A 57,671-nucleotide genomic window follows, 5' to 3' on the forward strand; every position below is an offset into this window, starting at 1 on the left:
GTTGCCCCGATTATGGTGTAAATATCTGGCAGTTCACTGAAAATAAAGAACCCCACTGCTGCGGATCCCACCAGGCCGGTGTATTCAGCGCCGCAGATGTTTCCAGCATCAGCCATTTTGTAGGCTGCAATGGAGCCGCCAAAGAAGAACATAACCAGAATGGCGCTCAAACCTGCCCACATAAGCAGCTCCATATTCCAGGCAACATCCTCAGAAATGTAAAGACCAAATGAGACAGGCAGTGCCAGAGCATTCATCCAGAACAGCGTACCGATAACAGATTCATTCTCGGGTAGTTTTCTAACAATCACTACATTAAATGCTGTAGCCAATGCACAGGCAAAAGCAGAAACAGCTCCCCAGTTAATGCTGGTTGGTCGAATAATTATCAGCACACCGATAAAGCCAATAGCCGTGGCAATGCACTGTGCCCGTGTCGCCTTTGTACCCAGTAATAAAAAGGCCATAGGCAGGGTAAACAGCGGTAATGAGTAATAAATGGCATGGGTTGTCGCGAGAGGAAGAGTGTTTAACGCGAAAAACATGCACAGGCTGGCGGATGTTCCCAGATTGGCACGCAGCACATGAATTCCCATATGGCTCGAAGGTGTCGCATATTTCAGCCAGACGGGGAACAGAATAATGGTCGACATTAACTGTCGATAAAACAGCAGTTGAATCAGTGGGCCTTCAAAGCCAAGGCTCTTGATAAGAGCGTCGGACATAATGCCGAACTGGTTACCAACAACCAGAAAAATTATGGCCAGATATACAGGATTTTTATCTTTCATTGACAATATGTACCTCTTCCTGACGGCATAATACGGCCCAGTTGTTGTATTAAAAAAATGATAAAAATTCACTATTGATGAAATGAATTCATAGGTTGTTGTGCGTACATTACCCCCCATGAAGGCGCTGCTGGCGTTTGATGCAGTGGCTCGAAATGAAAGTGTGACTCTTGCCGGGCAGGAGCTGGGAATCAGCCAGAGTGCGGTCAGTCACAGGCTGCGTTTGCTGGAAGATTTTCTGGGTGAAACTCTGTTGAGCAAGCAGGGAAGAAAGCTGGAGTTGTCAGAGGTAGGCAAACACTATCATTTCGAAGTGGATCGTATTCTGCGTGAACTCTCCATTGCTACTGGTCAGGTCATGGGTGTAGCCAATGCCCGGATCCGATTTCATGTTTACAGTTCCTTCGGTATTAAATGGCTGGTGCCACTGCTGCCAAAATTTCACAGTCTCTACCCGGATATTGATCTTCGTCTGCAAATGGATTCGGAGTTGCCGGTGTTATCCGACAGAACTGGTGATGCATTTGTTACGGAGCAGCCTGATAAGCCCGGCTACTACAAACAGTTGATACGCCGTGAGCTGGTGGTGCCGGTCTGCGCGCCCTGGGTTTACCAGGAAATGTCCGAGGAACCTGTTGAAGAGGCCATCTGGCGTTATCCACTGTTGTCCTGTGATCGGGATACCGGTTCAGAGCCTGGCACTGACTGGGAAATCTGGGCCCGTACTCTTGGGCTGGATATGCCACCGAAGGTCAAGATCCACTCATTCAGTCATCAGGTTATGGGTATTGAAGCGGCGGCCAGTGGCCAGGGAATTACCCTGGCAAGTGATTTTATGGTGGAGAAAGATATTCAGGGGGGGCGTCTGGTACGCCTGCCTCTGGGGGGCTGGGAGACCGGCTTCCATGTTTACTTCTGCTGTAAGCACGGCCGTATGCGCGAGCCTGCGATCAAAGCCCTGGCTGACTGGCTATATCATGAGTCAAGTGAAGGCTCTTAAGTGGCTTTAGTCTTATTTGAACTTAATACGATATCGCAGCTGCAGCTGGTTAAGAAAATCCAGGTTTTCATCAAACAGGGGTTCCCGATCTGAGTTTTTGATCGCGTTTTCCCTGTTGCGCTCAGCCTCAATCTCTTTTCCTGTTTCAGGATGCTTGGTTTTCGGAATTGTCAGTTCAAACCAGGAATTATCGTTGAACCTGAAGATGGGAACACCTTTGCTATCAGACGTACTGGTATCAGACTGAGTATCAGCAGATGAAGGTGAAAAGTTGGCTTCTTCAAGTAAAACGCTGGCGTAGCCTGGCAAGGGTAACAACACTGCTGCAAATACCAGCGATAGAAGTGCGGGATATCTGGGCCTCATAACCAACACCTGCCCGAAAAGGTCACAGGATAGACAGTCTCTTTATAGAACTTTCTTGAACACCTTTGAGTTTCGAGGACGATTGTAGGCCTCCTGCTTTTCGGAGGGTAGTGTTTTCAGAGGGCTGGCAGCAAATCCCCGTTCAATAAACCAATGTGCCGTCCGTGTTGTCAGCACAAACAGGGATTTCAGTTTCTGTTGTCGTGCCTGTTGCTCAATAGCGGACAGTAATACATCTCCTCGCTTGCCCTGGCGGTATTCCGGGTGTATCACCAGGCAAGCCAGCTCTCCACAACCGTCTTTGGGATAGCTGCATAGTGCGGCACAGCCAACAATCATTCCGTCTCTGACAAGTACTGTGAATGTATTGATTTCACGTTCCAGCTGCTTGCGGGAACGGCGTACAAGAACACCCTTCTCTTCAAGGGGCTGAATAAGCTTCAGAATACCACCAACGTCTTCTATTGTGGCTGGACGCAGTTGTTCGTAGGCAGCCATATCCTGGGTGATCAGTGTTCCAAAACCATCCCGTGTAAACAGCTCCTGAAGCAGAGCGCCATCAATGCAATGGCTTACGATATGTGTCCGGACAATACTGCTGTCACAGGCAGTCACAGCGGCTTCCAGTAACCGGTGGAACTCTTGGTGCTGTTTGCTTTGCAGGCGTGAGCGTGCTTCGCGGGGGCGCATGGTTCTGATCAGTTCACCATCCTCATCCTGAAGACCGATACTGTTACCGAACAGAATTAACTTCTCTGCTTTTAATGCGATGGCTGTGCGGGTGGCTACGTCTTCCGCTGAAAGATTAAAAACCTCTCCGGTTGGGGAATATCCCAGGCTGGAAAGTAAGACCAGATGCCCATCGTCCAGTTGCTGAGAGATCGCTTTTCGGTCTACACGGCGGACTTCTCCGGTGTTCTGGAAGTCCACGCCGTCAACAACTCCCAAAGGGCGGGCTGTTACAAAATTGCCGCTGACTACCCGGATTCTTGAGCCATGCATGGGAGAGTTAATCAGTCCCATGGATAGTTGAGCTTCCATACGAACCCGCATGCTGCCATTGGCATCAATTACAGCGGCAAGAGATGATTTATCAGTGATTCGTGAGTCATTGTGGAAGCTGGCTTCAATTTTTTGCAGCTCCAGCCGCCTGCTTATCTGTGGGCGGGCGCCGTGTACCAGAACCAGGCGAACACCAAGGCTGCTAAGAAGAGCAATATCATGAATGATGTTGGGAAAGTTAGTATCTTCCAGCGCTTCACCTGGCAGCATGATGACGAAAGTTCGCCCACGGTGTGCATGCATATAGGGCGATGACTGACGAAAGAACCTGACATAGTTTTCGCTGGAAATATTCATATCTATTTGTTTTCTTTATTCGCTTTGAAGACAGTAACGGTGAATCAGGTTTTTAAGCAAGGTTACTGTTGGTTCAATTGTATCCAGTGCCAGATACTCATCCGGCTGGTGGGCCTGGGCAATATTTCCGGGCCCCATCACCACGGTATCCATTCCCATCTGCCTGAGGAATGGCGCTTCAGTCGCAAAGGCAGCACTTGTAGCACGATAGCCGGTCAGCCCTTCACAGGTTCTCAGCAGAGAGCTGTTTTCTTCGCTGGAGAATGGCGGTATGGGCATGGACACTGGTTCAAGTTCTAGAACAACACCAGCCTGTTCGCTGAGAACATGGGTGCGCTGATAGATGTTTCTTCGAATCTCGTCGGGATCCATTCCCGGCAGCATCCTGACATCGTATTCCAGAGAACAGGTTTCACAGATCCGGTTGGGGTTATCGCCACCATGAATACAGCCAAAGTTCATGGTGGGCATGGGAACGGTAAAGCCCGGATTACTGTACTGATACTTCCACTCCTCCCGGATAACCATCAGCTCAGTCATAATATGATGCATAGCATCCATGGCATTTCGACCCTTGGAAGGATCGCTGGAATGGCCTGATTTACCGGTTATTGTCAGGCGTTCCATCATAATGCCTTTGTGCATATGAAGCGGGATAAGGCCTGTTGGTTCACCAATGATGGCAGTTCTTGCTTTGGGCTGACCAATGCGTACCAGTTCCCTGGCTCCGCTCATGGATGACTCTTCGTCAGCAGTAGCAAGAATAATTAACGGTTGTTTCAGCTGCTCCGGCTTTAGCCCCCGTGCCGCTTCCATGGCCAAAGCCAGAAAGCTTTTCATATCACAGGTTCCCAGACCATAAAGCTTGTTATCCTGTTCAGTCAGAGTGAAAGGATTCTGGCTCCACAGTGAATCATCACAGGGAACAGTATCGGTATGACCGGATAGAACCAGCCCTCCCGGACCTTTCCCTAGCGTGGCAATAAGGTTGGCTTTACCTGGAGCATTGGGGATGGGAAGAATTTCACAGGAGAACTCCATATCCCCAAGCCAGTTGGCCAGCAACTCAATAACTGCAAGGTTGCCCTGATCATAGTCGGGGCGGGTGCTGCTGACTGAAGGGGTGGCGATCAGCTGCCTGATAGCAGGGATCAACTGTTGTGACATATTTATTGCCTGAACTGCGTTCTCTATATCAGGGAATATTAAACAGCATCAGGCAATTTAAGAAGAGATAGATTTAAACAATTATCTCAACTGCCATCTAAAGCTATCCAAATGATGTTTTCAGTAGATAGAAAAACACCAGGGAGAGAACAGCACCAGCAGGAAGAGTCACCAGCCAGGACATAAATATTGTCCCGATTACCTGAAGATTAAGAGCACCAATTCCACGGGCCAATCCTACACCGAGAACAGCTCCAACCAGTGTGTGAGTTGTTGAAATCGGAAACCCGATACCTGATGCAATCACAACCGTTGTAGCTGCAGAAAGTTCGGCAGCAAAGCCACGGCTGGGGGTTAGCTCGGTAATATGCTTGCCTATTGTGGCCATGACCCGATAGCCGTAGGTGGTCAGACCGGTAATAATTCCTGCGCCTCCCAGCAACAGAACCCAGCTTGGCATTACCGAGTTTGCACAAATTTCTCCCCCGCGTTCAACGACATTGACCACGGCTGCTAGGGGGCCAACTGCGTTAGCTACATCATTGGAACCATGGGCAAATGCCATTGCACAGGCAGTGAAAACCATCATGGAACCAAATACTTTTTCCACACTGGAAAAGTGGAAGGTGGCATCAGCGGCCAAATCACGGTGAATTCGCCTCAGGCTCAGACGGCCAATAATTGTTAACAGAAAACCCGTGAAGGTGGCGATAGCGATTGAATCAAACGTAGAGAAATCAAATCCCAGATGGCTTAGCCCTTTGGTCAGGGTCACCATGGACATCATAAAGCCCATCAGGAACATATAGAAAGGAACATACCGCTTGGCATTGCTGAATGGATCTTCAGTATCCAGAATCAAACGCTGGACAGAATGAAAGACACAGAAGGCCATCAGACCTGAGATCATTGGCGAGAAAATCCAGCTGCAGGCAATAAACGAGATACTGCCCCACTGCACAACATCGGCACCGATACCTGCGACAGCGAAACCAATAATTGCACCAATAATGGAATGGGTTGTTGAAACCGGCCAGCCATAATGGGTGGCAACCATCAGCCAGGTTCCTGCCGCGAGAAGAGCTGCCAGCATGCCATAAACCAAGAGTTCAGGGTGCTCAATAAGCTGGGGCATGGTCGGATCAATAATTCCCTTGCGGATGGTGCTAGTGACTGAACCCCCGGCCAGATAAGCACCTGCAAACTCCAGAATAACAGCAATGATTATTGCCTGGCGGATTGTCAGGGCTTTAGAACCTACAGATGTGCCCATGGCATTGGCGACATCATTGGCACCAACCCCCCAGGCCATAAAAAAACCAAAAATACAGGCCAGTCCCAGCAGGACAAAACCATACTCAGCAATGATGGACATAACAGCAGTACACCAGATAGATCAGCTTATTAATGAGCGAGCAACAACTGCAGGTAACTACCAACCCGGGATGCCCGGTCGGCGAGATCACCAACCCATTCGATAATCTTGTACATAAACATCACGTCCACTGGGGGGAGTTCCTTCTCATGCTCAAACAGGGTTCGGCGTATATGCACCTGAAGCCTGTCGGTATCACTCTCTATGGCGTCGAGCTCTTCAATCATATTCTCGACAAGGTCGGCCTCTCGCCCCCGGAAGCCTGTTTCCAGAAGGTCATCCAGCTCGTTGATGGCTCTTAATGCCTGGGCAGAGGTTTCTATTGAGCGCCTGACGTAATGCAGGAAACTCTCTTTTATTGGCTCGGGGAAACACATTTTGCGGCCAAGTACCAGACCGGCAATATCCTTGGCCCGGTTGGAAACTTTGTCCTGAACGGTGACAAGCTCTAAAAGATCCGCACGGGGAACGGGAAGAAACAGGGTTTTTGGCAGTGATAGCCGTACCTGCTTCTTGATTTCATCAGCCTCATGTTCCCATTTTGTGATGCGCTGCTGAATCAGGGCTGCTTCTTCCCAGTCTTCGGCAAGGGCTGCAACGAAGAATGGTTCAAGATCGGCAGCTGCCGCATGAGCCTTGGCGATATGATTCTGTATGGGCCCTATGGGGGATCGTCCAAAAACGCTGGACAACAAATGCCTTGGGGACATAATCACCGCTTATGATTGTTCTGGGAAAACCAGTATAAGTGGTTCTGGAAAAAGTGAAGGGTTTTGTGTAACGAAAGTACAAAGAAGTGAGCTGACCTGTCAGGCTGGATAACAGTCTCCAGCCTGAAGGTAATAACAGGGCAGGGGCTTAGAGCCTATTCACAATCTTATCGCAGGCTGCAAATGCCGAGTAAAAGCACCTGTTTCTCTGCTTTTGCTCGTTACATAGAACCACTATGTGCCTCACAAAACCAAAGAAACAGGTGCTTTTACTCGTCATTTTCGCTATCTGCGAAAGATTATGAACAGGCTCTTAGAGCGCAGAGATCAGAATCTTACCGATATCGGTATGATGCTTGATTCCGCCAAATGCTTTGATCAGGTCATCGTCACCATGAGCAATCACTGCAACAGGGGTACTGGTGTGAGTTCCGGTCCCCCAGACAGTGTTCTGCTTCTCAGCCAGTTCCCGTGCCAGCAGGTTCATCTGGATTTCATCGCCGTAAACGAAGAAGGCGCGGAAATCATTCACCTTGGGCAGAGTCTTGGTCGCCATATATTTATGGCCATCCACCTGATAGGGGTTGGGTGCCTTGGTCAGAATCCGGGCTGCAGCTCTTTCATCAATATCAAAGCTGCTGTTCTCGTTGACCACTTTAGCCAGGGTTGCAGGTGTACGCTCGGCTTTTGGAATCCCGTTATAGGCACTGATCATGCCGTAGAAGCTCTTCTTCTGGTTGTAGAGATTATCCAGAATCTCAGGAGCACCGAAGTTGAAGTTAGGCTTGAAGTCACGCTCAGCGAACACCTTACCTGGCAGTTTGGAGGCTTTGGGCAGATTGCTGGCAGAGTAACTGAAACCGAAGGAGCCGGTTTCATGGTCAGCGGTAACAACCACCAGAGTATCGTCGCGATCGGCAGCCCACTGACGAACAGCATCAACGGCTTCGTCGAATTTCAGCAGTTCATGGAGCATGGTGCCTGCATCATTGTTATGGCCGGCCCAGTCGATCTGTCCGCCCTCAACCATCAGGAAGAATCCGTCTTCATCCTGAGACAGTATATCCAGGGCCTTCACAGTCATCTCTTTCAAAGAAGGCTGGGTGCGTTCACGAGAGTTCTTGCTGTTGGAATAGGCGATGCCATCCAGCATGCCGGAATAGGAGAACAGACCCAGGAGTTTGTCACCATTGGCTTTCTCAAGCGCGTTACGGTTAAAGGCCAGATCATAGCCGGCATCTTTGGCTTCCAGCAGCAGGTTGCGGTTGTCCTTGCGCTTGGATTTGATTTTGACTGTGCCACCGGTCATATCAACCAGTTGCTTGTAAACGGCGCCTTTCTCGTTGGCAACCTGGGGAATCCAGTGACGAATGCCGCCGGAGAGCATAACGTCAACACCGTTCTCCAGCATCTGGGCCGCAATCTCATTTTCCAGGGAGCGATGTGGCTGGTGGGCTGCAAATGCCGCCGGGGTGGCGTGGGTCAGACGGGTATCAGAAATCAGACCGGTCGCCTTCCCCATTCTCTTGGCTTTCTCAAGAATGGTTTCAACACTGTTACCTTGTGGGTCAACACCCAGAGCTTCTGATGGTGCAGGAATGCCAGTAGCGAGCTGAGAGGCTGAGCTGGCAGAGTCAACCACCAGAGCACCTGCAGGATTCGGAAGGGAAAGCCCCATATGGCCGTCGTCAGCCAGTTGCTGCATGGCTGTTTTCTGGCCTTTGTAGATAGAGCTGGGAGCCATACGTGCGTAAGACTCCAGCAGACCCATCTGCTGAGGACCCATGCCATCCCCGATCATCAGAATAATGTTTTTGGCCTTTTCGGCAGCCATTGACGCTGTGGGAAGCATCATGAGGGAAACGGTCAGAGCGGTCAGCCCCTTGCGCATCCTGCTTTTGTTATACATTGTCTTTCTCCTGGCGTTGATATCTGAGGGTTGCGTTTCTATCCCAAAGGTAATTTATTAAAGAATTGTTAAAGCAATATGACGATAAGTTGAGATCTTGTTATGAGCAGTGAAGTGGAGTTGAAGTTATTGCTAACCCCGGAAGATCACCAGAGTGTATTGGTGACGCCCTGTCTTGCGGGTAAAGAAGTGGATATTCAGCACCTCGATAATACCTACTTTGATACCCCCGGCTTTGATTTGATGAAAAACCGTGCCGCTCTCAGAATTCGCAAAAAAGGTGACAGGTATATCCAGACCCTGAAAACACTGGGAACAAGTGTTGATGGATTAAGCCGTCGAGGGGAGTGGGAATGGAATCTTGGTGAGCCGGTTATCAATGAGCAGGAACTGGAGAAAGTCTGGCCAGAAAATCTGCAGGGCATTTATTCAGATTCTTTACGTCCGGTTTTCCAGACGGATTTTGAGCGCAGGGTTATTAATCTTGAATGGCAGGGTGCATCTATTGAGCTGGCACTGGATGATGGCTGGATTATTACAGATTCTGGCAGGCAGCGAATCTCAGAACTTGAGCTGGAATTAAAATCGGGGCCAGAGGCTGCTTTGCATGACCTGGCAAGGGTGCTGGGAGAAGGTGTTGATCTCACTCCCTGTGATATCAGCAAAGCCGAACGAGGATATCAGCTGGTTAGGTTCTGATGACGTAAGTTTGTGCATTCAGCGCCAGCGAGGCTTTTCAGATCTAGACGCAGCCGTGAAGGAATACTGGTTGTCTTTCGAACGGCTGCAACGACGAGCTGGAAAGCCTCGCTGGCGCCCTTCGGGTGGCCCAGAAAGCCGCCACTCCCTACGTCAGGCTTGCTTGATGTAGAACCACTACACCTTCACAAGCCTTCCTTGCGATTGGCGGCTTTCTGAGCCACTGAATTGCACAAACTTACGTCAACAGAACCTAGTATAAACTGAGGTAATAGATTTCCAGAGCACGGATGCATCGTGGAACAGAAGAAAAACGATCAGGCCAGTCAGAATCAGGGGCACAGTCGGAGCATGGGGCTTTCCAACCGGGAGAAATCCGCCGGCTATATGCTGGATCTCTCCCAGCTTGTAAAACATCTGGTACGTGATGGTCTGTTATCGGAGAAACAGTCTGAGGAGGTTCTGTCCCAGCGCCGTGATGCCCAGCAGGCCCGGCAGCATCCTCTGGAATATCTGGCTGGCCTGAAATTAAAGGATGCCAGGCATACTGATAAAACCCTGGATCTGGAAACTCTCACCCACTGGCTGGCGGATGATGCCGGGCAGCCTTACTTCCATATTGACCCCCTGAAAATTGATACCGCTTCTGTTACTCCTGTGATGTCACAGGCTTTTGCCCAAAGACACCAAATTCTCGCTGTTGATGTGAATGACAGGGAGGTTGTCGTAGCCAGCTCTCAGCCCTGGCATACCGGCTGGGAAGAAAATCTTCGCCATGTCTGCCAGAGAGAAGTACGACGTGTTGTCTGTAACCCAACGGATCTGACGCGTTATACGGCTGAGTTTTACAAGCTGGCCAAGTCCATTACCGGAGCTAGCAAAACTGATGGCGTAAAGACAGCGGTAACCAACAATTTTGAACAGATGCTGGAGCTGGGGAATGCTCAGGCTCCTGATGTTAATGACCAGCATATAGTCAATATCGTTGACTGGCTTTTGCAGTATGCATTTGAACAGCGGGCCAGTGATATCCATATTGAACCTCGCAGGGATCAGGGACATATCCGCTTCCGAATTGATGGCGTACTTCATACGGTTTATGACATGCCTTCCCAGGTTGTGGCTGCGGTAACAAGTCGTATAAAAATCATGGGAAGAATGAATGTGGCTGAAAAGCGCAGGCCGCAGGATGGACGTTTGAAAACCCGTTCTGAAGAAGGCAATGAGATCGAACTTCGCCTTTCTACTTTACCTACCGCATTTGGCGAAAAAATGGTTATGCGGATCTTTGATCCGGATGTTCTTTTAAAAAGCTTTGGAGAACTCGGTTTCAGTAAGGAGGATGACTCCCGCTGGCATCAGATGGTTAAGCAGTCAAATGGTATTGTTCTGGTAACCGGTCCAACAGGTTCCGGTAAAACAACAACCCTTTATTCCACACTCAAAGAACTCGCTACAGATGAAGTGAACGTCTGCACCATTGAAGACCCCATAGAAATGGTTGAGTCTTCCTTCAATCAGATGCAGGTACAGCACAATATTGATTTGAACTTTGCCAGCGGCGTTCGTGCGCTTATGCGACAGGACCCTGACATTATTATGATCGGCGAGATACGGGATCTTGAAACAGCTGAAATGGCTATTCAGGCGGCACTGACTGGTCATCTGGTTCTTTCAACACTTCATACCAATGATGCGCCATCTGCCATTACCCGACTGCTGGAATTAGGTGTGCCCCATTATCTGATTAGGGCAACAGTTCTTGGAGTTATGGCACAGCGACTGGTGCGTACTCTTTGCCCGGAGTGCAAGAAGCCAGCTTCTGTTGATGAGAAATCCTGGGGGGAACTGACCAGACCCTGGGTAGCTGAATCACCAAAACAGATTGCCAGGCCGGTGGGCTGTCAGGCTTGTCGTCAGACCGGTTACCTGGGAAGAACTGGAGTGTATGAGCTTATGCTTCTGGAAGGCACAACAAGAGACCTTATCAGTGATCAATGTGATCTGGATAAGCTTAGAGCTTCTGCAATCAAAGAAGGTATGCATACACTGCGTCTTAGTGGCGCTCAGAAAGTTGCGGCAGGATTAACGACAATGGAAGAGGTGTTGAGAGTCACGCCGGTTACCGTGACTCGTTAATTTGTATTGATTGTATTATTCAGACGCCGTAGATCAGGATAAGAAAGGAAAGGGTCATAATCCCTAAAGAGGTAAACAGCAGGGCAATTTCCTGCCATGACAGATAGTCATTGTTATTCATAGTACTGCTCCGTGTACAACAAACTTCCCACGTATCCATAAGTATAGGGAGATGCCTTATAAGCGAAGGTTTCTCAGGTATCTCGGTTCAATTGCCGCCGATACAGTCTTTCTAAGTTCGAAAAAGGAGGCAATTATGCCGGATTCCAGCCTGTTTGCATGATAAATCCGGCAGTTTGACAGGGTATTGAATTAACTTTCAGGCAGTCAGTCAGCATATTGACTTGAGCTAATAAGAACCTGGGTTAGCCACACATGGCGGCATCTAAGAGTGAGCTGACAGGATATGGCAAAAGTCATGCTCCCAAATAAGCCCTGCGAACATCATCATTAACCAGAAGGCTCTGTCCGGAATCAGCCATAACAATTCTTCCATTTTCCAGAACATAGCCGCGGTCAGCCAGTTTCAGCGCCTGGTTGGCATTTTGTTCTACAAGAAAGATAGTCATCCCTTCTCCGCGCAGCTTTTCAATTGTATCGAAGATCTGCTGGATAATGATAGGAGCCAGTCCAAGTGAAGGTTCATCAAGAAGCAGAAGTTGCGGACGGCTCATCAGCGCCCGGCCAATCGCCAGCATCTGCTGTTCACCACCAGACATGGTTCCGCCTCTTTGCTGGAATCGTTCTTTTAATCTCGGAAATAGCTGAAGAACGTGTTCAAGCATGGCATCTTTTTGTTCGTTATCTTCAAAGAAACCTCCCATATCGAGATTTTCTTCAACCGTAAGTCGGGCAAAAATTCGGCGTCCTTCCGGAACAATGGCAATGCCGGAGCGCATAATATCTGGAGTGGCTTTGTTGGTAACATCCTCGCCATTGAAAAGGATACGACCATTGCTGGCTCGGGGATCACCACAGAGAGTCATCAGAAGAGTACTTTTACCCGCACCGTTTGCACCAATCAAAGTCACAATCTCACCTTGATTGACTTCGATGTTAATATTTTCCAGCGCCTGAATTTTTCCGTAGTGAGCAGAAACGTTTTCAATTAACAACATTACGCTTCTCCCAGATAGGCTTTGATCACATCATCATTGGCACTGACGTCTTCCGGCTTTCCTTCCGCCAGTGGCGTTCCCTGGTTGATCACATAGATGTAGTCAGAAATACCCATCACCAGTTTCATATCATGCTCAATCAGCAGTACTGAAACATTGTGATTGCTGCGCAGGTCTGAAATCAGTTCATCAAGCTCTGCTGTTTCTTTTGGGTTCAAACCAGCTGCAGGTTCGTCCAGCATCAGCAGAGTGGGACGGGTAACCATACAGCGGGCGATTTCCAGCCTGCGCTGTTGGCCATAAGCCAGATTGCAGGCATCCCGGTTGGCCATATCTGCCAGGTCAACCCGTTCCAGCCAGTAGGCAGCATGATCAAGCGCTTCCTGTTCAGTTCGACGGTAGGACGATGTTTTCAATAAACCCGATAACAGGTTGGTATTGATATGCCGGTGCTGGGCAACCAACAGATTTTCCAGAACCGTCATATTCTTAAAAAGGCGCACATGCTGAAAAGTTCTGACTATGCCTTTGCGGGAAATTTCGTGATTTTTATTGCCTGCTATATCCTCGCCTTTAAAACGAATACTTCCAGCGGTGGGTTTATAGAAACCGGTCAGGCAGTTGAATACTGTCGTTTTTCCGGCACCGTTCGGGCCAATAATAGATGTGATCTGACCTTCCTGAATACTCAAAGCGACGCTGTCCACCGCCAGCAGGCCGCCGAAACGCATGGTGAGTTCTTCAACTTCCAGCAGCGACGCATTTTGATTATTGTTCTGACTGCTCATAATCTTTTCCTAGGCAGCTTGCGCTTTTCTGGTATTAGTAGCTTCCGGAGCTTCGTGAGCTCTTTCTTCCAGCTCTTTTTTGCGCATTTCAATATGTGGCCGTTTCATTGGCATCAGACCCTGCGGACGCCATGCCATCATCACCACCATCATCACGCCAAACATCAGCATACGATACTGCTCAAAGTCTCTAACCAGCTCCGGCAGACTGGCAATAATAATTGCTGCCAGAATCACCCCAAATTGCGAGCCCATTCCTCCCAAAACCACGATGGCAAGAATCATAGCTGATTCAATAAAGGTAAAAGACTCCGGGCTGATATGGCTCATCCGTGCCGCAAACAGTGTTCCGGCAAGGCCTGCGAACATGGCACCGATAGTGAAAGCAGAAAGTTTAATGGTGGTTTTATTCATTCCCAGGGACTGACAGGCAATATCATCTTCCCGCAGAGCTTCCCAGGCGCGGCCGATGGGCATATTACGCAGGCGGTTAATTACCCAGACCGTTAGAAGGGTAATAACCAGGGCGATAAGGTAGAGGAAAATAACCTTATGACTGCCGCTATAGGAAATGCCGAGAAGTTCATGGAAAGTGGTTCCTCCTTCTGAGGCATTACGTGAAAACTCAATCCCAAACAATGTCGCTGGTGGAATCTGGCCAATACCATTGGGGCCACCGGTCAGCCCAGACCAGTTATTCAGCAGGATGCGAATAATCTCGCCAAAACCCAGAGTGACAATGGCCAGATAATCCCCCCGTAACCTGAGCACTGGGAAACCCAGGATAAAACCGAACAGGGCAGCAAGTGCACCGGAGAACAGCAGGCAGGTCCAGAAATCCAGGCCAAAATACTGGTTCAATAATGCGTAGCCATAAGCTCCTACGGCATAAAAGCCGACAAAGCCAAGATCCAGCAAGCCCGCCAGACCAACAACCACATTCAGTCCCAGACCAAGCAGGACATAGATCAGAATATGAATACCAAGATCAACAGCTCCCCGCGATGAGAATAGAGGCCAGATAAACAGGGAAGCAATTAAGAGAACGGTAAGGATTTTCTTGAACGAATCATGCTTGTGCAGTGATGGTACCCTTTGGGCCGGGGAGCTTATCAGGTTCGATATACTTGAGCCGTTGAAAGGAATTTTCTCACGCACCAGCTGGAACAAAAAGATAAAACCCGTGGAAAAAGCGATACCGACAAGTGTTGAGTTATCCTGCAAGGTCACTGTGGGAATTATCTGCCCCTGGTTCAGCTGCAACCCCATAAGAGGAATGGACAGCAGCAGGAAAAGAACGGCAGGGATCAAGGCATTGAAAGCTTTTGATTGCGTCATACTTTTTCAACCTCCGGCTTGCCAAGAATGCCCGAGGGGCGGAAAAGAAGAATCAATATCAGCAGGCCAAAAGCGACAACATCTTTATATTCCGAGCTGAGATATCCAGAAGTAAATGACTCGGCAATACCAAGCAGAAGACCACCAAGCATTGCTCCGGGAATACTGCCGATTCCGCCTAGAACTGCGGCAGTGAACGCTTTTAATCCGGCAATAAAACCAAGATATGGATTAATAACACCGTAATAAAGGCTGAGTAGGACACCGGCTACAGCAGCTAAGGCTGCGCCAATAACAAAGGTCAGGGCAATGACATTGTTGGTGTTGATTCCAAGAAGCTGGGTCATGCCCATATCTTCCGCACAGGCTCTACAGGCCCTGCCCATTCTGGATTTGGAAATAAACAGGGTCAGCCCCGCCATACTGATAAATGTGACCGCAAAGATCACCATCTGCATCCAGGACAGACTGGCCTGGAAGCCGGAATCAGGGCCAAATGAAACACCGCCGGAAATTAAAGTAGGCATGGCAATATCGCGGCTGCCCTGGGCCAGGCGCACATAGTTTTGCAGGAAAATGGACATGCCGATGGCCGAGATTAGTGGAATCAGGCGATTCCCACCTCGAAGTGGGCGATAGGCGACACGTTCAATACTGAACCCGTAAGTACTGGTAATAACAATGCTGATAATAAAGGCAGCGACCAGCATAAGAGTTACGCTGTCGATACCGAGCATGGCCAGACCGGCCAGAACAATAAAGGAGACATAGCTGCCGATCATGTAAACCTCGCCATGGGCGAAGTTGATCATGCCGATAATGCCATACACCATGGTATAACCAATGGCGATCAGGGCGTAGGCACTGCCCAGAGTAAGGCCATTCAGCAGCTGCTGGATCAGGTAATAGACTGCATCTGACATAGTGAACTGCTTCTGCGCTTGTTTTTCGAGTTATTCGGAGCAATCAGTAAGCTGGTGCATGCTTTCACATACACCAGCGAAGAACAGTTATTTAGCCAGAGACTTGGTGCCGTCCTGGTGCCATTGATAGACGACAAAGTTGAAGTCTTTCAGGTCACCCTTTTCATCAAAGGCCAGCGTTCCGGTTGGGGTCTTGAAGTCGACACTGCGCATGGTTTTCGCCACTTCAGCTGTGTCATCAGTACCGGCCATCTTGATGGCATCCGTCATGACCTTAACTGCAGAGTAGGCCGGGAAGACGAAAGGACCTGTAGCATCTTCACCCTTGCCGGAGATGTACTCAACAAGAGCTTTGTTGGCGGGGTCCTGATCAAAGCTCTTGGGCAGAGTGACCAGCAAGCCTTCAGAGGCTGCTCCGGCAATTGCAGAAATATCCTTGTTACCTACACCTTCTGGTCCCATAAACTGAGCTGTCAAACCTTTCTCTGCACTTTGGCGCAGAATCAGGCCAAGCTCTGGGTGGTAGCCACCGTAGTAAACAAAGTCGACACTTTCTTTCTGCAGTTTGGCAATCAGGGCAGAGAAGTCTTTATCGCCAGCTGTGACACCTTCAAACAGGGCAACGCTTACACCGCCTTTGGTCAGTTCATCACGAACCGATGTAGCCAGACCTTCACCGTATTGCTGTTTGTCATGAATGACTGCAACACGCTTAGGCTTGATGACATCCAGAATATATTTGGCAGCAGTTGGCCCCTGCATACTGTCCAGACCGATGGTACGGAAGATCAGCTTGTGGCCTCGGGTGGTGATTTCAGGGCTGGTGGATGCAGCCGTAATCATCAGTACCCCTTCATCTTCGTAGATATCAGACGCAGGCTGGGTGCTGGAAGAGCAAAGATGCCCAACAACATACTTCACACCATCATTTACGATTTTGTTGGCAACAGACACAGCCTGTTTCGGATCACAGGCATCATCATAAACAACAGCTTCCAGCTTTTTGCCGTCAATACCACCGGCCTTGTTGATCTGCTCAATGGCTGCTTTGGCACCGGTAAACTGCATGTCGCCATACTGGGCTACTGGGCCTGTCACAGGGCCAGCCAGGCCGATTTTTAAAGTGGAGGTGGATGCTTCTTCCTGTGGAGAACATCCGGTAAGAAGTGCTAACGCTACGGCGGTCCCTGCCAAGGCGGCGCGCAGTTTGTTATTCATATAATCTGCTCTCTTGGTCTTTTTGTTATTCTTTATCTGGAAAATACTGCGGTTAGCAGTATTTTTCGCTCATGCCTGTCTGTAGGAAATCAAAAAATATTCCTGACAAGGTGTCGTTATACAGGAAAGTATCTTGATGTAACAGGGGTGTAATAAGTAGTCTTGGTGGAATTACCACCTTTATTTAACTATTAATTCGGTTTTTTACTGATCTCACGGTTCTAACTCCGTATCAAGGGGCTTATTGGACAGGTGTTTAACTGAAAATGCCTCCGGCTGAAATGGCTATTTATCATGCTAATGCCACAATGGTATAGATCTTGAGGCTCCTGTAAGCTGCACCGCCGCCAAATGGCGGTTTTTTGGTTTTTCTTTAACTGATACAGGCGACTTTATGAGCTTTGCTTCCCTGGGCTTATCACTTTCTATTCTCAAAGCGGTTGAAGATAAGGGTTATAAAACCCCTTCACCCATCCAGGCCCAGGCGATTCCTGCTGTGTTGCAGGGTAAAGATGTGATGGCTGCGGCACAGACGGGTACCGGTAAAACCGCCGGGTTTACCCTGCCACTGCTGCAACTATTATCTAAAGGGCCAAAGGTAAAAGGCAATCAGGCCCGGGCACTGGTGCTGACGCCAACCCGTGAACTGGCGGCTCAGGTGGGTGACAGTGTTAAGGCATACAGCGAACATCTACCTCTGACATCCACTGTTGTTTATGGTGGTGTGAAGATCAATCCACAAATGATGCGTTTGCGTCGTGGTGCTGATGTTCTGGTCGCGACCCCTGGTCGTCTCTTGGACTTATATAACCAGCGAGCTGTTAATTTTAAGCAGTTGGAAGTGCTGATTCTGGATGAAGCCGATCGCATGCTCGATATGGGCTTTATTCATGATATCCGGAAGATTATGGCACTTTTGCCAAAGCAGCGTCAGAACCTGATGTTCTCAGCCACCTTCTCCGATGATATTCGCAGCCTGGCAAAAACCATTGTCCGTGATCCTGTGGAAATCTCTGTTACACCCCGCAATGCCACAGCAAAAACTGTAAAACAGTGGATTTGCCCTGTGGATAAAAAGAAGAAGCCAGCACTGCTGTTAAAACTGATCACCAGCAACCGTTGGGAGCAAGTGCTGGTATTCAGTAAAACCAAGCATGGTGCCAATAAGCTCGTAAAATATTTAGATGGTTATGGTTTGAATGCTGCAGCGATTCATGGAAACAAGAGCCAGGGGGCGCGAACAAAAGCACTGGCTGACTTCAAAAGTGGTGAAATCCAGGTACTGGTAGCAACAGATATTGCTGCCCGAGGGTTGGATATAGACCAGCTTCCTCAGGTTGTGAACTTTGACCTGCCACAGGTGGCAGAAGACTATGTGCACAGAATTGGTCGTACCGGTCGTGCCGGGGCATCAGGCACAGCAATTTCTCTGGTTTGTGCTGATGAGTTCAAACTGCTTTCTGATATTGAGCGCTTGACCAAAAAACTTTTGGAGCGCAGAGAAATTGAGGGTTTTGAGCCTGTTCATGGCTTGCCGGAATCTCGGTTGAATCTTCGACCGATCAAACCGAAGAAACCAAAAAAGCCAAAAAAGCCAAAAGCAGAGCATAATGACGGCCAGCGTTCCGGTGATAATGCCAGAGGTCACAAGCCAGCAGATAAAAATAGAAAGCATACTGGTGTTCGTTCCGGGGGAAGTAAGCAGCCAGGGTTAAAGCCATGCGAGGGAAATCGCAGACGTCGCCCTACAGCAAATCGCAGTAAGACCACAGCATAATTAACAATTGATAAACCCCCGGCTATACCGGAGGTCAGTTAACTGTGAGGGATTAAATACATGCAAATGTTTAATCCCTCTATTTGATTAAGCCTTTAAGGTTTTTACACCTTCAGCAGTACCCAGCAGCAGAACATCCGCAGGACGGGATGCAAACAGACCATTGGTCACAACACCGGTAATCTGATTGATCTTGGTTTCCATTTCTACCGGGTTGGTGATGGACATATTCCATACATCCAGAATTACATTGCCATTATCAGTCACCACATCTTCACGGTAAGCAGGGTCTCCGCCCAGCTTGACCAGTTCACGGGCAACATGGCTGCGGGCCATGGGAATCACTTCAACCGGCAGAGGGAAGTTGCCTAAAACGTCAACCAGTTTGGATTCATCGGCAATACAGACAAACTCTCTGGAAACAGCCGCAACGATCTTTTCCCGAGTCAGGGCTGCGCCGCCGCCTTTAATCAGGTTCAGGCGAGCATCGCTTTCATCGGCACCATCAATATAAAAGCGCAGTTCAGAGACGCTGTTCAGATCGTAAACAGGAATACCGTGTTTTTTCAGACGCTCTGCGCTGGCTTCGGAGCTGGCAACAGCTCCGTCAAAACGGGTTTTCACTTCGGCGAGGGCATCAATAAAGAAGTTGGCAGTGGAACCAGTGCCAATGCCAAGAATCATATCACTTTCGAGATGAGGCAGAATGTAGTCCAGGGCTGCTTTGGCAACGGCCTGTTTCAGTTCATCCTGAGTCATGGAGCGGTTTCCTGAGTATGAAGGGTGGAGTAGTCGGTAATTATACGGAATCTTTCCTCTGTTTTGACTTTTATTATTGGAAAAACATGGCCACTCTTACGTACAATATTTTTTCCATAGAGCTCATCGCCTGCTCATGGCTGTTTGAATAATCATAAATGACATTAGAAGAACGCTGTTAGTTATATGCCGAACCAGTACATCAGGAAAATCCTTGAGGCTCCCGTCTACGATGTAGCCGTTGAAACACCACTTGATCCTGCTCCGTTCCTGAGCGAACGCCTGATTAATAATATTTTGATTAAGCGTGAGGATCTGCAGCCGGTATTTTCTTTCAAGATTCGTGGCGCATATAACAAGATTGTGCAGCTCTCAGAAGAAGATCGTAAGAAAGGCGTAGTGTGTGCCTCTGCAGGCAACCATGCCCAGGGTGTTGCCCTGGCGGCTAATAAACTCGGAATTCGTTCCGTGATTGTGATGCCAACAACCACTCCGGATATCAAGGTAAAAGCTGTGCGCGCCCGAGGAGGAGAGGTGGTGCTGCATGGCGATGCCTTTGATCAATCCCTGGCCTATGCGCTTGAGCTGGAAGTAAAAGAAGGGCTGAGTTTTATTCACCCCTATGACGACCCGGATACCATTGCTGGTCAGGGCACCATTGGGATGGAAATCCTGCGCCAGCATACCGGGCCGTTGGATGTGATCTTTATTCCCGTTGGTGGCGGTGGACTGATTGCCGGTATCTCTGCTTATATCAAATATCTTCGTCCTGAAACCAAGGTTATTGGTGTGGAATATGAAGAGTCTGCCTGCCTGAAAGCAGCCATGGAGGCTGGAGAACGTGTGGTTTTGTCTCAGGTCGGACTGTTTGCTGATGGTGTAGCTGTGGCACAGATCGGTAAAGAGACATTCCGTGTCTGTCAGCAGTGTGTAGATGAAGTTATCACGGTCAATGCGGATGAAGTCTGTGCCGGAATCAAGGATCTGTTTGAAGATACCCGTTCCTTAACAGAGACAGCTGGCGCTGTCGCTACGGCTGGTTTGAAGAAATATGTTGAGAGGGAAAATATTCAGGGACAGACGCTGGTTTCGATTGCCAGCGGTGCCAATATCAACTTTGACCGTTTGCGCTATGTGGCTGAACGCGCTGATCTGGGTGAAGGAAAGGAAGCCATTCTTGGTGTTACGATTCCGGAAAATCCTGGCAGTTTTAAGCGTTTCTGTGAAGCTATCGGTCGACGCAATATTACCGAATTTAACTACCGCTATTTTGATAATCGGGATGCCAAAATATTCGTTGGCGTTCAGATGCATCCGGACACAGAAACCCGTGAAAAACTGATCGGTGAACTGACGGAAGCGGGCTATCCTGTTCAGGATCTGACTGACAATGAAATGGCCAAGCTGCATGTTCGCCATATGGTTGGTGGGCATGCGCCGGGTGTCGTTGATGAGGTGGTTTACCGTTTTGAGTTTCCGGAACGCCCAGGAGCCTTGCTGAGGTTCCTGCAAAGGGTAGGCAATCATTGGAATATCTCTATGTTCCACTATCGGAATCACGGTGCCGCTTATGGCCGGGTTGTTGTAGGAATGCAGGTTCCTGAAGAGGAACGTGGCCAGATACCGATATTCCTTGATGAAGTGGGCTATCACTACTGGGAGGAGAGTGATAACAGCGTCTACAAGATGTTTTTAAGCTGATTCAGGTATTTTGGGCGACACATTATGTGTAAGTGTTTTGCGCATAATGTGTAAAACTTGTACCAGATCATGTTTTTTTATTCCCTGACCGCTATCATTTCTCGGATATTGCTAACCCTGTCGGTTGCTTTCATGCGTTGGAGGCTAAGGGTAGTTGCGTAAAAAAATAACCATGACCACAGTAGTTTGATCATCCAGTGAATGAGAGAGTGGGTGTGCATGGTTAGCAGAGTAACTATTGGGGATAAGATGTTCAGTTTTAAGCGATTTGATCCTGTTGCAGTACTAGTCACTCTTGTTGCTATCGGTGTAGTTGGAACTGCAACTGCACAGATGTTTGTCTAGCTTTCCATTCTTCCGATTGTCTGTTGTAGAGTAGCTGAGATACTGGGGTTGCTCCAAAGTTCACTCTCCTGATGCTCAATGGTGCCAGCCGTTAGGCGTCATCATCATCTTCTTCCTTATTTTTCCAAATTACTGCTTCGGCGTTGTATGCCTGCAGTGATAATTTCAACTGAAAGAAGAAAAATCAGTTGAGTTGGCAGTACCAACTCGATCTTATTTGTAGAGAGCAGAATTAGTCGCGATTCCGGTGAGCGGAATATCCCAGTGTCCGGTTGGTATTTGTTCCACCTTCTGGCATTCATGGGCAAGGCCGATAAGCACAGGTTTGGTTGGCTGGGTCTGTTCACCAACAAACTCAAAAGCACGGTCATAGTAACCGCCCCCCATCCCCATTCTGTTGCCCTGTTCGTCAAAACCAGTCAGGGGCAGCAGCACCAGATCAAGCTCTTTGGCTGCCACAGGCTGATACAGCTTCGGATCGGGTTCAGGAATACCGTAGTAGTTATCAACCATCACACTGTCTTCTGACCAGGGCATAAAGAGCATGGACCAGTCTGATTTGTCGATAACCGGCAGATAAACCTGTTTGCCTTTGGCCCAGGCATCTTCAACGATGAGCTGAGGATCAATTTCTCCATCTCTGGCCAGGTAAACAGCAATGTGCTGGCTGTCTATATAGAAATCGTGAGAGGTAATTGTTTCAAGCAGCTTTTGGCTGGCCGCCTTCTGTTGATCTTTATTGAGACTTCTGCGGTTATCACGAAGCTGCTGACGGAGCTGCTTTTTCTGCTGCTGCAGTTCATCATTCTGGGATTCTGATGTCATATCGACAGGAGTGCTCCAGTTGTTCTGGATTTATGGCGAGCGGAGGAAACTGGATAAGGGTAAAAACAAGACTCCCCACCCTGCCGTTATCTCTCATTGGCGCTTGAGACGTTGTCTCAATGGGGCTGTTTATAACACATTGAAACAAATAGACTTTTCTCACATCCTTGTGAAATCTGTCAACTCTGTGTCAACAATTTCTCAACCCGTGAGTGCAGCGTAAGAATATAGAATCCGTCCATAGCCGTCCATAGCCGTCCATAAATCCTACCAAAACAGGTGTGCGATTTTTACCCTACCCCTCAATGTTCCCTGTTTTCACCTCCCCCAACTTTGTCATTTTCACGGAGCAGGATGTGCCTCTGTAGGCTTAGGTGAACTGCAATAAAAATCGTGAGCTACAATAGGGCTATTGGAGCCTTTCAGGAGCGAACTCGCCACCCAATATCAAATTGTTTTCAGCCTGCTGCTTCCAAATATGATAAAACACACGCCATATTTTTTATCTTATTCTGATAACCGGATTCCCCATGGCCGTTAAGCCGAAGAAACAGGCTGCCCAAACCCTCGAAAAAATTGAACAGACACTCTGGAAGGCTGCCGACAAACTCCGCGCCAATATGGATGCTGCCGAGTACAAGCATGTTGTGCTGGACCTGATCTTTCTGAAGTGACAGCTTCGACCAGTTTCGTGAAGAGCTGAAGCAGCGTTTCAGCAACGCTGACGATGAATACTATTTCCCCGATGCCCTGCCAGAGGAGCTGGCAGCAGAGCTGGAAGAGAGGGATTGCACTTATTCTATTAATCCAGCTACACTGGTTTTCGTTGACAATGCCAGCATTCATACGTGCAAAAAGTTCCGGGCAAAGCGGGACGATTGGACGCTCGAAAAGAAGTTGATCGTCTGCTACTTGCCGACCTATTCACCAGAACTGAATCTGATTGATATTCTGTGGAATAAAAGGTCAAGTACGAGTGGCTGAACATCATGAAGGTGATGAACTTTGGTGAATTCGAAAAAAAACTAAAGGGGTATTCGATCAGTTTGGTCAGGAATATATGATTTCATTTGTCTGAATACTTAGCGTTGAAGGATTGCAGGATATGAATTCATTCAGTCACGCCTCACCTGGCAGCATCTTTTACACCATTCTGTTATTGGTTTTTAGTTGCCCTGCCATGGCGGGAGGTGGGCCGAGCAAAATAGCTGGTGGCTCTTCTGGCTCTGGCGTTGGAATTCCTTTGCTTCCAGTGGGCCTGTCTACAGGAGAAGAGAATGTTATAGAGTCTGAGCCGCTACTAGAAGTGCCTTCAGATGGACCCCCAGCAATCGTCGCGCAGCCCCGCATGAACCAGGGGCAGGACTATCCATGGGTAAATGATCTTGTCCACCAGCAGTGTCAGATAGGGCTGCGTGTCGCAAGAGCAGCTAAAACCTGCCTTTATCAAACAAGAACATGTCTGTGCTCACAAACAACCAGGGCAATTTGTTGTGGATGTACGGCACTTCTGTTTGTGGCAGGAGTAATCCCATGTGTGGCAGGGGTAGGCCTTGAATCTTTGTCTTGCCTGTTACCGTCTTCATTTTCTTCGTGCTATCCCTTGGGATCCAAGTTATCTTTCTGTTCTTTCGCTCCGCTGCTCAGCGCATGTGGAACTTGGTCATACTATAATGGGGCAAAATATTATGGCCCTGCGCCTTCTCTCCCTCCGTCTGCCTCTTATCAGCCCCCCGCCCCCTTATGTCAACACACGGCCTGCCTTGATGCGTTTGATGAAAGTCAGAAAGTCGGTGATAACACCCCGTTGGAAGTCAGAAGTGTGACGGGAGTATATACCTCGCAATATCCCGTGTATGTCTATGAAAGAGATGACCTGATATCTCTCGCTGATGTTTTGAGAAGTCATCAAATCACCGGCACAAAGACCTCGTATGGAAGCAGCGATCGAACCCCACTGAAAATCATCCCCTGGAGCGAACTCGATCCTGAAAAACAGCAACAGGTCATAGAAAAGAGGGAGAAATTCATGGCATGGACTCGAGGCAATTCATAACCGTACCGCAGGCAGCAAATACAAAATAACAACACCTGTTTTTGTCATCTTCGCTACCTGCGAAAGATTATGTACTTAATACGCCTTGGCAAAAATCACTTTATGGGTGGCATCTTTACCGGTAAAGATACACTTCTTGCCTTCTACCCCTTCCTGGTTAAATGGAATGCAGCGTGGGGTTACTTTCAGATCAGACAGAACCTGGTGATCAATAGCCTCTTCACACCATGGCACAACAGCGAAACCACCATGATGGCCTTCTGAATAAAGCTCAACGAACATGTCCAGATCATCAATCTCATGGGTATTGGCTTCACGGAATTCCAGTGCCCGCTGGTAGAGGTTTTCCTGCATCTCTTTCAGGATGCCCTCTGCCATACCGGCAAACTCTTCCTTATCCACCAGCATTTTCTCTTTCGGGCCCTGGTCACGGCGCTTGACGCAAACAGTGTCCTGCTGGACTTCCTTCATACCTACTTCCAGACGGATAGGCACACCTTTCTTGATGTTATCCCATGACTTGTGACCGGTCTGGATATCACGATCATCTATGTAGGTGCGAACTTTCACGTCACCCAGACGCAGGCCCTTGAGCATGCTCTTCAGGTTTTCACAGTAGCTGAGCACATCCCAGCGCTGCTCTTCTTTCTGAATGATAGGCTGAATCACAATATGCTGAGGCGCAATCTTCGGCGGCAGTAGCAGACCATCGTCGTCACTATGAGTCATGATCAGAGCACCGACCAGACGAGTAGATACGCCCCAGGAGGTGGTCCAGGCATGCTGTTCCTGACCTTTATGGTCCTGGAAGCTGATATCGTATGCCTTGGCAAAGTTCTGACCGAGGAAATGGCTGGTGCCAGCCTGTACGGCCTTGCAGTCCTGCATCATTGCTTCAATAGTGAAGGTATCTACAGCACCGGGGAATTTCTCATCCGGAGTTTTCTGTCCGGGAATCACAGGAATCGCCAGGTACTCTTTCACGAAGGTCTCGTACACATCGAGCATCTTCATGGTTTCTTCCTGGGCTTCTTCTTTATAAGCGTGGGCAGTATGGCCTTCCTGCCACAGGAATTCTGAAGTACGCAGGAACAGACGGGTACGCATCTCCCAGCGCATAACGTTAGCCCACTGGTTAATCAGAATAGGCAGATCACGATAGGACTGCACCCAGCGGGAATAGCTGTCGCCGATAATGGCTTCAGATGTTGGACGGATAATATAAGGCTCTTCCAGCTTGCCTGCTGGCTTCAGGCCACCTTCACCATCACCTTCCAGGCGGTGATGCGTAACAACAGCACACTCTTTGGCAAAGCCATCAACGAATTCAGCTTCCTTCTCCAGGAAGCTCATCGGCATCAGCAGGGGGAAGTAAGCGTTGACGTGTCCGGTATCCTTGAACATTTCATCAAGGTTCTTCTGGATATTTTCCCAGATTCCATAACCCCACGGTTTGATAACCATGCAGCCACGGGTACATGAATTTTCTGCCAGATCAGCACTCTTGACGACCTGCTGATACCACTCCGGAAAGTTTTCTTCCCTGGTAACAGGCATGCCATTCATTTTCTTCTTCATAATTCTTCCTGCTTTTTCAATCTATAGCTTTGCTGTGAGCAGACTGTTCAGCCATTTATTCACAGCAGGTGCGAGGAAAAGTCGGTATGCCTGATGTCTAAAAAGAGCAAACCGTCCCGCCCTGTGGCCTATTGGTAGGCTTGCGGCTAACGGCTTGCTCTCTTTTCATATCAAGTCACATCCCTATGATCATAAGATCAGGCTTGCTGCAGTTCGGCAGCAGCTTCCTTATCGGCTCCTTTCCTGGAGTCACGGATCAGGGTATAGGCGGTATAAGTGATAACGCAGATAACCAGCCAGGTCAGGATATTCAGTGGCAGGGACTTAACAAGGTAAGCCGCAACGAATACACCAATACTACCGAAGATGATGTTAAAGAAAGTAGCCTTGCGGTTGTAAGCGCCTTCCTTAATAAACTTCACACTCGCTGCTGGCATCAGGTATGCACAGGAACCCATCATGATCGGGAAAGCGACCAGCGGGCTCATTCCGAGCGCATAAACAAGTGCCATACAGGGAGCATACAGACCAATACCCAGAGTCATAAGAGCACCGAGGATAAAGTTTGCAACAACTGCAATGACAAGTTTCGCGCCAGTCAGACCAACAGCCTCACCGCCAACAGGCATCAGGCCCAGCTTGCCGGAAACCATGATCAGTACCACGCACAGCAGGGCAGAACCCATGTACAGCTGAACCTTGCGCTCATTCAGCTTGGCAACAAAACCTGCACCTATAATGGCACCGGCAGTTGCAGCCACCAGCATGGAAACCAGTGTTACGGTTTCAACCTTCACTTCAGAGATAAAGATAAAGGCTTCCATAATAACCGGAATACACATGGCGGTATTCAGGGTACCGGGCATAATGCGGTCTTTCACCAGACCAAACTGTTTAAACAGTGCAGTCATAGGTGCAAAACCACCAATACCCAGTGTGTCGAAGAAGTTAATAAAGAAGCCAATTAAAGAGTGTGCCGGAACACTGCCCTCCTCAAGAACTTCACCCTTTGGTTGTTTTTTCAAATCCATTGCAAATGTAAAAACAAACCAGAGCGCCATAACGGCCAGAATACCCAGGAGTATTTGTACCATGGTGTTTCACCTTTTTTAGGTCGTGTGACGTTTGTTGTGTGTGACTCTTAATATGAAAATGCCGCTTTCATGCTTTGTGACATTCTTCATCGTTCGGTGAGCGGCATTTACCGCTCAAGGCTGTTTAAATCTTAAAACGCTTAATTAATTGAAAGTGAATCCATGCCGGAGAGAATCAGCAGGGTCCGCCATCAAGTGGTTAATTCCTGTGATATAGGCACTGGCAGTGATTTCAGGAATCACGTAGGTCTGACCATCTTTTTCATAGGCCTCAACCACGCGACCTTTGAATGTGGTGCCGATAACACTTTCGTAAATAAACTCTTCGTTCAGAGCCAGCTTGCCCTTGGTGTACAGAGTGGCCATCTTGGCGGAAGTACCGGTACCGCAAGGAGAGCGGTCTACCTGACCATCGCCGAATACCACAATATTCTGCAGAGTGGCGCCTTCTGATTTGGCAGGACCATAAATCTCAACTAAATCAATAGAATTAATGTGAGGCAGCTCTGGATGAACAACACTGAGCTGGTGATTGGCTGCGTCTTTAATTTTCATGCCGATTTCGCACAGGCGATTGGCATTCTTCGGGCAGATATCAATATCAAGTTGGGAACCATCAACAATGGCAAAGAAGCTGCCACCGAAAGAGATATCCGCAGTGATCTTGCCGATGTCAGGAACATTGATGGTGACATCCTGCTTGTAGAGGAAAGCAGGAACATTCAGGAAAGAAACCTCTTCAGCCTTGCCGTTGGTCACTTTCACGTTACCACGTACCAGACCAGCTGGTGCTTCCAGCGTCACGCTGGTGTATGGCTCGCTGATCTCTTCCAGCATGCCCATCTCAACAGCAGCAGTCATGGCGCCGATGGTGCCGTGACCACACATATTCAGATAGCCGCCGCCATCCATAAAGATAATGCCAAGGTCAGCTTCTTTGGAAACAGGTGTGGTGATAATGGAACCGAACATATCGGCATGGCCGCGAGGTTCATGCATGGCCATGGTGCGGACATGGTCCATGTTCTCTTCCAGATAGGACTTTTTCTCGGCCATGGTGTCGCCGGGAATCTTGGGCACACCACTGGTGATTATGCGGGTCGGTTCACCCATGGTATGGGAATCAATAGCAACGATCTGTTTGTTGATATTCATTTGGTATTTCCCTTTCTCATTTTTAATTTCATCTTTAATTTCAAAAGGGCGAGGGCTTTACGCGCGTCCAGATTGACCAGACTGTTTTCCCCTACCACTTCTGTTTCAATTCCTTCCTGGTTTTTGTTGATATCAACAACCGTGTCCATATATTCGTTTTCCACAACGAAACGGGCCTGGGTGCCGATAAAACTTAAGCCGACTGCTGGAATACCGCGCTGTCCGATTTCCCGGAAAGTGTTTTCATAATCAACATGGCTGTTACCCCAGCCATCAACAGAGAAAATCACGCCATCAGCTCGCATGGCTTCAATCCATGTGGCTGTACGTTTTCCAACAAAATATTTCTCTTCATTAACCTGCGGAGTGCCGACTACTACGACTCCAAGCAAATCAATATCTGCATCCCTGGAAACAACATCCAAAATCGGATCACGGAAGTGATGCAGTGTTGTTTCCTTGGTTGAAGGCCCAATTCCCATTGGATCGCCCTCTCCTCTTTTTTATGTAAGTGTCCACGTAGTGGACACTTACAGCTCAAGGTTGTTGGATGAGTTAATTCATCAGTGCATGGCGCGAAGAGCACCATCACGGTATTCATTTGGTGTTAATAAAACCGGTAGATTTCCCAGATCAATAATTGACCGACCTGATTCATACCCGGCAGGTTCTTTTGAAAGTAGCCGGGTATCAGACATTGCCCCCTGTCCTGCTACCTGCTTCAGGATGACAACCTTTTTTCCTCCCGGTTTGATTTCGTCATAAAACTCATGGCGTTCATCACAGCTTCGGCCATCAAGTTTCTTTAATGCTCTGCGAATGGAACCAACAATCTCGTCACACAGTTCATGACAACGATTAATTCCATCCCGAATCTTGGTGCTACCTTCTTTTAAAGTGACATCAACATGAATAATGATGTCATTATGATTTGGGGTTCCCGGTTTACCCCAGCTGACCTGCTCCTGAAGAATGCCTTCTGAAGAACCAAATTCAGCAGCCTGCACGCCTTCACTATCAATTCCGGTCAGCATCACTGTCACGCCCATTAAGGTATGACTGATACCTTCTCCCATTTTTCCCAGCACCTTGGTGGAAACGGGAACAAAATCCATTATCGAATTAACCTGAATATCTCTTTCATCTGGATAAATTGCCCGGGTTTCATACGAGTGAACATGGTCTTCATAACTTTTCATTAGCTCATGGCTGCTGTCTAAAGAACCAGTTTGATATTTCTTATCCAGTGTCAGGCTATTTCTTGTAATGAGGGTGGCTTCGGAAAAAGCCACCTCATTAATCAGAAAGCCTTTAATAACTAATCTTCGTTTTTTAAAGCTTTCCATATTTCTATCCCGTTACACCTTGGCGATATATTCGTAAGGCAGTGGGACGATCTTTCCTGGGGTTTCAATTTCCACCAGTTTCAGCATGGTGTCCCGAAGAAGATCTTTCTGCATCTTGATGTTATGGGGTTCACCCGCGTTTGCGCCCATAGGAACGTTTGGTGCTACGGCACGTGGAGTTCCGGTCTGACGAACAACAGGAGGAAGTGCTGCGATAACAATTGTAGGAATACCCGATTCCTCGATCGCTCTTTGAACCAGTACGGCAGAGCGATGACAAGTGCCTCAGCCAGCTGTGAGGATGGCTGCGTCGACCTCCTCACGCTTAAAGATCTCGGCAATAGCAGGACCAGTTTCGTTCTTGAACTTCTCCTGGTTGCCACCACCACCCATGAATCCAACATGGATAGGTGCGATATCTTTAATAAAACCTTCTTCCTGAAGCTCTTTCAGACGATCGATGGGGAACATGCAGTTGATGTCTTTATTGACATCACCGTTGTCATATCCACCGTGGGAAACCATCAGTTCATCGGAATCAACGGCACCTGGAATTTCACGGAAAGAGAAATCACCGGCAAAGTTAAAACGCTCATCACTCTTCAGGTGAACACCGGCCGCTGTTGCCAGCGCGATTTTCATTTCACTTAATGGTTTCTTGACTGGTGCCCACACCGGCGGCGGTGTAATTGGCACAAAGATCTCAGACTGCATACCCTGAACACTTTTCACGGTAGTCTTTCCTCTCTGGATTTTTTCAGGGAAATCAAATTTCCCGCTTATGGCTGTTATTCTGAAATCGCTGCAGTTTGCTCATACTTATGTGCAGCTGCAGCTCTCGCTAAATTGCTGACGTATTTTTTATTCACTTCCCCGGAGACAACCTCGGGGAAGCTCATACGGAATTCGACTTCCTGGCCGACTTTCAGCTCGTAATCGGTGATCAACATACGCATGGGAACCTTCAGGCTTCCCAGCCGTCCCTTCAGATCCATCTCAACCGCCCCGTCAGACAGACCCACAATCACTCCCTGCATGGTGATAATCCGGTCACCGTAATTCATCCTTTGTTTCTCCTTAGCCGGGTCTTCAAACAGGGCCGGCTCACCGGCCCACAAGCTGATGCTCTGGAATTTGCTCTTTATTAAATGCCTTTCAGGCATTTCACTCAGGGCTGTTCGCAAAGTTCCAGGTTGTTCTCTTTCACATTGGGGTTCCACTTACGCTCAGGAGCCTTGATCTCCTCACCGGCCATGGCGGACTTCAGCATGGTCAGTGCGCGAACAGCGTCTTCCTTACACAGGGTGTTGCAGGACAGGATTTCGTTTTCGATACCCTCTTCAGACTTGTTGTTGTCAACCATGTGTTTCATGTACTTGTTGCCAACAACCAGCGCGCCCTGTACGGCACAGAAGGACATACCAACCACGTCAATCTCACGCATACCGATCTGTTCGATATGGCTGGCAAAGTCGATATGGTTATTGCCGAAACCTTCAGTGGTGACGATGGCACCATCAACATCCAGGGCTTCAACCAGCATGCCCAGACGTTCGGAGGTGTAGAATTTCTCAGCGTTTACCTGGGGGCTGCCGATCATCACGATGCCGCACAGATCGATTTCTGGATCATTCATGGCTTCGATGACCAGAGGCTCGCGCCAGTAGTGACGGGAACACTCTTTACTGGCCGGGCCAATGCAGGTCAGTGCGTGGATGCCACCGTCCAGAACTTCCAGAGGAGACATAACAACTGGCAGGTTGCCAAGATCGACATTGGGCTTGCCGCCCATAATTCCGACAGGCTCAGAAGGCAGGAAGATGTTGTCGTGCATGGCGCCCTGACCCATCACTTCCTTCACCACAACAACCTTGCGCTTGCCAGGACGGCGGTACTGAACCAGTTCTTCTGTTTCAACCACCAGATCATCAGCCAGCTTCTTCACAACATTGCGAATTTCCTGGGTGATGTAATCGCTGACACTATGAGCGGCCAGAGGTCCTGGGCGTTCCATGTTAGTGCCGGCCTTGATGGTGACCTGGGTCTTGATAAAGATATCGCCATGGTCAGGCGCACCTGGACGGCCCCATTGGATATTCTCTTCCAGGATGCCTTCAGAAGAACCGAACTCTCCGATCTGTACACCGTTTTCGTCGGTGCCGGTAACCATCATGATCACGCCATCCAGTACTCGGGTAGTGCCCAGGCCCAGCTTGTCGCCCTCTTCCTTGGTGGCGATAGGCTGTACGTCCATAATGGTTTCACTGTAGGTGTTGTACTGGTCAGGAGTGATAATCTCGACCTTCATATCAACAACCAGATCACTCTGATCTACCGCTTCTGCTTCAATGCCTTCACGCAGGAACAGGGTGGTACCGTCGACCGCGGTTTCATTACCGAAAGCGACTTTCTCAATCTTGAAGTGCTTTTTGGTCAGGCGGCGCAGTTCTTTCTCTGCCTGAGGGGCAGATTCCATTGCAACCGGTGCGCTGGCAGAAACAGGAGCACTGTTTCCAAGAGCGGCTTCCGGCGTGGCAGCTGCCATCTGGCCATTCATGGGAATTTCCAGATTAATGTTTTTGCCTTCACCGATATGAATCTTCAGCATGCCCCCGTTTATAGAGTTGCTGATACTGACGGCTTGTGCAGGCTGCTCTTCAGCCTGAACTTGAGGAGCAACTTCCTCAGCCTTGGCAGTCACACCTTCCAGAAGATCTGTAGTCAGCGGGGTAAGTGCTTCAACCGTCTGCTTCAGGGTTGCGCCCATCACTTCACCGATAGTGAGGCAACCTTCAGGCATGGTCAGCAGACCGGACTCTTCCAGGTCTGGAAACAGAACCGGATCTTCGAGATTGGATGGTTCCAGAACCACACCGGCTTCAAACCGGCAACAGGTCACCGCAGGATCATTTTCATGAGCCTTGGCAGTTTCTGAGTTAATTGCCATTCTTTTTTCCTTTCCGTTAATTAACGGGGATGGTTTCTCTGTCTTTTTGATTCAGCCGTTTCGATGCTCTTTATGAAAAACGGAAACGACTGAAATGTTCTTACAATTACGATCTTTTAAATCGATACAGCCTGTGACCTGCGGCGCGAAGTACGTGATCAGTGCTGTGATACATCGGGACCCCCAACCTGGGAGCTACGTTCATGACGGTATTCGTTCAATCCTCACAGGTTCCGGTGATGATCGTCTCCGCCCCCTGTCGTTTTAAGTAGAGGACTTTTTCCGTTTGCCCCGGACACTGGCCGGGTTTGTCGCACCGGTAACGGCCGTTGATATCAACCATGCGTTTGCAGCGGGTCTCGGCAATAATCTCAGCGCCCATCCCATCAGCGATTTCCCGCAGGCGTTCTTCCTGAGCGCCACATTCACAGGCAATCAAACCAACCTTGCGTTTCTCTGATGGGAACGGCATGGCAACAAGAAGGCCGCCGCTTGTTTTGGTAATAGGATCTTCTTCAGTAACACTGAAACCGGTAAATGGACCACCGGAAACAATCTCACCGTAAGGTTCCAGATATCCGCCACAGGCATTAATTAGAAAACTGTGAGGAAGACCAATCGGTACGTTTTTAAATACCTGCCCTTCCTGGGCATCCCTGACTCGTCCACCGATGGTGATATCTTTATCAATCACCGGTTTTTTCTGTTCAACGGCTAATGCCAGGTTCTTCAATGTTTCAACATTGCAGACAACGGCATTGGCTTTAGAGGGCAGTTCCCCGGGAGCCAGTGATACTCCCAGCAATTCGCGAACAACAACCCGTTCATCACCGGAAGGATAGGAATCCGGCAACCATTTAATTTCGATATGCTCAATCCCTTTCAGGGATTTCATAATAGAAGAAACAGCCTGCTTGTATTTCTTCTTAATAGCGATCAAACCATGCTGTGCATTAGTTGATTCCATAGCATATTGCAGACCTTTAACAAGAAGACAGGCATCTTCTTCAATAAAGTCGATATTATGGGATAACACAGGTTCGCATTCTGCCGCATTGGCAATCACATAACCTTCATCCAATTGTGTCTGCAATTTAATGTGTGTGGGGAATCCTGCTCCACCTGCACCGACAATTCCGGCTTCAAAGGCGTAATCAGCAATTGTTTCGCAGTCCTTGATTGGCAAGTATTCCTTGTTATCAAGATTGTCTGCTTCGATTTCAATGAATTGATCCGTAATGCTTTTAACTGTGCCGGTTGCACTCGCATGGATCTTGCAGCCCAGGCCCGAGGGTTCAGCAATACATTGCCCTCGGTTTACTATGTCACCAACATCAACTGTTGGATAACCGGGTGCACCTGTGGACTGCTGAAGCAGATACTTCAGAGTAACCACAATGTCCTCCTTGGGTATTTGTTCCTGACTGAAATGAATCAACTGAAATGAGTCAACTTGTTAATTCAAATATGTTAGCCAGGAAAATTTAGCGCATACGAAACCGGGACTCGCTTTATCCAAAAAGCAGTATCAAAAACGCAAGACAAAAGTATCCTGCTGGCAAAAAATGAAGATCAAACTTTAATCTTCTTTGTTACCAATGATTTGTTGGACCGATTTCATAAAACCCGTAATTAATTAATGCAGGCGAATCATACGACCACAAATCAAGGCAAAAATTGCTTTAGAGCAATAAAATGACCGTATTCAAATTTAATTCATATGAATGTTTTCATTCTGAAATATCAAAATTAACTCATTGTGACCTTTAGAGCTTTTTTTGAAATCAGGCTCAGATTATTAATTAAATACACCAAAACAAAAACAAACGAACAAAGTGGTTAACTTTTTTGATAGGAAAGATATTTTTTAATTAACCATTATCAACTTATTCAGCGCAAAGATACTTTTATCTATACCCATACGAACATGATTGCGACTTTTTCACCTGAAACATGCCTACCAAAGTGAACATTGATCACTACATGCCACGCTTATTCATAGCCACATAATATGTAATTTTTCAAAACAAAATTAACCTCAATCTATTTTTTATAATCCTCGCACTCATAAACTATTCAAATGACAACCCATTAATTTGGGCAAGTTACAGTTACATTAGGAACCAGGTTCTGTCGTTTCATACTTGCTCGTATTGTTTTTAGACAGCATGGATAACCGTCATCCTCCAAGTCTTTTTGTATGCGTCGAGCTCCAGAGCGGCTTTTGCTCCGCTGGAAAGCATCCAGAATAAGTTGATCACGCATTAGCTGCTTCTGGGCTCGCAGGTTTGGTTCATGACGGCCTTTTGCCCAACGGTGATACCCACTCCGTGAAACCTGCAGTACTGAAGCCATTCTGACTGTTGAGAACTGGCCACTATGCTGCAGCATAAATCGAAAGCGTTTTACTTTTGATTTCTCGCGAAGTAGGTGGCCGCTTTTTTACTATTTCCAACTGTACGCCATGAATAGAGCTGTGATTCTTGAAGGCCCAGTTCTTTGGCCGCAGAGGGAATACTTGTTTTCTCTGCAAGTTTCAGAGCTTCAGTTTTGAATCCAGGAGAGTGAAAGTTACGTTTTTTCTTGGTTGTCATATGCCACCTCAAAGAGTGATTCTACTCTCTTAGAGAGGTGTCCATAACTACTGCCTCGCATCAGAAGGCTAAAGCCCTAAAAAAGTAAACGTTTGTGACGATTATTATTAGACACCCACTCGCTTACAGGCTTTCCTGATATGTTCAAGATCTGCAAAACGGCTCTCACCCTTGCTGCATTCCTGACAGGAACAGCAGCTTATTCCTCGCTGCCTGTCGAGCAGGATGCTTATGTCAGGGGGGGATTCTATAAAACAATAAACTACCCCCATAAAGAAAACCTGGTGGTGAAAAATTCCTCTGATGAAAGCTACTCCAGAAGCAGCCTGCTGAAGTTTCGCCCACGAGATATAACCAACATAAACAAGGGAATACTTCACCTTCACCTTGCTCGCACAGGCGCAACAAAGCTGCTGATTGAAGAGATAAACAATTCATGGGAAGACACCCATATAGACTGGGAAACACAACCAGAAACGGAGGACACAGAAACCACCTTTTTTCGCATTGATACCCCCCAGGTTAATAAATGGGTTCGTATCGATATCTCCAACCTGCTTGCCGATAAAAAATTTTCAGGAAGTCTGCGTATCCGTAACGATAACAAGACTCTGGTTTTAATCTCGGCGCAGGAGTCGGGAAAGGGAGCGTATCTGGAGCTGAAATAACAAACTGATAATGAAAGAAAGGCTTCCAGAACCTGGATCCTGGAAGCCTTTCTTAAGCAGAGCGTAATAAATTAATGGGCATGACCTTTGGCATGCTCTTCATGTTCCTGCTTTTCAACATGGGCTTCATAATGCCCACGCAGATAAACAGTCACATAGCCAAAGAGCAATCCCAGAGTGCAGTAGATCATTTCAGTAATGCCTGCATTCAGGAAAGTTGCACCTGGTACATAACTCATAAAACCAAAGTAAGTTCCGGCACCGACAAACAGAGCAGGAATAAAGTTAAACCATTCGGTACGTTCCAGCAGAATGCAGAAAACAACCACAATAAATACCGCTATGGGGAAAGCAAAGAATCCCAGCGAGGGAGCCAGCTGCCCGCCCATACTCATAATGGCGACTGAGGCAATAATGCCACTGACGTAGTTCAGGAAAACCTTGATCCCACCGTTGACAGTGCAGCCTGCCATGAAATACATGGCCCATGAGATAAATGCGATCCAGCCAAAGCCTGCATTTTCAAATGGAAAAGCGTACACATGCAGAACCTGATCAACACACTGAATAATAAATGCCAGTGCTGCAATAATCAGAGGTATAACAATAAATTTGCGAAGAGGCATGACAATTTCCTCATTCTTAATACATCCCTGTATTTGTTGTTTTATGAATATTGATCAGGACAGCCTGTCCATCTCATAACAGAACATATCCCATGCATGGTTGGTGGTTTCACCGTCATGCACAATGGTATTGATGGCTTCCATCATGGCCACCGGGCATTCGGACTGGAATACATTTCGTCCCATGTCCACACCTGCCGCACCATCACTGATACTGCGATACACCATATCCAGCGCATCACGCTCCGGCAGCTTCTTGCCACCGGCAATCACAATGGGAACCGGGCATGCTGCAGCAACCTTTTCGAAATCATCGCAGTAATAGGTTTTCACAATATGAGCACCCAGCTCTGCCAGAACACGGGTTGCCAAAGTGAAGTATCGGGTAGTGCGTTCCATTTCCTTACCCACAGCCGTCACGGCAAGTGTAGGAATATCAAACCGGTTACCGGCATCAATAACCCGCACCAGATTTTCCAGACTCTGGCATTCATACTCGGCCCCGACAAAGCACTGCACAGCCATAGCAGAAGCATTCATACGCACAGCATCATCGACATCAACACCGACAATACCCTTGCTCATATCATCCTTCAATACAGTCCCGTCGGATGTTGCACGAAGAATTACTGCCTTGTTGTGATTGGGAGTAATACAGGTGCGCAGCCCACCACGGGTTGCCATCAGGGCATCGGCGTAGGGAGCCAAAGGTTCGATAGTCAGGTCCAGTCGTTCCAGACCCGCTGTAGCCCCCATTATGTAGCCATGGTCGAAAGCCAGCATCACAGTTTTGCCCGTATCCGGACGGAAAATTTTGGATAAACGATCCTTCATTCCCCAGCCACAGTGAGCCATTCCTTTAAGGTGAAAGCCCTCTGCTGCCTGCGGTGTATCCAGCCCGTAATCCTTGGCCAGAACACTACCGTCTTTATCAGCCATAAATGTTCCCTCGTTTCTTATTAACTCGTTATGCTGACCAGTATTCAGCGAATCCAGCAAACATCATGGACATGCTGGTTGCTCCAGGATCCTGATGACCTAAAGCACGCTCACCAATATTCTTGGCCCGGCCCCGGGTTGGCAGCATTCCTTTGGTATTTTCAGCCCCGTTGCTGGCAGCAGTCACAGCAGCCTCAAAAGCCGATGCCATATCTGCTCCCTGTTCAGCAAGCATTTCAAAGGCATCAACAGCAGGAACCAGCGCATCAACCATGGTTTTGTCACCAACCCCTGCGCCGCTACCGGACAATAGCCGGTTAGTGCCTGCACGCAGTGCTAGAGCTATCTCCTGTACAGCAGTCTGACCACCTTCAAGTGACTCACTCATTCCCATAAAGAATGAGCCCACCAGCATGCCGGCCGAGCCGCCATCCTGGCTCATGATGTTCCAGCCAACACTGTCTGCCAGTTGCTTACGGCTTTCACCGCTGTCTTTCTCGATGGTGTTTTGCAAAGCCGTCATGGCGCGATGCATGGTTGTTCCATGGTCGCCATCGCCAGTTTCAGTATCCAGCCTGTTCAGTTCGTCGGTATGGGCCAGGACTTGCCGGGAGGCAGCCATTAACATCTCGGAAAACTGTTGGCTTGATAATTGCGTTTGGGTCATGGCACACCTCCTCAAGGCAAAAGTATCCCTTGGGCAGAAGTTTCCTTCTGCCCAAACGTTTCAATTGAAAAGAGAGTTGTATGAGTTAGCGGGTAACCCAGTAAGGCGCATTGGAAGGCGCTTTCCACAGAGCCTTCATCTGGGCATCAACCCTGGCCAGACACATCTGGAAGCCTGCCATCTCCTGCACTGTGAGATACTCATCAATAGCACTGCAGGCGACAGTTGCACCGCGCTCACGCAGTGCCACATGGCAGGCGCGGTTGACCAGGAAAAGTTCCATCAGAGTGGTTGCACCTACGCCGTTCAACAGCAGCATAAGCTCATCACCAGCCTCTACATGAATAGCCTTGCACAGGTTATCCAGCATAATTTCTGCGGCTTCATTCGCTGTCAGGATCTTGCAGCGACCACCGCCGCCTTCACCATGCTGACCCATGCCAATTTCCATTTCGTCATCTGCCAGTTCGGCAATTTCCAGACCGGACTGTGGATGAGTTGCAGTTTTCAGAGCCGCTGCCAGCGTTGCCATATTACTGTGCATACGCTCTGCCACTTCATACACTTCATCCAGACTCAGGCCAGCTTCAGCAGCCGCACCGGCGATCTTGTAAACAGGTACACAGCCAACCAGACCACGGCGATCTTTCACTTCCGCATCAAGACCAGCACTGATGTCTTCATGAGTCAGCAGCATCTTCACGTTCAGGCCTTCACGCTTGGCCATTTCCATGGCCATATTGGCAGACATAACATCGCCTTCGTGATTCAGAACGATAAACAGAACACCTGCGTCACAGTTTGCCATCTTCAGGGCTTCAAAAACCTTGGGGGCACCTGGCGCTGCAAAAATATCGCCCACTACTGAAAAGTCGAGCATACCTTCGCCCACAAAACCGCTGAGTGCAGGTTCATGACCAGCACCGCCTAAAGTCACAATGCGTACTTTATTTTCTGGCTTGGGGTTGGCACGGCAAACTATCTTCTCTGAAACAATTTTTACTTTCTCAGGAAATCCCAGAGCCATACCTTCCAGCAGTTCAACAGTCAGATTTTCAGGATTGTTGATCAGTTTTTTCATGGTCATGATTCTTTCTCCTTACGAATGACTTCAGCTTTCAGTGAACGGCTTCCATTAATTCAACAGGGGCATCATCTTCAATAATGAAAGCGATTCTCAGATGCTCATTAGCCATCCAGGGTTCGAGCAATACATTGGCACCTTCCAGCTCCTTATCCAGGTCATCAACCTGATAAGCGACATGGGCGACTGTCTGCAACATTTCGGGCAGACCACACTTCTCTTCACAGCGCAGCCATTCAACACGGCTTGGCGACTGTTCAAAGTCAGTAATATGGAAACCACCTTCAACGTTATGGGTTTCTTCTCCGTGAATCTTGTCAGTGGGGATGCCAATATGACTGAACGTTCTCATTCTTGATTCCCTCTGTTTGTGTTTTTCTGTACGAAAAAGTTCAAACTCGGAATCAAAGATAAGGCGAATAGAAAGCAATTAATTGATTTAAATCAATTTCAATAGTGGCAGTTTTTCTGGAAAGATTTTGTTCAGTCCCGCCAGGTTGTTTTGCTCGATCAGGTGCAACAAATCTCACATTAGCCAGTAAGCAAGTGCAACAGAATCCTCGATAAAACGAAGGATATTTTATAGCAAGTGCAACAATGGGGGAGACGCGATACCAGCAAGTGCAACACTAGGCACGGAGCAATAAAAAAAACAGGGAAACGCGTGAAAGAGGGGTTAAACAGAAAAGCTGGGGCTGAAACTGCGAAATTGACCAAAATGGTCAATAAAAGTTCATGATGATTTCTGGCCATTTACCACTTCATAATAAATCTAAATGGCCGGATTTTCTCTTCGACTTTTTTGTCTCCATTAGAGGACCAACCCATTCCGAATGAGTCAGTTCTTTTATTGTTGAAAACTCTGCTTTAACGACTTTTCCTACCGTCCATTCAGGATTAACAGGGGCGTGATAACCATGATTTTTTAAAACCTGGAGAACAAATGTCAGTTCTTCATCATTTTCTATCATGTAGTAGTGATCTTTCAGTACGCCTACATCAAAGGGAATTATCACTGTCAGTGGATAGTTGGAAGCAGGATCTGATGCCGGGTTTAAATTATCAGGGCCATGATGGAACATTGGATTCTTCTTATCTGACCTGCCAACAGCGCTGTTGAAATATCTTAATATCCTCTGGTGACGTTGCGTCAGATTACCCAGTTTTTTATCCATGGGTTTCAGGAAGACATCCATACTTGCCACACTGGTTTGAAGCCGCTGAATATCCTCAGCAAGCTGCCCAACTGGAGATGAACCTCTTCTTTTTTGCATATGGGCTTCATAGACAGCGATACGTTCCCTAATCGTCTTTGGGCTGATTTGTGGAACAGCTGGTTTATCGACACCGGACAAATCTATTCTCGACATGGGTGTATAAATGAAGCCAAGGTCATAATCAGCAATAACCTTGAATATCATCATCGGTTTGTATCCAGCTGAGGTCAAAATTTTAATATCAAAAGTTCCATCCGGGTTAGAAATACCCATAAAGAAATAGGGCTTGCAACCGGCTGCCGGGCGAGCAGTGAAGGAGCAATTACCATTTTCAAACCAGCGAACATTTTCCAGTAAAGGGATATCTGTTTTCGGGAGGGGCATTCCCTTAAGCTCGTTAATTCTCTCCAATGTGAGTGAAAGCTGTGATGCCATATGGGATTTCTTATCAGCAGACTCCTGATATTTGCGAATCACATCGGAGGGAGCGTCAAACAGTTTACTTAAACCCTGATCCAAAGGTGGATAGGCCGCATGGGGCCCCCACTCTGATGTTTTCTCCTTAAAATCCAATCCTTTGGAGCGTTCATTCGCCAGAATCGGCGTTGTAGCAACTCTGGCCACAGGGCGAATACTTGTTACACACAGGTTCCAGCGTGCGGCTTCGGATACCCCCTCAAGATGTTCTTTTGGAATTCCTTGTCTGGGATCTTTAAGAATATTCTCAAGCCCACAAATTTTGGGGAATGTACCTGATATGGTTGCCTCTTTTTTGGACTTTTCCCTGTTAAGCAAAGGAGGTGGAAGCGATGTTCGCCGCAAACTGCTGCGACATGAGAGAAACTCACTTAGCTGCTGATCTGGATCCATAAGCTTTGCCTGGTTGAGAGATCCCCTTCTCATTGTTCCGGCTAAACCAGTAAGATTTTCAGCAGGAGACTCATTGCCTGGTGACGTAATAGTGATGGAAGGAACTACCAACGAGGTTGAGGTTGCCACTACTCCATTTTCACTTCCATGCTCTGAAGAAACATCGGAGCAGGAGGGTGAGTGTGTAATTGCTGATGCAACTGATAATCCAGAAGTATTCTTTGGGTCATAACGTTTTGTATAAGCAAGCGTGCCAGGAGATACAGGAGAAAACTGAGTAGCAGAGTACTCTGACAGCTTTTGGGAAGAATCAGATACCAAGCCAGGAATATTTTCTGATGATAGGGATTTACTGACCCCGGCTACCTGTAACAGCGGACTGGAAGCTCCTTGTTTGGCCTTTTTTCGCCCGAAAGAATCTCTTTCCCCGCAGTGAGAACTCAGGTCAGGAGAGAGTGAGCGAATCCTTTCCATAGTTTGCTCCAGTTCAAAAGCTGAATTGTCACTCACCATATGAATTTTTAGAATTATCAATTAGTCACAGGCTTACCCCCTACTAAAGTCGTATGTCCTTGATACCTCATGGTGTTTATCCTTGCCGTGAGCATAAAAACAGCCACAAGCTGCACAGCCCTGAGCCAATAAAAAAGCTCTGAACTGATAAAGAATAAAAATAAAAAACAAAACAACAGGCGTAACCATGAATTCCGCTGCCCCGCTCCTCGCTATAAGTCAGGTGTCGCTAGCCTTTGGTGGTGTGAAGGCCCTGACCGATGTCAACTTCAAGGTTAGCAAGGGAGAAGTCTTCTCCATTATCGGCCCCAATGGTGCCGGTAAAACCTCCATGCTGAACTGTATCTCCGGCCGCTACCGTCCTAACCATGGTTCCATTACCTTTAAAGGTAAGGAGATGACCAGCTTAAAGCCCAATGAACGGTCAGACCTTGGTATAGGTCGGACCTTTCAGAATCTCGCTCTTTTCGGCCATATGTCGGTGCTCGACAATATTATGGTTGGCCGCCATCACCTGCTGAAAAACAACTTCACTACCGGCCCGCTGTACTGGGTTTCCGGCGCTCAAAAAGAAGAGCTTAAGCATCGTCGGGAAGTTGAGGACATTATCGACTTTCTTGAAATCTCCCATATCCGTAAAAAGCAGGCCGGCACTCTCTCTTATGGTTTGCGTAAAAGAGTAGAGCTTGCCCGTGCTGTTGCCCTGAAACCTGACCTGATTCTTCTTGATGAACCCATGGCTGGTATGAACCAGGAAGAGAAGGAGGATATGGCCCGCTTTATTCTCGATCTCAATGAAGAGTGGGGCATGACCGTGGTGATGATTGAACACGATATGGGCGTAGTGATGGGTATCTCCAACCGGGTTATGGTGCTGGACTTTGGCCGCAAGATCGCCGAAGGCCTGCCCGATGAGATTATGGCCAACGAGCATGTGAAGAAGGCTTACCTGGGCGAGGAAGATGAGTTGCTGGTTGAAGAAGATGCTGTAGAGGAGATCGCCTGATGCAGTATCCCGATATCAAGCAGTATGACACTTTTCCCAAGGTTCTGGCCTGGAATGCTGAACACTATCCCGATGATGTGGCCATGCGGGAAAAGGAGTTTGGTATCTGGCAGGAGTTTACCTGGCAGGATTACAACAACCATGTAAAGTGGCTGGCTCTCGGACTAAAAGAGCTGGGTATTAAAGAGCAGGAAGTGATTGCCCTGCTGGGTGATAACCGCCCAGAATGGGTTTGGGGCGAAGTCGCTGCTCACTCACTGCGCTGTTACTCCATGGGAATTTATCAGGACTCTCTCCATGAAGAGACAGAGTATCTGTTGAATTTCTCTGAAGCTTCGGTGGTGATTGCTGAAGATGAAGAGCAATGTGACAAACTGCTGGAACTGGAAGATCAGATACCTTCAGTCAAACTGATTGTGTATTGCGACCCTCGGGGAATGCGTAAATATAAAGATCAGCGGCTGGTCGATGTACGCAAAGTTTACGAGCTGGGCAAAGCTATTGATAAACGCTCTCCCGAAACCTATCTAAAGATGATTGCCGCCACCAAAGGCGATGATCTTTCCATTCTCTGCACAACTTCAGGAACTACTTCAAAACCCAAGCTGGCCAAACATCATTCCGGTCCATTCCTTGATCACTGTGCTGCCTATCTTCGTGCTGATCCCAAGCAGGCCGGTGATAACTATGTCTCGGTTCTGCCACTTCCCTGGATTATGGAGCAGGTTTACGCCGTGGGGCAGGCCCTGCTGCACCGTCAGGTGGTGAACTTTGTGGAAACACAGGAAACCCTGATGTCGGACCTGCGGGAGATTGGCCCAAACTTTGTTCTGCTGGCTCCTCGAGTGTGGGAAAACCTTGCGGCCGAGATTCACTCCCGGATGATGGATTCCCAGCCCCTTAAACAGAAGCTGTTTAACCTGGGAATGAAACTGGCTGAAAGCGCCATGGAGAAAGGCAAGAAGTCAGCTCTGGCTGAGTTAATTCTGATGAAGGCTCTGCGTGACCGGCTTGGCTTCTCCAACCTCACTTCGGCTGCAACCGGTGGTGCGGCCATGGGACCAGATACTTTCAAACTGTTTAACCTGATGGGTGTTCCCCTGAAGCAGCTTTACGGCCAGACAGAAATGGCCGGCGCTTACACCATTCACCAGAACAACGATATGGATTATGAATCGGTGGGTGTGCCGTTCGATAACAGTGAACTGCGTATCGGGAATCCCGATGAAAACGGTGTGGGCGAAATTGTTGCCCGAACCACTGGCATGTTTACCGGCTACCACAAGAACCAGCAGGCTTATGATGAAGATGTACGGGATGGCTGGATGCATACCGGCGATGCCGGTTATATCAAGAAGGATAACCGCCATCTGGTGGTGATTGACCGGATCAAGGATCTGGCCGAAACCTCCAACGGTGTTCGTTTCTCCCCTCAATATATTGAGAACAAGTTGAAGTTCTCACCTTACGTGGCGGAGGCAGTAGTTCTCGGAAAAGATAAACCTAACCTGACCGCTATTATCTGTATCCGTTTCAGCATTGTTTCCAAGTGGGCGGAAAGTCAGGGCATTTCCTTTACCAACTACACCAATCTCTCGGCACGGCCGGAAGTGCGTGACCTGATTCGCAAGGCGATAGATGAAGTGAATGAATCACTGCCGGAAAGCCAGCGGGTGCAGCGCTTTATGTTGCTGTACAAGGAACTGGATGCCGACGATGGCGAACTAACCCGAACCCGCAAAGTACGTCGTGGCGTTATTGCCGAGAAGTACGCCGATATAATCGATGCCCTGTATGACAACAGCGACTCAGTGGATATCGATACCATGATTACCTTTCAGGATGGCAGCCAGAGCCGGATTCAAACCACGCTGGAAGTGGTCAAACTCCATTTAGACACACCAATTATGGATAAAACTGAAGCGCAAAGGAGGCTGGCATCATGAACTGGGATCTTCTGTTACAGCTGACCGTGAATGGTCTGATCGTCGGCCTGCTTTATGGCGTAGTCGCCATGTGCTTTGTGCTGATCTACAAATCCACCCAGGTGGTGAACTTTGCCCAGGGTGAGTTCCTGCTGATTGGTGCCTGGATCTGCTGGGCAACGCTGGTCTGGTTACAGTTGCCATTCTTTGTTGGCTTCCTGCTGACGCTGGCATTTATGACGGTGTTTGGAATATTGATACAGGCGGTGTTCCTGAAACCGATGATTGGTGAACCGATAATCTCGGTGATTATGGTCACCATTGGCCTGTCGATGTTTTTCCAGGCTTTGATGAAATGGTTGTTTGGTGTGTCTGCGGAGTCTTATCCACAAGTCTTTGAAACCCAGACTGTGACCTTCCTTGGAATGAATATCGAGATGGCTTATATCCTGAGCCTGATCTTCTCTGTGATTATGATGGCCGGTTTCTACTGGTTCTTCCGCTACTCCAAGATGGGTCTGGCTATGCGGGCTACCGCTTTTGATCAGCAGGTTGCCAGCAGCCTGGGTATTTCGGTTTCCAAAGTGTTTGCTGCCAGCTGGGCGATTTCAGCCATGGTCTCCGCTACTGCCGGTATTGTAATTGGTATGGTGAACGGTGTTTCCGGCGCCCTATCATTTATTGGTATCAAGGTGTTCCCGGCGGTGATTCTGGGGGGGCTTGATTCCATTGTTGGTGGCGTAGTGGGCGGTATCACCATTGGTCTGCTGGAAAACCTGGCTGAGTTTATCGACAGTCAGTATCTCCATATCGGCAACCTTTACACCATCGCGCCGTTCTATGTACTGCTGATTATTCTGACCATAAAACCCTACGGTTTGTTTGGTACTAAAGATATTGAGCGGATTTAAACTAATACCCGTAACAGTTATTCCAAGGAATAACTGTTACTTAAATGCGGGAAAGAGAGAATAAGAACAATGATTACACTTTCCATGCGACCCTGTGGTGATTTTCGCACCACTTATAAGGCGGATACCCGGATATTCGACACCCGCCTTATTCAGGCAGTAGCTATTGCTTCAGTGATTGGGCTCTGCTTTGCACCGCTTGTTCTGGATGCCTACTACCTGACGCTGTTTATCCAGATTTCCTATCTGGCTATCGCAGCACTTGGTCTTAATATTCTGGTTGGTTTTACCGGGCAGATATCTCTTGGTCACGGAGCCTTCTTTGGCTTTGGCGCTTTTGCCTCGGCCTGGTTTACCAATAGCTTTGCCATTCCGGTGTGGATATCTATTCCGATGGCTGGCTGGTTTACCATGGCTGTGGGGATGCTGTTTGGTTTGCCTGCAGCGCGGATCAAAGGTCTGTACTTGGCTATCGCCACACTGGCAGCCCAGTTCATTATCGAGGACTTCTTTGCCCGTGCAGAATGGTTCTCCGGTGGTGCTTATGGTGCTGCGGCTGAACCGGTGATCCTGTTTGGCTATGCCTTTGATTCCGATGAATCCTTCTTCTACATAGCTCTGTTTGCCCTGGTCTTTATGTATCTCTGGGGTGCCAACCTGATGCGCAGCCGGGATGGCCGGGCTTTTGTAGCAGTGCGGGATCATTACCTTTCTGCAGAGATTATGGGTATCAATCTGACCTGGTATCGTCTGCTCTCCTTTGGGGTTTCATCTTTCTATGCCGGTATTGGTGGTGCGCTTTATGGTCATTATCTGGGCTTTGTTTCTGCGGAAGGTTTTACCCTGATGATGTCAGTACAGTTCCTGGCGATGATTATTATCGGAGGTCTTGGTTCTGTTCAGGGCGCATTGATGGGAACCATCTTTATCGTACTTCTTCCTGAAGTATTGGAAGCTATTGTTGGTTTAATCACTCACAGTGGTCTTGTTTCAGCTGGAAATGTGGTTGAAAACCTGAGTTACTTTAAGGAAATGGCGATTGGTCTGGTGATTATTCTATTCCTGATTTTTGAGCCAGATGGTTTGGCTCATCGCTGGAAGCAGATTAAAGCCTATTGGAAGTACTACCCGTTTGCTTATTAATAGCGCACATTATTAGGTTCTGTTGTCATAAGTTTATGCGATTCAGTGGCTCAGAAAGCCGCTAATCGCAAGAAAGGCTTGTGAAGGTGTAGTGGTTCTACATCAAGCAAGCCTGACGAAGTGAGTAGCGGCTTTCTGGGCCACCCGAAGGGCGCCAGCGAGGCTTTCCAACTCGTCGTTGCAGCCGTTCGAAAGACAACCAGTATTCCTTCACGCCTGCGTCTAGATCTGAAAAGCCTCGCTGGCGCTGAATGCATAAACTTATGACAACAGAACCTAAAAACCTAGTGTCGACAATAAAAACAAAAAGGAGAGAGACGCTATGCCTTCCAACCTGAAAAAAGCACTGATTGCAGGTGCTGCCGGGGTATTAGGAGCATTACTGCCATTGAGTGCGTCAGCTGCGACCGACAAGGTCTTTGTCGGACACCTGGCTGACTACTCTGGCCCAACAGCCTTTGTTGGTAAGTACTACGCAGATGGTATCAAGGATACTCTGGCCTGGATTAATACCCAGGGTGGTATCGATGGCACCATGATCGAATCAGAAACCATTGATTACGCTTACAAGGTTCCCCAGGCCATCAGCAACTATAAAAAGTGGACTGCCCGTAAAGGTATGGTTGCCATGCAGGGCTGGGGGACAGCTGATACTGAAGCTCTGATCTCCTTTGTTGCCAAGGATCAGGTTCCGGTTTTCTCAGCCTCTTACTCTGGTCACCTGACTGACCCAACCGGCAAAAATCCGAAAACCAAAAAACCAGCTCCCTATAACTTCTTCTATGGGGCTTCTTATTCCGACACCTGTCGTGCACTGGTGAAGTGGGCCAAGGAAGACTGGGAAGGTAAAGGCAACAGCGGCAAACCTGGCTTTGTGCATATCGGAGATAACCATCCTTACCCCAATGCTCCTAAAGCAGCCTGTGCAGAATACGCAGAAGAGATTGGCTTTGATGTAAAACCACCAGTGGTTGTATCCATGAAGCCCGGCGACTTTAAAGCGCAATGCCTGTCTATCAAGACGACTGGTGCCAACTATGGCTACGTTGCCAACCTGGGCGGCTCTATCGTTTCCCTGATCAAATCCTGCGATACCGTTGGAACCGATATCCAGTTCATGTCCAATATCTGGGGTGGTGACAAGCTGACTTTTGAAGCTGTTGGTGAAGGCATTGATAACTATGTATTCCCAGCCATAACACCTTTCTGGTCTGACAAAACTCCGGCCATGAAGACTGTACACAAGATTGCAGAGGCGGCTGGCCGAGACACCAGTTTCCAGACCCACCACTATGTTCGCGGTGTCTGCTCCACCCTCTATATGTCTGAAGCTATGAAGTGGGCCAAGGCTAACGGCGGTATCACTGGTGAGAACATCAAGAAAGGTATGTATGCCAAGAAGGACTGGGTTCCAACCGGTATGGACGGTGTCTGCCTGCCTGCCAGCTGGAATGCAGAAGACCATCGTGGCATTAACACCGTGAATGTTTACCAGACCAAGTGGAATGGTGGCGATATCAAGGTGGACCGTATCTCTCAGGTCACTCTGCCACGCCGTGAAGACTGGCTTGGCTATTAATCTCCTGCGGAGCAGGAGCTAAACCGGGAAAGGATTCCCATTTATAAATAATAATAAGAAGTCCGGAGAAATCTATGGAAGCCAGAAAGCTGGAACCGGCAGAGCCTCTACTCAGTATTAATAATATTGAGGTTGTCTACGATGAAGTGATTCTGGTTCTTCGTGGTGTCAGCCTTGATGTGCATCAGGGCCAGATCGTAACGCTGCTTGGCCCAAACGGTGCAGGAAAATCAACCACTCTGAAAGCGATCTCCGGTCTTTTGAAAACCGAAGATGGTGAAGTCAGCCGTGGCGAAATCAGCTTTATGGGTGAGCGGATCGATCGCAAAAATGCCGAAGAGATCGTTCGCTCCGGTATTTTCCAGGTGATGGAAGGCCGCCGTATTATTGAGGATATGACCTGCATCGAAAACCTTCGCCTGGGTGCCTATACCCGTAAGGAAGGCGATATCCGCAATGATATCGAAATGGTCTTTGAATATTTCCCCCGCCTGAAAGAACGTACCGGGCTGGCCGGTTATCTCTCCGGTGGTGAACAGCAGATGCTGGCTATAGGCCGAGCGTTGATGGCCAAGCCCAAAATGATTCTGCTGGATGAGCCGTCCATGGGTCTCTCACCGCTCCTGGTTAAGGAAGTCTTTGGCATTATCGAGAAGATCAATAAGGAGCAGGGTATCACCATGTTGCTGGTTGAACAGAATGCCAACTTTGCCTTGAAGTGCGCCGATTACGGTTACATTATGGAATCCGGGAAAGTGGTTCTTGATGGATCAAGAGAAAAGCTGCTGGATAACCAGGATGTCAAAGAATTCTATCTGGGTGGCAGTGACGAAAGAAAAAGCTTCAAGAACCTGAAGTCCTACAAGCGCCGTAAGCGCTGGTTATAACGGGGGATTCACCATGTTTTTTGATCGCAAAGAACAGTTTCGCCCCTATGAACGTGAGCTCTCACTTATCACTCAGTTGCAGGTCAGTCTGGCTCATGCTCTGGAGCACTCACCTTTCTATGCCAAACATCTGGCTGGAGTTGATCCGGAAACGATTGATTCCCGAGAAGCTCTTGCCAAACTTCCGGTTACCCGTAAATCTGACCTGATTGAACTTCAAAAACAGGTTCCGCCTTTTGGTGGTTTAAATGGCCAGCCCGCCGGAACCATGGGCCGACTATTTCAGTCACCCGGCCCAATTCATGAACCAGAAGGGAAAACCAAAGACTGGTGGCGAATGGGACGAGCCTTGTATGCTGCTGGTTTTCGTGAAGGGGATATTGTTCACAACACCCTTTCCTACCACCTAAGCCCTGGCGGTTTTATCCTTGATTCCGGTGCCAGAGCCTGTGGTTGTGCAGTCATTCCTGCCGGTGTGGGCCAGACAGAGCAACAACTGCGGGTGATTGAATCTCTGCGTCCTAACGGTTATGCAGGTACACCATCATTCCTGAAAACTCTTCTGGAAAAGGCTGATGAGCAGGGGCTGGATATCTCCTTTATGGACAAGGCTCTGGTCACAGGTGAAGGACTACCTGAAGCCTTGCGCACAGAGTTTACCAAGCGTGGAATCCGCTGCGTCCAGGCCTACGCAACAGCCGACGCTGGTTTGATCGCCTATGAATCAGAAGCTCAGGAAGGAATGATTGCTGCTGAAGATATCATTCTGGAAATTGTAAAACCCGAAACCGGTGACCCTGTTCAGGAAGGGGAAGTCGGCGAAATACTGGTAACGGTATTTAATTCCGAATATCCACTGTTCCGCTTTGCCACTGGAGACCTTACTGCTGTATTACCAGGAAGAAGCCCCTGCGGCCGAACCAATATGCGTATTCGCGGCTGGATGGGGCGGGCAGATCAGTCCACTAAGGTGAAAGGTCTATTTGTTCACCCCTGCCAGATTTCAGAGGTTGTGCAAAAGCACCCTGAAATTAACCGGGCACGTCTGGTAGTTGAATCTATTGATAGCCGGGACAGCATGACTCTGCTTTGTGAAGGTGATGCAGAAATGGATACGAATGCCATAGAAGCCACTATCAAGATCATCTGCAAGCTAAAGGGCAAAGCCAGACGGGTTGATGATGGCGAGATAGTTAAAGATGGTCTTGTAATAGAAGACCTGCGTTGAAAGAGATAAGGCCTGTGTAGACTCAGGCCTTAATCTTAGAGGAAAAACAAAGACGCTTTACTTGTTCTTCGGGGAGAGAGCTGGTATGGCAAGAGTTTTCCGGACACTTTTTTACGCTACCTTGGCAAGCTGTTGTTCATATCTGAACGGTGCCAGGTAACCATTAATTGAGTGCTTTCTCTGGCGGTTATAAAACACTTCAATATATTCAAATATGGACTGTTGGGCTTCTTCCCGAGTCGGAATATACGTTATGTCGCCAACATAGGCTTTGATGCTTCAATACAAAAAAACCCGCTAACTGTAGGAGTTTAAGCGGGTTTTTTAGATTTTATTGGAAGCTTAGAAAGCAGCGTTACGTGGAGTCCGTGGGAATGGAATCGCTTCACGGATATTCTGAACACCAGTCAGGTAGCTCAGCAGGCGCTCAAAGCCCAGACCGAAGCCAGCGTGCGGCACGGTGCCGTAGCGGCGCAGGTCACGATACCAGGCGTAATCGTCCTTATTCATGCCCTGAGCTTCAATACGGGCATCCAGTACGTCCAGACGCTCTTCACGCTGGCTACCGCCGATAATCTCACCAATGCCGGGAGCCAGAACGTCCATGGCCGCAACAGTCTTACCATCTTCGTTCATACGCATGTAGAACGGTTTGATGCTGGCTGGGTAGTCAGTCACAACGATTGGACCTTTCACATGCTCTTCCGCCAGGAAGCGTTCGTGCTCGGACTGCATATCGATGCCCCACTCAACGGCGAACTCAAATTTCTTGCCAGACTTCAGCAGAACGTCGATGCACTCGGTGTAGGTCATACGGGTAAAGCTGGACTCAGCCAGTGTCTTCACGCGCTCGATGCAGGTCTTATCAACTCGCTGGTTGAAGAAGGCCATATCGTCAGCGCGCTTCTCCAGAATCTCTTTGCAGACAGTCTTGAGCATTTCTTCAGCCAGGTTGGCAACATCGTTTAGGTCTGCGAAGGCTACTTCAGGTTCAACCATCCAGAACTCAGCCAGGTGACGACTGGTGTTGGAGTTTTCAGCACGGAAGGTCGGGCCGAAGGTGTAAACCTTGCTCATGGCACAGGCCAGGGCTTCAGCGTTCAGCTGACCGGATACAGTCAGGAAGGACTGCTTGCCGAAGAAGTCTTCGTTGAAATCAACTTCGCCTTTGTCAGTGCGGGGCAGGTTATTGAAATCCAGTGTGGAGACACGGAACAATTCGCCGGCACCTTCACAGTCGGAAGCAGTGATCAGCGGAGTGTTTACCCACATGTAACCGTTACGGTCAAAGAAGTTGTGGATGCTGTTTGCTGCTGCGTGACGGATACGGTTCATGGCACCGATGATGTTGGTGCGCGGACGCAGGTGAGCATGCTCACGCAGGTGCTCCATAGAGTGGCGCTTGGGCTGCATGGCGTAGGTTTCAGGATCATCAACCCAACCCAGAACTTCTACGGACGTCGCTTTGATTTCCCAGTCCTGACCCTTGGCAGGCGATTCAACCAGGATACCCTTAACGCGAACACTGCAGCTTGCGGTCAGCTTCTGAACTTCCTCTTCGTAATTCGGGAGGTCGCTCTCGGCGATGACCTGAATAGGATCGAAGCAGCTGCCATCGTGTACGGCCAGGAAGGACATTCCAGCCTTGGAGTCACGACGAGTGCGGATCCAGCCGCACAGTTCAACTTCACTGTCTTTTGGCTTCTGGCCGGCCAGCAGGTCGGCAATTGGAGTATGGCTCATTGGCAACAATCGTTACTTATGGGTAAAGGGGGATTATAAGTTGACCAGCTATGAAAGGCAGGTCAGGTCAGTAAAAATTACTGACCCAGTCTGTCAGGGTCACCGGCGTTGGCAATTCGGAATATCCGTAGTTATTTTTCAGGCCACCTTGTTTGCAGGGTTCCCGTTCAGGAATGCCTTGATGTTTTCGGCGGCTTGCAGAAGCAGTCTTTCCCGAGACTCTTTGGCCAGCCAGGCAGTGTGAGGCGTTACAATCAGGTTGGACAGGCCGGTGTTCAGCAGCGGATTGCCATAGACCGGGGGTTCCTGAGTGAGAACATCAAACCCTGCGCCGCCAATGGTCTCTTGTCGAAGCGCGTTAACAACAGAGGCTTCGTCGACCAGTCCGCCGCGAGCCGTATTGATCAAAAGAGCATGGGGTTTCATCAGTCCCAGTTGTGGCTCACCAATCAGATTACGGGTCTGGTCAGTTAGAGGGCAATGAAGGGAAACAACATCAGCCAGCTTCAAGCCATCTTCCAGCTCAATCCTGTCAGTGGCAGAAGACAGGGAGCCAGGAACCTTTGCTATCAGAATATTCATACCAAAAGCTTTGCCAAGTCGTGCCACGGCCTGGCCCAGTTCTCCATACCCCACGATCAGCAGGTTTTTCCCGGCAAGTTCCATAACCGGTCGATCCATCAGGCAGAACATATCGCTTTTGGCCCATGTCCCATCCTGGCTGATCTGGCTGTACCGTGGCAGAGCCGTTGCCAGGGACAGAATCAATGAGAAGGTATGCTGTGCAACGCTGGCTGTACCATAAGCCGTTATATTGGTGACGGTAATACTGCGGGCGGAGGCTGCCTGCAGATCAATATTATTTGTTCCGGTGGCAAGAACACCGATGTAGCGAAGCTGGTTGGCGGCAGCCATTTCGGCATCACTAATCACGACTTTGTTGCTCAGTACAACCTCTGCGTGACGAATGCGCTCAATGACCTGGTCTGGAGGAGTCCGATCATAGACATCCCACTCCATATCCATTGATGTAAGCGGAAAGATATCAAGGTCATTGCCCAGGGTGGCTCGATCAAGCAGTACGGCACGCATTGTCCGGCTCCATCGTATTGTTTGGGCATTATTCTATCGGTTGGCCTCATTCAGAGCGAGGCTATGAACACGTCTTCATGCCAAGACCGCCAACTATTTGGCTGATAGCATCGAACCCTCAGGATTTTTTTGACACCCCCTGTATTGAGAAGTGGGCTCCGGGCAGATCAGTCAATGAAAATTATGAAAACCTGCTGGTGCCAACCCCATATTAATGCACCTTCTAACCTCATAAGAAGAAGTAAATCAGTGGATTATGGATATGGGTGGAATCAATAAAGCGGGTGGCTCGTATGATGTACATACCCCGCAGCATGCAGGTAAGGCTTCTTCGCCTGAGTCCATTGGGAACCACAAGGGCAAGAAAGTATCCAAGAGCAAGAACCCCTTCAAATTTATTGTTAAGGCTTTTACATCACCCTTCAAGAAAAGTGATAAGGCCATGACGCAGAGAAGTATCAGCCTGCCGAACCTGACGGATGAGTCTCATTTCGTATCTTCTGGCATCAGAAAAAGCAGCTCTCTTGAAAACTTCAAGGCTTCTGAACCCGTTCTTAATTCATACAAACCTCTTACGGAAGAAACCCGTATCCCAGATCCTGTTTACTCTGGGCCATCTGTGGGAGGAAAAAGGCGTTTCAACCCTGAAGCGACGGCAAACAATATTATCAAGCAGCTGGATGTGCTCGAGAGCTCATCAAAAGCCGGGGCGAAAGAACCACTGGACCCCAAATCATTAGCAGTGCTTTTCAAGGAGGTCCTCACCAAACCTCTTGCAGCGGATAAGATTCTGGAGTTTTCCAAAATGCTTGCTACAGAAGGGCGGGATATACGCCAGCATGTTCATGATAAAATGAAAACTGATGCAGATACCTTAGTTGATGAGGTTCTTCAGCATTATCCAAATATCGCAGGACGACTTTCCCGGGAAGATTGTCAGGCTATCAGCCGGGATGTTCAGGCATCAGCCTTTAAGAAAATGAGTGTAGATGTATGGTCCACGACTGGGGCTGACGATTTTGCTGAAAGTGCCGAAGCAGATTTTCTTCAACAGGCGAGCTGGGCACTAAAGCCCAATATGGTCATCAAACCAAAGCCGAAAGACATAACACAAACGAACTTTACACCCAGACAGGAAAACACAAGAAAAGCTGCTGGAGTTAAAGCTGAACCCAAGCAGGTCAACCTGTCGCAGACTGAAAAAAACAATAAGGCTAAGCCTCTGCAGCAACGTGAAGTAACAACGGCGACACTTCAAACTCTGAAAGAAACCTCATCAAGAGTTGTGCAGACAGCAGTTCCTGAAACGAAAACAACAGTAACTGGGTCTTCTAGGCCAGCTAAAACAGATCAACCTGCTACAACTGGGGCCATTGCAACAACGAATGAAACACCGGTTCAAAAAACAGGAAGTGAACAACAGTCTGATTCTGTCGTACAGAAAGATGGAGATATTACTCAACAGTTCCAACAGGCACTTCAGTCCAGCAAGGAATTTGTGAAAAATGAGCTGACAGCTAGACTACCTGCGGATCAGGCTAAGCTTGCTTATAACGCATATAGACAGATCAAAGTGACGGGAGTTTCTGACGATCAGGCTCGAAGTGCTGCCCTTCTGTTTACTGATTCGATCACAAAACATGGCCTGTCAAAAGATCAGGCATTAACCGTTGTTGTAGAAACATCAAACTGGCTGAATGATGAAGCCGACTATGCTCCTGATCTGGTTCTTTCTGCTGGCCAGGGTCTCATTGATTGGCTTAAGGCTGGAGAGCCAGAAGGCGCTGCTGTCGCTGCAATGACCGAGTGGCTCGAAGATGAAAGCTGGGAAGATCGGATAGATACAGACGACCCGGCTGATGATATATCGACAACCTCTGCTGGTGAACAACCTGATGCCAGCACTGTCTCACTGACTGATAACAGTCAGCAGTCAGCACAGGTTTCTGGTACGGATAATTCAATACCTCCAGCTCCTCCACCTCCACCGTTACCTCAGAACAACATAACAACAGAGCCGGAGGTGGAGACTACAAAGCCTTCTAAGCAAACAAAAACTACAACTGATGAAGCCGGTCAAACAGCTTCTAAACCGGATGCAGAGGATCCAAGAAGTGCACTTATGGCTGCCATCAGGGATGGTAAAACGCTAAGAAAAGTAGACACTGCCGAACCTAAGCAGGTGGGTGCAAAGGATGCCCTTATGGCTGCTATCAGAGAAGGTAAAACACTGAAAAAGGTAGATACCTCAGAGAAAGAGCGTAAAAGTCAAAAGCCTCAGGAACAGCCTGAAGGAATGGAAGGCATTCTTGATAGAAGAATTAAAAAGGAATTACTTGCACCTGCAGAAGAGTTGGCAGCAAAACTGACTCAGCAGATTAGTGATTTCAAGTATGACTTTGATGAGTCAGATGCTTCAAAACTGTCTGATATGCGCTCCCAGCTTCTTGGAACTCTCAAGGAGTCTGGTTTTAGGAGTGTGTTCTCTGCAGCCCCTGAGGAAACCATTAATAAGTTTCTTGGTGATATGATTGATTTCGATGGTTCAGAGAAAGATATGCAAAATGCTATTGAGTCATGGATAACTGGTCAGGATTAGGCTCTGTTTAGAGGCCGGAATTCCTACAATTAAAACGAGGGTAAAACCCACCCAAGCGCTATTTGGGGAAACTGCTGCACTGTGCGACATGGATAATCATTTGATCAAGGTTCATACCGGCTCCTTCCAAGTCATCAGCAATTCCCGCCGAATACACGCCTTGAGCCGTATAATGCATACTAAAGGCACTCATGTCTCTTGATCACAGAAGAACCCATCTCCTCAAATGAAGAGTTCCTGAAGCCAGCCTGATCTCAATTACTGACACAGGGCTTCAAATCAAGTCGCATCAGGAATCAAGCAGCGGATGCTTTTTCCCTGACCGTGCCCCTGCGTAATAGCTACAAATAGAGATTACCAGCAGTCAATTAGAAACCATTCAAACAGGCTATGAATCTGTATACGACAGCTGAACATTACGAGCTGACCACGGTGACTTGATTCCAGGAATCTGGGAATAAAGTTCCTTGTCTCGCATATGGGCATCCTGCCTGAATTGAGTTGAAATCAGGTTAAACTACCCACACTATCAGGGGAAGATCCCAAAAATATTACGGAGGTACTTGCTGAAAGTCGTGAGACTGCATCCATTAAAAGTGAAAAATGATTCTGAAAAGACCCACGATCTAGTGGGCCTTTCAGGTAATTTGCTCAATATTATTCTGATTTGCCTGTCGCTGTAATGGTGTCGTCTTTCAGTTCCTGATCAAGTACTTTCCATATTTTGTTAGTCTGGTTCCATGGGCGATCAGGGCTTTCTCCTTTCTCAACAGCCTGCCAGTATTTCCAGCCAAGTGGTTTGTTGCCCATCTCATAGTCATAGCCATCCCACTCATCTTCTCTGAAAGAGTAGAAGCCCCAGTGAACTCCCTTTCTTTCAAAGATAGAAAGCAGGTCTTCCATATAAGCGGCAGTGCCAGGGTTTTTGCGATAGGCACCAAATTCAGAGGCTACCAGATGATTGGCGGGAATATTATTGGTTTTGGCCCAGTCAAAAAACGGGTTCAGCCAGTTTTCCAGGGCTTGTTCATCCCAGTACTGTTCTTTGCCAGCGTAAGGGATCTTGCCGGGATAGGTGTACATCTTCTTGCCGTTTTTCTTGCGCAGGAAGTTTTTGCGGTTGGTGAAGTCAAACGGTTCGTACATATGAAATGCATACAGAACTTTGTTGTCTTCCAGTTTCGGCCAGTAAGTGAAAGCAGGAGCCTGGGCATACCAGCCTGCATCAACCATAACGGGGGTGTTCTTATCGACCTCCCGGATAGCAGCAATCACCTTATTGTAGAAAGCGGGCAGGTCGTGTGATGTGCCTTGATATTTTTTGTACCAGGCGTCGTAGCGTGAAGGATCGCCATGTTCAGCTAGGCCTGTTCCCATCTCTGCGATAGGCTCGTTAATAATATTGTAAGCGACAATGGTTTTGTTGCCTTTCAGCGCGGTAGCAATGTCTTTCCAGTACCGGGAAGATTGCTCCCACCACTTCTTATCATTCCAGAGACGAAGATCTCGTTTACCGCTATTGTTCTGAGCCCAGCGGCTGCCTGGCAGCCCAAGAGGGGCAAGAACAACCTTCAACTGATATTTCTCTGCCCAGCCAATCACTTCCTTTAATTTGGCCAGATCTTCGGGAACCAGGCTTTGGTAGTTATCCAGATTACCTGCAAGAAAATCCTTGGATTGACTGTCCCATTTACTGAAAGTGATTCGTACCCACTCCACATCGGCGTCAGCCGCAGCTTTAAACCATTTTTCAGTGGGAGTCTGGTTAAACTGGTTTGTACCATCCTGGGGCGTTGCCCAGAAATTCATCTTCTCATTGGATTGGCTGACACTTGCCTGTACGGAGACGGGCAAAACAGCAGTCATCAACATTACCGCAGCAATGTAGCGCAGTGCT

At 48.3% G+C, this 57,671-nt stretch carries 50 protein-coding genes and 1 pseudogene (2 of these 51 running past the window's edge); 16 read left to right on the forward strand and 35 right to left on the reverse strand.

The features are described from left to right. Positions 1 to 791, reverse strand: the 5' portion of a protein-coding gene (locus M3P05_RS04615) for a DMT family transporter (RefSeq protein ID WP_249698184.1). Its footprint begins 76 nt before the window's first position; 791 of the gene's 867 nt are visible here — the first part of the coding sequence; its start codon is at positions 789 to 791; its stop codon lies off the left edge, out of view. A gap of 100 nt (positions 792 to 891) precedes the next feature. Between M3P05_RS04615 and M3P05_RS04620 the strand changes: the two genes are divergently transcribed. Next, positions 892 to 1,791, forward strand: coding sequence for a LysR substrate-binding domain-containing protein (locus M3P05_RS04620; protein ID WP_249698185.1), 900 nt, complete (start codon positions 892 to 894; stop codon positions 1,789 to 1,791). Positions 1,792 to 1,803: 12 nt separating this feature from the next. On the opposite strand, the gene M3P05_RS04625 is transcribed toward M3P05_RS04620, so the two are convergent. The 6 genes from M3P05_RS04625 to M3P05_RS04650 all read right to left on the reverse strand — a co-directional run bounded on the left by M3P05_RS04625 (position 1,804) and on the right by M3P05_RS04650 (position 8,677). Next, positions 1,804 to 2,157, reverse strand: a complete 354-nt coding sequence (locus M3P05_RS04625) for a hypothetical protein (RefSeq protein WP_249698186.1) — start codon at positions 2,155 to 2,157, stop codon at positions 1,804 to 1,806. Between the two features lie 42 nt (positions 2,158 to 2,199). Beyond that, on the reverse strand, positions 2,200 to 3,516 hold the full coding sequence (gene argA / locus M3P05_RS04630; RefSeq protein ID WP_249698187.1) for an amino-acid N-acetyltransferase: 1,317 nt from the start codon (positions 3,514 to 3,516) through the stop codon (positions 2,200 to 2,202). 15 nt (positions 3,517 to 3,531) lie between these two features. Then, the gene (gene argE / locus M3P05_RS04635) at positions 3,532 to 4,683 is read right to left on the reverse strand and encodes an acetylornithine deacetylase (protein ID WP_249698189.1); all 1,152 of its coding nucleotides are present in this window, start codon (positions 4,681 to 4,683) and stop codon (positions 3,532 to 3,534) included. Between the two features lie 103 nt (positions 4,684 to 4,786). Then, entirely contained in the window at positions 4,787 to 6,058 is a 1,272-nt protein-coding gene (locus M3P05_RS04640; protein ID WP_249698191.1) for an inorganic phosphate transporter, read from the reverse strand. 29 nt (positions 6,059 to 6,087) lie between these two features. Then, the gene (locus M3P05_RS04645) at positions 6,088 to 6,768 is read right to left on the reverse strand and encodes a TIGR00153 family protein (RefSeq protein WP_249698192.1); all 681 of its coding nucleotides are present in this window, start codon (positions 6,766 to 6,768) and stop codon (positions 6,088 to 6,090) included. Between the two features lie 313 nt (positions 6,769 to 7,081). Beyond that, positions 7,082 to 8,677 carry an alkaline phosphatase gene (locus M3P05_RS04650; RefSeq protein ID WP_249698193.1) on the reverse strand — a complete coding sequence of 532 codons (1,596 nt, stop codon included), beginning with the start codon at positions 8,675 to 8,677 and terminating at the stop codon, positions 7,082 to 7,084. A gap of 102 nt (positions 8,678 to 8,779) precedes the next feature. Between M3P05_RS04650 and M3P05_RS04655 the strand changes: the two genes are divergently transcribed. Together M3P05_RS04655 and M3P05_RS04660 are read left to right on the forward strand one after the other, a co-directional pair. Beyond that, positions 8,780 to 9,376, forward strand: a complete 597-nt coding sequence (locus tag M3P05_RS04655; protein WP_249698194.1) for a CYTH domain-containing protein — start codon at positions 8,780 to 8,782, stop codon at positions 9,374 to 9,376. A gap of 351 nt (positions 9,377 to 9,727) precedes the next feature. Continuing rightward, a complete protein-coding gene (locus tag M3P05_RS04660; protein ID WP_249698255.1) occupies positions 9,728 to 11,515 on the forward strand; it encodes a GspE/PulE family protein in 1,788 nt (595 codons plus the stop codon). Positions 11,516 to 11,931: 416 nt separating this feature from the next. Here the strand turns inward: M3P05_RS04660 and M3P05_RS04665 are convergent, their stop codons facing one another. From M3P05_RS04665 to M3P05_RS04685, 5 genes are all read right to left on the reverse strand, one after another. Continuing rightward, positions 11,932 to 12,633 (reverse strand): ABC transporter ATP-binding protein, encoded by a 702-nt coding sequence (locus M3P05_RS04665; RefSeq protein WP_249698195.1) that lies wholly within the window; start codon positions 12,631 to 12,633, stop codon positions 11,932 to 11,934. Then, positions 12,633 to 13,421, reverse strand: coding sequence for a high-affinity branched-chain amino acid ABC transporter ATP-binding protein LivG (gene livG, locus M3P05_RS04670; protein WP_249698196.1), 789 nt, complete (start codon positions 13,419 to 13,421; stop codon positions 12,633 to 12,635). Before livG ends, M3P05_RS04665 begins: the two co-directional genes overlap by 1 nt. Before the next feature lie 9 nt (positions 13,422 to 13,430). After that, positions 13,431 to 14,759 carry a high-affinity branched-chain amino acid ABC transporter permease LivM gene (gene livM / locus M3P05_RS04675; RefSeq protein ID WP_249698197.1) on the reverse strand — a complete coding sequence of 443 codons (1,329 nt, stop codon included), beginning with the start codon at positions 14,757 to 14,759 and terminating at the stop codon, positions 13,431 to 13,433. Beyond that, the gene (livH, locus tag M3P05_RS04680; protein ID WP_249698198.1) at positions 14,756 to 15,682 is read right to left on the reverse strand and encodes a high-affinity branched-chain amino acid ABC transporter permease LivH; all 927 of its coding nucleotides are present in this window, start codon (positions 15,680 to 15,682) and stop codon (positions 14,756 to 14,758) included. Before livH ends, livM begins: the two co-directional genes overlap by 4 nt. Before the next feature lie 87 nt (positions 15,683 to 15,769). Beyond that, positions 15,770 to 16,900, reverse strand: a complete 1,131-nt coding sequence (locus tag M3P05_RS04685) for a branched-chain amino acid ABC transporter substrate-binding protein (RefSeq protein WP_249698199.1) — start codon at positions 16,898 to 16,900, stop codon at positions 15,770 to 15,772. Between the two features lie 394 nt (positions 16,901 to 17,294). On the opposite strand from M3P05_RS04685, the gene M3P05_RS04690 reads away from it, so the two are divergent. After that, a complete protein-coding gene (locus M3P05_RS04690) occupies positions 17,295 to 18,677 on the forward strand; it encodes a DEAD/DEAH box helicase (protein WP_249698201.1) in 1,383 nt (460 codons plus the stop codon). Between the two features lie 87 nt (positions 18,678 to 18,764). Here the strand turns inward: M3P05_RS04690 and rpiA are convergent, their stop codons facing one another. Then, positions 18,765 to 19,436, reverse strand: a complete 672-nt coding sequence (gene rpiA, locus M3P05_RS04695; protein ID WP_249698203.1) for a ribose-5-phosphate isomerase RpiA — start codon at positions 19,434 to 19,436, stop codon at positions 18,765 to 18,767. Between the two features lie 186 nt (positions 19,437 to 19,622). On the opposite strand from rpiA, the gene ilvA reads away from it, so the two are divergent. Beyond that, complete coding sequence (ilvA, locus tag M3P05_RS04700) at positions 19,623 to 21,137, forward strand: threonine ammonia-lyase, biosynthetic (RefSeq protein ID WP_249698205.1); 1,515 nt, start codon at positions 19,623 to 19,625, stop codon at positions 21,135 to 21,137. A gap of 558 nt (positions 21,138 to 21,695) precedes the next feature. Here ilvA and M3P05_RS04705 read toward each other — a convergent pair. Beyond that, complete coding sequence (locus M3P05_RS04705) at positions 21,696 to 22,307, reverse strand: 5-formyltetrahydrofolate cyclo-ligase (protein WP_249698207.1); 612 nt, start codon at positions 22,305 to 22,307, stop codon at positions 21,696 to 21,698. A gap of 530 nt (positions 22,308 to 22,837) precedes the next feature. On the opposite strand from M3P05_RS04705, the gene M3P05_RS04710 reads away from it, so the two are divergent. Next, positions 22,838 to 22,981: a type I restriction-modification system subunit M N-terminal domain-containing protein gene (locus M3P05_RS04710; protein WP_249698210.1), complete on the forward strand. Its 144-nt coding sequence runs from the start codon at positions 22,838 to 22,840 to the stop codon at positions 22,979 to 22,981. Between the two features lie 142 nt (positions 22,982 to 23,123). Then, the gene (locus M3P05_RS21205) at positions 23,124 to 23,291 is read left to right on the forward strand and encodes a transposase (RefSeq protein WP_408635863.1); all 168 of its coding nucleotides are present in this window, start codon (positions 23,124 to 23,126) and stop codon (positions 23,289 to 23,291) included. Positions 23,292 to 24,438: 1,147 nt separating this feature from the next. Here M3P05_RS21205 and proS read toward each other — a convergent pair. The 11 genes from proS to M3P05_RS04760 all read right to left on the reverse strand — a co-directional run bounded on the left by proS (position 24,439) and on the right by M3P05_RS04760 (position 35,077). After that, on the reverse strand, positions 24,439 to 25,941 hold the full coding sequence (gene proS / locus M3P05_RS04715) for a proline--tRNA ligase (protein WP_249698212.1): 1,503 nt from the start codon (positions 25,939 to 25,941) through the stop codon (positions 24,439 to 24,441). Between the two features lie 197 nt (positions 25,942 to 26,138). Continuing rightward, positions 26,139 to 27,035, reverse strand: a complete 897-nt coding sequence (locus M3P05_RS04720) for a TSUP family transporter (protein WP_249698213.1) — start codon at positions 27,033 to 27,035, stop codon at positions 26,139 to 26,141. A gap of 144 nt (positions 27,036 to 27,179) precedes the next feature. Next, entirely contained in the window at positions 27,180 to 28,190 is a 1,011-nt protein-coding gene (locus M3P05_RS04725; RefSeq protein ID WP_249698214.1) for a proline racemase family protein, read from the reverse strand. Beyond that, entirely contained in the window at positions 28,187 to 28,672 is a 486-nt protein-coding gene (locus tag M3P05_RS04730) for a glycine/sarcosine/betaine reductase component B subunit (protein WP_249698215.1), read from the reverse strand. The genes M3P05_RS04725 and M3P05_RS04730 overlap by 4 nt, the downstream gene beginning before the upstream one ends. Positions 28,673 to 28,753: 81 nt before the next feature. Next, positions 28,754 to 29,536, reverse strand: a complete 783-nt coding sequence (prdD, locus tag M3P05_RS04735) for a proline reductase cluster protein PrdD (RefSeq protein WP_249698216.1) — start codon at positions 29,534 to 29,536, stop codon at positions 28,754 to 28,756. Positions 29,537 to 29,548: 12 nt separating this feature from the next. Beyond that, positions 29,549 to 30,250, reverse strand: coding sequence for a D-proline reductase (dithiol) protein PrdB (prdB, locus tag M3P05_RS04740; RefSeq protein ID WP_249698256.1), 702 nt, complete (start codon positions 30,248 to 30,250; stop codon positions 29,549 to 29,551). Positions 30,251 to 30,324: 74 nt separating this feature from the next. After that, complete coding sequence (locus M3P05_RS04745; protein ID WP_249698217.1) at positions 30,325 to 30,600, reverse strand: CBO2463/CBO2479 domain-containing protein; 276 nt, start codon at positions 30,598 to 30,600, stop codon at positions 30,325 to 30,327. Positions 30,601 to 30,704: 104 nt separating this feature from the next. Continuing rightward, positions 30,705 to 32,483 (reverse strand): D-proline reductase (dithiol) proprotein PrdA, encoded by a 1,779-nt coding sequence (gene prdA / locus M3P05_RS04750; RefSeq protein ID WP_249698218.1) that lies wholly within the window; start codon positions 32,481 to 32,483, stop codon positions 30,705 to 30,707. Positions 32,484 to 32,589: 106 nt separating this feature from the next. After that, positions 32,590 to 33,897, reverse strand: coding sequence for a proline reductase-associated electron transfer protein PrdC (prdC, locus tag M3P05_RS04755; protein WP_332841997.1), 1,308 nt, complete (start codon positions 33,895 to 33,897; stop codon positions 32,590 to 32,592). A gap of 677 nt (positions 33,898 to 34,574) precedes the next feature. Beyond that, positions 34,575 to 34,874, reverse strand: a complete 300-nt coding sequence (locus M3P05_RS21210) for an IS3 family transposase (RefSeq protein WP_408635860.1) — start codon at positions 34,872 to 34,874, stop codon at positions 34,575 to 34,577. A gap of 14 nt (positions 34,875 to 34,888) precedes the next feature. Continuing rightward, a complete protein-coding gene (locus M3P05_RS04760) occupies positions 34,889 to 35,077 on the reverse strand; it encodes a transposase (RefSeq protein ID WP_249698220.1) in 189 nt (62 codons plus the stop codon). A 140-nt stretch (positions 35,078 to 35,217) separates the two neighbouring features. Here M3P05_RS04760 and M3P05_RS04765 point away from each other — a divergent pair, with 140 nt between their 5' ends. Continuing rightward, complete coding sequence (locus tag M3P05_RS04765) at positions 35,218 to 35,745, forward strand: CBM96 family carbohydrate-binding protein (RefSeq protein WP_249698221.1); 528 nt, start codon at positions 35,218 to 35,220, stop codon at positions 35,743 to 35,745. A 71-nt stretch (positions 35,746 to 35,816) separates the two neighbouring features. Here the strand turns inward: M3P05_RS04765 and M3P05_RS04770 are convergent, their stop codons facing one another. From M3P05_RS04770 to M3P05_RS04795, 6 genes are all read right to left on the reverse strand, one after another. After that, positions 35,817 to 36,371 carry a DUF1097 domain-containing protein gene (locus tag M3P05_RS04770; RefSeq protein ID WP_249698222.1) on the reverse strand — a complete coding sequence of 185 codons (555 nt, stop codon included), beginning with the start codon at positions 36,369 to 36,371 and terminating at the stop codon, positions 35,817 to 35,819. A 54-nt stretch (positions 36,372 to 36,425) separates the two neighbouring features. Further along, positions 36,426 to 37,310, reverse strand: a complete 885-nt coding sequence (lsrF, locus tag M3P05_RS04775) for a 3-hydroxy-5-phosphonooxypentane-2,4-dione thiolase (RefSeq protein ID WP_249698223.1) — start codon at positions 37,308 to 37,310, stop codon at positions 36,426 to 36,428. A gap of 28 nt (positions 37,311 to 37,338) precedes the next feature. After that, positions 37,339 to 37,977 carry a dihydroxyacetone kinase subunit DhaL gene (gene dhaL, locus M3P05_RS04780; RefSeq protein ID WP_249698225.1) on the reverse strand — a complete coding sequence of 213 codons (639 nt, stop codon included), beginning with the start codon at positions 37,975 to 37,977 and terminating at the stop codon, positions 37,339 to 37,341. 85 nt (positions 37,978 to 38,062) lie between these two features. Beyond that, positions 38,063 to 39,064 carry a dihydroxyacetone kinase subunit DhaK gene (locus M3P05_RS04785; protein ID WP_249698226.1) on the reverse strand — a complete coding sequence of 334 codons (1,002 nt, stop codon included), beginning with the start codon at positions 39,062 to 39,064 and terminating at the stop codon, positions 38,063 to 38,065. A 31-nt stretch (positions 39,065 to 39,095) separates the two neighbouring features. Then, positions 39,096 to 39,413, reverse strand: a complete 318-nt coding sequence (locus M3P05_RS04790; RefSeq protein WP_249698227.1) for a hypothetical protein — start codon at positions 39,411 to 39,413, stop codon at positions 39,096 to 39,098. Between the two features lie 409 nt (positions 39,414 to 39,822). Further along, positions 39,823 to 41,622: a CyaA/EF/ExoY family adenylyl cyclase toxin gene (locus M3P05_RS04795; RefSeq protein WP_249698228.1), complete on the reverse strand. Its 1,800-nt coding sequence runs from the start codon at positions 41,620 to 41,622 to the stop codon at positions 39,823 to 39,825. A 226-nt stretch (positions 41,623 to 41,848) separates the two neighbouring features. Between M3P05_RS04795 and M3P05_RS04800 the strand changes: the two genes are divergently transcribed. The 7 genes from M3P05_RS04800 to M3P05_RS04830 all read left to right on the forward strand — a co-directional run bounded on the left by M3P05_RS04800 (position 41,849) and on the right by M3P05_RS04830 (position 50,340). After that, positions 41,849 to 42,667, forward strand: a complete 819-nt coding sequence (locus M3P05_RS04800) for an ABC transporter ATP-binding protein (protein ID WP_249698229.1) — start codon at positions 41,849 to 41,851, stop codon at positions 42,665 to 42,667. Beyond that, positions 42,667 to 44,613 carry a long-chain fatty acid--CoA ligase gene (locus M3P05_RS04805; RefSeq protein ID WP_249698230.1) on the forward strand — a complete coding sequence of 649 codons (1,947 nt, stop codon included), beginning with the start codon at positions 42,667 to 42,669 and terminating at the stop codon, positions 44,611 to 44,613. The genes M3P05_RS04800 and M3P05_RS04805 overlap by 1 nt, the downstream gene beginning before the upstream one ends. Continuing rightward, positions 44,610 to 45,503, forward strand: coding sequence for a branched-chain amino acid ABC transporter permease (locus tag M3P05_RS04810; RefSeq protein ID WP_249698231.1), 894 nt, complete (start codon positions 44,610 to 44,612; stop codon positions 45,501 to 45,503). The genes M3P05_RS04805 and M3P05_RS04810 overlap by 4 nt, the downstream gene beginning before the upstream one ends. A 69-nt stretch (positions 45,504 to 45,572) precedes the next feature. Beyond that, positions 45,573 to 46,646: a branched-chain amino acid ABC transporter permease gene (locus M3P05_RS04815; RefSeq protein WP_249698232.1), complete on the forward strand. Its 1,074-nt coding sequence runs from the start codon at positions 45,573 to 45,575 to the stop codon at positions 46,644 to 46,646. A 322-nt stretch (positions 46,647 to 46,968) separates the two neighbouring features. Next, entirely contained in the window at positions 46,969 to 48,225 is a 1,257-nt protein-coding gene (locus M3P05_RS04820) for an ABC transporter substrate-binding protein (RefSeq protein WP_249698233.1), read from the forward strand. 74 nt (positions 48,226 to 48,299) lie between these two features. After that, a complete protein-coding gene (locus tag M3P05_RS04825; protein WP_249698234.1) occupies positions 48,300 to 49,112 on the forward strand; it encodes an ABC transporter ATP-binding protein in 813 nt (270 codons plus the stop codon). A 13-nt stretch (positions 49,113 to 49,125) separates the two neighbouring features. Then, positions 49,126 to 50,340 (forward strand): phenylacetate--CoA ligase family protein, encoded by a 1,215-nt coding sequence (locus M3P05_RS04830; protein ID WP_249698235.1) that lies wholly within the window; start codon positions 49,126 to 49,128, stop codon positions 50,338 to 50,340. A 111-nt stretch (positions 50,341 to 50,451) separates the two neighbouring features. Here M3P05_RS04830 and M3P05_RS04835 read toward each other — a convergent pair. The 3 genes and pseudogenes from M3P05_RS04835 to M3P05_RS04845 form a co-directional block, all read right to left on the reverse strand. Further along, positions 50,452 to 50,580: pseudogene (locus tag M3P05_RS04835) on the reverse strand (IS3 family transposase); the annotation flags it as partial. 102 nt (positions 50,581 to 50,682) lie between these two features. Then, positions 50,683 to 52,083: an asparagine--tRNA ligase gene (gene asnS / locus M3P05_RS04840; protein WP_249698237.1), complete on the reverse strand. Its 1,401-nt coding sequence runs from the start codon at positions 52,081 to 52,083 to the stop codon at positions 50,683 to 50,685. Between the two features lie 138 nt (positions 52,084 to 52,221). Further along, positions 52,222 to 53,175: a D-2-hydroxyacid dehydrogenase gene (locus M3P05_RS04845; protein ID WP_249698239.1), complete on the reverse strand. Its 954-nt coding sequence runs from the start codon at positions 53,173 to 53,175 to the stop codon at positions 52,222 to 52,224. A gap of 262 nt (positions 53,176 to 53,437) precedes the next feature. Between M3P05_RS04845 and M3P05_RS04850 the strand changes: the two genes are divergently transcribed. Continuing rightward, positions 53,438 to 55,774 (forward strand): WH2 domain-containing protein, encoded by a 2,337-nt coding sequence (locus M3P05_RS04850; RefSeq protein WP_249698240.1) that lies wholly within the window; start codon positions 53,438 to 53,440, stop codon positions 55,772 to 55,774. A gap of 657 nt (positions 55,775 to 56,431) precedes the next feature. On the opposite strand, the gene M3P05_RS04855 is transcribed toward M3P05_RS04850, so the two are convergent. Continuing rightward, a protein-coding gene (locus tag M3P05_RS04855; RefSeq protein WP_249698242.1) for a glycoside hydrolase family 5 protein crosses the window boundary here: on the reverse strand, positions 56,432 to 57,671 show its 3' portion. It continues 8 nt past the right edge of the window; only the last 1,240 of its 1,248 coding nucleotides appear in the window; its start codon lies beyond the right edge, outside the window — the gene reads right to left on this strand; its stop codon occupies positions 56,432 to 56,434.

The organism is Parendozoicomonas callyspongiae, assembly GCF_023502345.1.
Lineage (GTDB): Bacteria > Pseudomonadota > Gammaproteobacteria > Pseudomonadales > Endozoicomonadaceae > Sansalvadorimonas > Sansalvadorimonas callyspongiae.

What these genes read in the sequence shown, in the direction of transcription:
- M3P05_RS04690 (WP_249698201.1), top strand. Translation starts at nt 17,295, where the DNA reads ATGAGCTTTGCTTCCCTGGGCTTATCACTTTCTATTCTCAAAGCGGTT.
- M3P05_RS04820 (WP_249698233.1), top strand. Translation starts at nt 46,969, where the DNA reads ATGCCTTCCAACCTGAAAAAAGCACTGATTGCAGGTGCTGCCGGGGTA.
- livH (WP_249698198.1), bottom strand. Translation starts at nt 15,682, where the DNA reads ATGTCAGATGCAGTCTATTACCTGATCCAGCAGCTGCTGAATGGCCTT.
- argA (WP_249698187.1), bottom strand. Translation starts at nt 3,516, where the DNA reads ATGAATATTTCCAGCGAAAACTATGTCAGGTTCTTTCGTCAGTCATCG.
- M3P05_RS04830 (WP_249698235.1), top strand. Translation starts at nt 49,126, where the DNA reads ATGTTTTTTGATCGCAAAGAACAGTTTCGCCCCTATGAACGTGAGCTC.
- prdD (WP_249698216.1), bottom strand. Translation starts at nt 29,536, where the DNA reads ATGGAAAGCTTTAAAAAACGAAGATTAGTTATTAAAGGCTTTCTGATT.
- M3P05_RS04760 (WP_249698220.1), bottom strand. Translation starts at nt 35,077, where the DNA reads ATGACAACCAAGAAAAAACGTAACTTTCACTCTCCTGGATTCAAAACT.
- M3P05_RS04770 (WP_249698222.1), bottom strand. Translation starts at nt 36,371, where the DNA reads ATGCCTCTTCGCAAATTTATTGTTATACCTCTGATTATTGCAGCACTG.
- livM (WP_249698197.1), bottom strand. Translation starts at nt 14,759, where the DNA reads ATGACGCAATCAAAAGCTTTCAATGCCTTGATCCCTGCCGTTCTTTTC.
- M3P05_RS04805 (WP_249698230.1), top strand. Translation starts at nt 42,667, where the DNA reads ATGCAGTATCCCGATATCAAGCAGTATGACACTTTTCCCAAGGTTCTG.
- M3P05_RS04850 (WP_249698240.1), top strand. Translation starts at nt 53,438, where the DNA reads ATGGGTGGAATCAATAAAGCGGGTGGCTCGTATGATGTACATACCCCG.
- M3P05_RS04790 (WP_249698227.1), bottom strand. Translation starts at nt 39,413, where the DNA reads ATGAGAACGTTCAGTCATATTGGCATCCCCACTGACAAGATTCACGGA.
- M3P05_RS04815 (WP_249698232.1), top strand. Translation starts at nt 45,573, where the DNA reads ATGATTACACTTTCCATGCGACCCTGTGGTGATTTTCGCACCACTTAT.
- rpiA (WP_249698203.1), bottom strand. Translation starts at nt 19,436, where the DNA reads ATGACTCAGGATGAACTGAAACAGGCCGTTGCCAAAGCAGCCCTGGAC.
- M3P05_RS04730 (WP_249698215.1), bottom strand. Translation starts at nt 28,672, where the DNA reads ATGGGAATTGGGCCTTCAACCAAGGAAACAACACTGCATCACTTCCGT.
- M3P05_RS04685 (WP_249698199.1), bottom strand. Translation starts at nt 16,900, where the DNA reads ATGAATAACAAACTGCGCGCCGCCTTGGCAGGGACCGCCGTAGCGTTA.
- ilvA (WP_249698205.1), top strand. Translation starts at nt 19,623, where the DNA reads ATGCCGAACCAGTACATCAGGAAAATCCTTGAGGCTCCCGTCTACGAT.
- dhaL (WP_249698225.1), bottom strand. Translation starts at nt 37,977, where the DNA reads ATGACCCAAACGCAATTATCAAGCCAACAGTTTTCCGAGATGTTAATG.
- M3P05_RS04725 (WP_249698214.1), bottom strand. Translation starts at nt 28,190, where the DNA reads ATGAATATCAACAAACAGATCGTTGCTATTGATTCCCATACCATGGGT.
- lsrF (WP_249698223.1), bottom strand. Translation starts at nt 37,310, where the DNA reads ATGGCTGATAAAGACGGTAGTGTTCTGGCCAAGGATTACGGGCTGGAT.
- M3P05_RS21210 (WP_408635860.1), bottom strand. Translation starts at nt 34,874, where the DNA reads ATGCTGCAGCATAGTGGCCAGTTCTCAACAGTCAGAATGGCTTCAGTA.
- M3P05_RS04745 (WP_249698217.1), bottom strand. Translation starts at nt 30,600, where the DNA reads ATGAATTACGGTGACCGGATTATCACCATGCAGGGAGTGATTGTGGGT.
- prdA (WP_249698218.1), bottom strand. Translation starts at nt 32,483, where the DNA reads ATGGCAATTAACTCAGAAACTGCCAAGGCTCATGAAAATGATCCTGCG.
- M3P05_RS04795 (WP_249698228.1), bottom strand. Translation starts at nt 41,622, where the DNA reads ATGGAAAGGATTCGCTCACTCTCTCCTGACCTGAGTTCTCACTGCGGG.
- M3P05_RS04710 (WP_249698210.1), top strand. Translation starts at nt 22,838, where the DNA reads ATGGCCGTTAAGCCGAAGAAACAGGCTGCCCAAACCCTCGAAAAAATT.
- M3P05_RS04650 (WP_249698193.1), bottom strand. Translation starts at nt 8,677, where the DNA reads ATGTATAACAAAAGCAGGATGCGCAAGGGGCTGACCGCTCTGACCGTT.
- M3P05_RS04845 (WP_249698239.1), bottom strand. Translation starts at nt 53,175, where the DNA reads ATGCGTGCCGTACTGCTTGATCGAGCCACCCTGGGCAATGACCTTGAT.
- M3P05_RS04655 (WP_249698194.1), top strand. Translation starts at nt 8,780, where the DNA reads ATGAGCAGTGAAGTGGAGTTGAAGTTATTGCTAACCCCGGAAGATCAC.
- M3P05_RS04825 (WP_249698234.1), top strand. Translation starts at nt 48,300, where the DNA reads ATGGAAGCCAGAAAGCTGGAACCGGCAGAGCCTCTACTCAGTATTAAT.
- M3P05_RS04765 (WP_249698221.1), top strand. Translation starts at nt 35,218, where the DNA reads ATGTTCAAGATCTGCAAAACGGCTCTCACCCTTGCTGCATTCCTGACA.
- M3P05_RS04665 (WP_249698195.1), bottom strand. Translation starts at nt 12,633, where the DNA reads ATGTTGTTAATTGAAAACGTTTCTGCTCACTACGGAAAAATTCAGGCG.
- M3P05_RS04640 (WP_249698191.1), bottom strand. Translation starts at nt 6,058, where the DNA reads ATGTCCATCATTGCTGAGTATGGTTTTGTCCTGCTGGGACTGGCCTGT.
- M3P05_RS04660 (WP_249698255.1), top strand. Translation starts at nt 9,728, where the DNA reads ATGGGGCTTTCCAACCGGGAGAAATCCGCCGGCTATATGCTGGATCTC.
- M3P05_RS04645 (WP_249698192.1), bottom strand. Translation starts at nt 6,768, where the DNA reads ATGTCCCCAAGGCATTTGTTGTCCAGCGTTTTTGGACGATCCCCCATA.
- argE (WP_249698189.1), bottom strand. Translation starts at nt 4,683, where the DNA reads ATGTCACAACAGTTGATCCCTGCTATCAGGCAGCTGATCGCCACCCCT.
- asnS (WP_249698237.1), bottom strand. Translation starts at nt 52,083, where the DNA reads ATGAGCCATACTCCAATTGCCGACCTGCTGGCCGGCCAGAAGCCAAAA.
- M3P05_RS04625 (WP_249698186.1), bottom strand. Translation starts at nt 2,157, where the DNA reads ATGAGGCCCAGATATCCCGCACTTCTATCGCTGGTATTTGCAGCAGTG.
- M3P05_RS04705 (WP_249698207.1), bottom strand. Translation starts at nt 22,307, where the DNA reads ATGACATCAGAATCCCAGAATGATGAACTGCAGCAGCAGAAAAAGCAG.
- M3P05_RS04720 (WP_249698213.1), bottom strand. Translation starts at nt 27,035, where the DNA reads ATGGTACAAATACTCCTGGGTATTCTGGCCGTTATGGCGCTCTGGTTT.
- M3P05_RS04810 (WP_249698231.1), top strand. Translation starts at nt 44,610, where the DNA reads ATGAACTGGGATCTTCTGTTACAGCTGACCGTGAATGGTCTGATCGTC.
- M3P05_RS04785 (WP_249698226.1), bottom strand. Translation starts at nt 39,064, where the DNA reads ATGACCATGAAAAAACTGATCAACAATCCTGAAAATCTGACTGTTGAA.
- M3P05_RS04800 (WP_249698229.1), top strand. Translation starts at nt 41,849, where the DNA reads ATGAATTCCGCTGCCCCGCTCCTCGCTATAAGTCAGGTGTCGCTAGCC.
- livG (WP_249698196.1), bottom strand. Translation starts at nt 13,421, where the DNA reads ATGAGCAGTCAGAACAATAATCAAAATGCGTCGCTGCTGGAAGTTGAA.
- proS (WP_249698212.1), bottom strand. Translation starts at nt 25,941, where the DNA reads ATGAAGAAGAAAATGAATGGCATGCCTGTTACCAGGGAAGAAAACTTT.